48 protein-coding genes and 1 pseudogene are annotated in these 53,026 nt (G+C 65.6%); 25 read left to right on the plus strand and 24 right to left on the minus strand.

Annotated features, from left to right (window positions below; genetic code table 11):
* Positions 1-410: 410 nt before the first annotated feature.
* Genes MFF62_RS29670 through mnmA form a run of 4 tightly spaced genes read left to right on the plus strand, consistent with a single transcriptional unit; the run spans position 411 to position 3,291 of the window.
* Positions 411-731: a hypothetical protein gene (locus tag MFF62_RS29670; RefSeq protein ID WP_238267509.1), complete on the plus strand. Its 321-nt coding sequence runs from the start codon at positions 411-413 to the stop codon at positions 729-731.
* A complete protein-coding gene (gene dapA, locus MFF62_RS29675; RefSeq protein ID WP_238267512.1) occupies positions 718-1,626 on the plus strand; it encodes a 4-hydroxy-tetrahydrodipicolinate synthase in 909 nt (302 codons plus the stop codon). Before MFF62_RS29670 ends, dapA begins: the two co-directional genes overlap by 14 nt.
* A 58-nt stretch (positions 1,627-1,684) precedes the next feature.
* The gene (locus MFF62_RS29680) at positions 1,685-2,215 is read left to right on the plus strand and encodes an NUDIX hydrolase (protein ID WP_238267513.1); all 531 of its coding nucleotides are present in this window, start codon (positions 1,685-1,687) and stop codon (positions 2,213-2,215) included.
* Positions 2,212-3,291, plus strand: a complete 1,080-nt coding sequence (gene mnmA / locus MFF62_RS29685) for a tRNA 2-thiouridine(34) synthase MnmA (RefSeq protein ID WP_238267514.1) — start codon at positions 2,212-2,214, stop codon at positions 3,289-3,291. Before MFF62_RS29680 ends, mnmA begins: the two co-directional genes overlap by 4 nt.
* 91 nt (positions 3,292-3,382) lie before the next feature.
* Here mnmA and MFF62_RS29690 read toward each other — a convergent pair whose 3' ends face one another.
* Positions 3,383-3,997, minus strand: coding sequence for a glutathione S-transferase C-terminal domain-containing protein (locus MFF62_RS29690; RefSeq protein ID WP_238267515.1), 615 nt, complete (start codon positions 3,995-3,997; stop codon positions 3,383-3,385).
* 378 nt (positions 3,998-4,375) lie between these two features.
* Here MFF62_RS29690 and purB point away from each other — a divergent pair, with 378 nt between their 5' ends.
* From purB to MFF62_RS29730, 8 genes and pseudogenes are all read left to right on the plus strand, one after another.
* Positions 4,376-5,752, plus strand: a complete 1,377-nt coding sequence (gene purB / locus MFF62_RS29695) for an adenylosuccinate lyase (RefSeq protein ID WP_238267516.1) — start codon at positions 4,376-4,378, stop codon at positions 5,750-5,752.
* A gap of 362 nt (positions 5,753-6,114) precedes the next feature.
* Positions 6,115-6,678, plus strand: coding sequence for a cytochrome b (locus MFF62_RS29700; protein WP_238267517.1), 564 nt, complete (start codon positions 6,115-6,117; stop codon positions 6,676-6,678).
* A 61-nt stretch (positions 6,679-6,739) separates the two neighbouring features.
* Positions 6,740-7,315 (plus strand): YceI family protein, encoded by a 576-nt coding sequence (locus MFF62_RS29705; protein WP_238267518.1) that lies wholly within the window; start codon positions 6,740-6,742, stop codon positions 7,313-7,315.
* Positions 7,316-7,394: 79 nt separating this feature from the next.
* Positions 7,395-7,985: a YceI family protein gene (locus MFF62_RS29710; protein ID WP_238267519.1), complete on the plus strand. Its 591-nt coding sequence runs from the start codon at positions 7,395-7,397 to the stop codon at positions 7,983-7,985.
* A 388-nt stretch (positions 7,986-8,373) separates the two neighbouring features.
* Complete coding sequence (locus MFF62_RS29715) at positions 8,374-9,765, plus strand: class I SAM-dependent methyltransferase (RefSeq protein WP_238267520.1); 1,392 nt, start codon at positions 8,374-8,376, stop codon at positions 9,763-9,765.
* Positions 9,766-9,805: 40 nt separating this feature from the next.
* Positions 9,806-11,137 carry a sensor histidine kinase gene (locus MFF62_RS29720; RefSeq protein WP_238267595.1) on the plus strand — a complete coding sequence of 444 codons (1,332 nt, stop codon included), beginning with the start codon at positions 9,806-9,808 and terminating at the stop codon, positions 11,135-11,137.
* Between the two features lie 7 nt (positions 11,138-11,144).
* Positions 11,145-12,283 (plus strand): annotated as a pseudogene (locus MFF62_RS29725) (ATP-binding protein).
* A complete protein-coding gene (locus MFF62_RS29730) occupies positions 12,280-13,272 on the plus strand; it encodes a response regulator (protein WP_238267522.1) in 993 nt (330 codons plus the stop codon). The pseudogene MFF62_RS29725 and the gene MFF62_RS29730 overlap by 4 nt, the downstream one beginning before the upstream one ends.
* Before the next feature lie 120 nt (positions 13,273-13,392).
* Here MFF62_RS29730 and secF read toward each other — a convergent pair whose 3' ends face one another.
* The 5 genes from secF to queA form a co-directional block, all read right to left on the minus strand.
* Positions 13,393-14,370 carry a protein translocase subunit SecF gene (secF, locus tag MFF62_RS29735; RefSeq protein ID WP_238267524.1) on the minus strand — a complete coding sequence of 326 codons (978 nt, stop codon included), beginning with the start codon at positions 14,368-14,370 and terminating at the stop codon, positions 13,393-13,395.
* Positions 14,371-14,394: 24 nt separating this feature from the next.
* Complete coding sequence (gene secD, locus MFF62_RS29740) at positions 14,395-16,257, minus strand: protein translocase subunit SecD (protein WP_238267526.1); 1,863 nt, start codon at positions 16,255-16,257, stop codon at positions 14,395-14,397.
* 212 nt (positions 16,258-16,469) lie between these two features.
* Entirely contained in the window at positions 16,470-16,796 is a 327-nt protein-coding gene (yajC, locus tag MFF62_RS29745) for a preprotein translocase subunit YajC (RefSeq protein ID WP_238267528.1), read from the minus strand.
* 219 nt (positions 16,797-17,015) lie between these two features.
* Complete coding sequence (gene tgt / locus MFF62_RS29750) at positions 17,016-18,146, minus strand: tRNA guanosine(34) transglycosylase Tgt (protein WP_238267535.1); 1,131 nt, start codon at positions 18,144-18,146, stop codon at positions 17,016-17,018.
* A gap of 21 nt (positions 18,147-18,167) precedes the next feature.
* Positions 18,168-19,232, minus strand: coding sequence for a tRNA preQ1(34) S-adenosylmethionine ribosyltransferase-isomerase QueA (gene queA / locus MFF62_RS29755; protein ID WP_238267537.1), 1,065 nt, complete (start codon positions 19,230-19,232; stop codon positions 18,168-18,170).
* Between the two features lie 184 nt (positions 19,233-19,416).
* On the opposite strand from queA, the gene recG reads away from it, so the two are divergent.
* From recG to ubiA, 5 genes are all read left to right on the plus strand, one after another.
* Positions 19,417-21,618, plus strand: a complete 2,202-nt coding sequence (recG, locus tag MFF62_RS29760; protein WP_238267539.1) for an ATP-dependent DNA helicase RecG — start codon at positions 19,417-19,419, stop codon at positions 21,616-21,618.
* 123 nt (positions 21,619-21,741) lie between these two features.
* Positions 21,742-22,698, plus strand: coding sequence for a LysR substrate-binding domain-containing protein (locus MFF62_RS29765; RefSeq protein ID WP_238267541.1), 957 nt, complete (start codon positions 21,742-21,744; stop codon positions 22,696-22,698).
* Positions 22,699-22,934: 236 nt separating this feature from the next.
* Positions 22,935-23,120 (plus strand): hypothetical protein, encoded by a 186-nt coding sequence (locus MFF62_RS29770; protein ID WP_238267542.1) that lies wholly within the window; start codon positions 22,935-22,937, stop codon positions 23,118-23,120.
* An 84-nt stretch (positions 23,121-23,204) separates the two neighbouring features.
* Positions 23,205-23,690, plus strand: coding sequence for a Dps family protein (locus tag MFF62_RS29775; protein ID WP_238267543.1), 486 nt, complete (start codon positions 23,205-23,207; stop codon positions 23,688-23,690).
* A 93-nt stretch (positions 23,691-23,783) separates the two neighbouring features.
* Positions 23,784-24,668 (plus strand): 4-hydroxybenzoate octaprenyltransferase, encoded by an 885-nt coding sequence (gene ubiA, locus MFF62_RS29780; RefSeq protein WP_238267544.1) that lies wholly within the window; start codon positions 23,784-23,786, stop codon positions 24,666-24,668.
* Positions 24,669-24,840: 172 nt separating this feature from the next.
* Here the strand turns inward: ubiA and proC are convergent, their stop codons facing one another.
* The gene (gene proC / locus MFF62_RS29785; protein WP_238267545.1) at positions 24,841-25,662 is read right to left on the minus strand and encodes a pyrroline-5-carboxylate reductase; all 822 of its coding nucleotides are present in this window, start codon (positions 25,660-25,662) and stop codon (positions 24,841-24,843) included.
* 72 nt (positions 25,663-25,734) lie between these two features.
* Positions 25,735-26,424 (minus strand): YggS family pyridoxal phosphate-dependent enzyme, encoded by a 690-nt coding sequence (locus tag MFF62_RS29790; RefSeq protein ID WP_238267546.1) that lies wholly within the window; start codon positions 26,422-26,424, stop codon positions 25,735-25,737.
* A gap of 122 nt (positions 26,425-26,546) precedes the next feature.
* On the opposite strand from MFF62_RS29790, the gene MFF62_RS29795 reads away from it, so the two are divergent.
* From MFF62_RS29795 to MFF62_RS29805, 3 genes are all read left to right on the plus strand, one after another.
* The gene (locus MFF62_RS29795) at positions 26,547-27,590 is read left to right on the plus strand and encodes a type IV pilus twitching motility protein PilT (RefSeq protein ID WP_238267547.1); all 1,044 of its coding nucleotides are present in this window, start codon (positions 26,547-26,549) and stop codon (positions 27,588-27,590) included.
* An 11-nt stretch (positions 27,591-27,601) separates the two neighbouring features.
* Positions 27,602-28,741, plus strand: a complete 1,140-nt coding sequence (locus MFF62_RS29800) for a PilT/PilU family type 4a pilus ATPase (RefSeq protein ID WP_238267548.1) — start codon at positions 27,602-27,604, stop codon at positions 28,739-28,741.
* 96 nt (positions 28,742-28,837) lie between these two features.
* Positions 28,838-29,332 (plus strand): glutathione peroxidase, encoded by a 495-nt coding sequence (locus MFF62_RS29805; protein ID WP_238267551.1) that lies wholly within the window; start codon positions 28,838-28,840, stop codon positions 29,330-29,332.
* A 30-nt stretch (positions 29,333-29,362) separates the two neighbouring features.
* Here MFF62_RS29805 and MFF62_RS29810 read toward each other — a convergent pair whose 3' ends face one another.
* The 9 genes from MFF62_RS29810 to MFF62_RS29850 all read right to left on the minus strand — a co-directional run bounded on the left by MFF62_RS29810 (position 29,363) and on the right by MFF62_RS29850 (position 39,016).
* Complete coding sequence (locus tag MFF62_RS29810) at positions 29,363-30,055, minus strand: helix-turn-helix transcriptional regulator (RefSeq protein WP_238267553.1); 693 nt, start codon at positions 30,053-30,055, stop codon at positions 29,363-29,365.
* A gap of 98 nt (positions 30,056-30,153) precedes the next feature.
* Positions 30,154-30,879 carry an LrgB family protein gene (locus MFF62_RS29815; protein WP_238267555.1) on the minus strand — a complete coding sequence of 242 codons (726 nt, stop codon included), beginning with the start codon at positions 30,877-30,879 and terminating at the stop codon, positions 30,154-30,156.
* The gene (locus MFF62_RS29820) at positions 30,876-31,250 is read right to left on the minus strand and encodes a CidA/LrgA family protein (protein ID WP_238267557.1); all 375 of its coding nucleotides are present in this window, start codon (positions 31,248-31,250) and stop codon (positions 30,876-30,878) included. The genes MFF62_RS29815 and MFF62_RS29820 overlap by 4 nt, the downstream gene beginning before the upstream one ends.
* A gap of 269 nt (positions 31,251-31,519) precedes the next feature.
* On the minus strand, positions 31,520-32,788 hold the full coding sequence (gene glcF, locus MFF62_RS29825; protein WP_238267559.1) for a glycolate oxidase subunit GlcF: 1,269 nt from the start codon (positions 32,786-32,788) through the stop codon (positions 31,520-31,522).
* A 44-nt stretch (positions 32,789-32,832) separates the two neighbouring features.
* Positions 32,833-33,948: a glycolate oxidase subunit GlcE gene (glcE, locus tag MFF62_RS29830; RefSeq protein WP_238267561.1), complete on the minus strand. Its 1,116-nt coding sequence runs from the start codon at positions 33,946-33,948 to the stop codon at positions 32,833-32,835.
* 45 nt (positions 33,949-33,993) lie between these two features.
* Positions 33,994-34,932, minus strand: coding sequence for an ion transporter (locus MFF62_RS29835; protein WP_238267563.1), 939 nt, complete (start codon positions 34,930-34,932; stop codon positions 33,994-33,996).
* A gap of 66 nt (positions 34,933-34,998) precedes the next feature.
* Positions 34,999-36,501: an FAD-linked oxidase C-terminal domain-containing protein gene (locus tag MFF62_RS29840; protein ID WP_238267568.1), complete on the minus strand. Its 1,503-nt coding sequence runs from the start codon at positions 36,499-36,501 to the stop codon at positions 34,999-35,001.
* 195 nt (positions 36,502-36,696) lie between these two features.
* Positions 36,697-37,587, minus strand: a complete 891-nt coding sequence (locus tag MFF62_RS29845; protein WP_238267569.1) for a LysR substrate-binding domain-containing protein — start codon at positions 37,585-37,587, stop codon at positions 36,697-36,699.
* Positions 37,588-37,597: 10 nt separating this feature from the next.
* On the minus strand, positions 37,598-39,016 hold the full coding sequence (locus MFF62_RS29850) for an FAD-binding oxidoreductase (protein ID WP_238267570.1): 1,419 nt from the start codon (positions 39,014-39,016) through the stop codon (positions 37,598-37,600).
* 188 nt (positions 39,017-39,204) lie between these two features.
* On the opposite strand from MFF62_RS29850, the gene MFF62_RS29855 reads away from it, so the two are divergent.
* From MFF62_RS29855 to pabB, 4 genes are all read left to right on the plus strand, one after another.
* Positions 39,205-39,759, plus strand: a complete 555-nt coding sequence (locus MFF62_RS29855) for a cob(I)yrinic acid a,c-diamide adenosyltransferase (RefSeq protein ID WP_238267571.1) — start codon at positions 39,205-39,207, stop codon at positions 39,757-39,759.
* Between the two features lie 168 nt (positions 39,760-39,927).
* Positions 39,928-41,877, plus strand: a complete 1,950-nt coding sequence (gene dnaK, locus MFF62_RS29860) for a molecular chaperone DnaK (RefSeq protein ID WP_238267580.1) — start codon at positions 39,928-39,930, stop codon at positions 41,875-41,877.
* Between the two features lie 173 nt (positions 41,878-42,050).
* Complete coding sequence (gene dnaJ, locus MFF62_RS29865) at positions 42,051-43,190, plus strand: molecular chaperone DnaJ (protein ID WP_238267582.1); 1,140 nt, start codon at positions 42,051-42,053, stop codon at positions 43,188-43,190.
* 76 nt (positions 43,191-43,266) lie between these two features.
* Positions 43,267-45,219: an aminodeoxychorismate synthase component I gene (gene pabB / locus MFF62_RS29870; protein WP_404990858.1), complete on the plus strand. Its 1,953-nt coding sequence runs from the start codon at positions 43,267-43,269 to the stop codon at positions 45,217-45,219.
* Positions 45,220-45,294: 75 nt separating this feature from the next.
* Here the strand turns inward: pabB and panB are convergent, their stop codons facing one another.
* The 7 genes from panB to MFF62_RS29905 form a co-directional block, all read right to left on the minus strand.
* Positions 45,295-46,116, minus strand: a complete 822-nt coding sequence (gene panB, locus MFF62_RS29875) for a 3-methyl-2-oxobutanoate hydroxymethyltransferase (protein WP_238267584.1) — start codon at positions 46,114-46,116, stop codon at positions 45,295-45,297.
* Positions 46,117-46,234: 118 nt separating this feature from the next.
* Positions 46,235-46,876, minus strand: a complete 642-nt coding sequence (locus MFF62_RS29880; RefSeq protein WP_238267585.1) for a deoxynucleoside kinase — start codon at positions 46,874-46,876, stop codon at positions 46,235-46,237.
* 20 nt (positions 46,877-46,896) lie between these two features.
* On the minus strand, positions 46,897-47,415 hold the full coding sequence (folK, locus tag MFF62_RS29885) for a 2-amino-4-hydroxy-6-hydroxymethyldihydropteridine diphosphokinase (protein ID WP_238267586.1): 519 nt from the start codon (positions 47,413-47,415) through the stop codon (positions 46,897-46,899).
* Between the two features lies 1 nt (position 47,416).
* Positions 47,417-49,018, minus strand: a complete 1,602-nt coding sequence (gene pcnB, locus MFF62_RS29890; RefSeq protein WP_238267590.1) for a polynucleotide adenylyltransferase PcnB — start codon at positions 49,016-49,018, stop codon at positions 47,417-47,419.
* Between the two features lies 1 nt (position 49,019).
* A complete protein-coding gene (locus MFF62_RS29895) occupies positions 49,020-49,694 on the minus strand; it encodes a histidinol-phosphatase (protein WP_238267591.1) in 675 nt (224 codons plus the stop codon).
* 105 nt (positions 49,695-49,799) lie between these two features.
* Complete coding sequence (hda, locus tag MFF62_RS29900) at positions 49,800-50,513, minus strand: DnaA regulatory inactivator Hda (protein ID WP_238267592.1); 714 nt, start codon at positions 50,511-50,513, stop codon at positions 49,800-49,802.
* A gap of 57 nt (positions 50,514-50,570) precedes the next feature.
* Complete coding sequence (locus tag MFF62_RS29905) at positions 50,571-51,641, minus strand: AI-2E family transporter (RefSeq protein WP_238267593.1); 1,071 nt, start codon at positions 51,639-51,641, stop codon at positions 50,571-50,573.
* Between the two features lie 209 nt (positions 51,642-51,850).
* Here MFF62_RS29905 and purM point away from each other — a divergent pair, with 209 nt between their 5' ends.
* The gene (gene purM, locus MFF62_RS29910; RefSeq protein WP_238267594.1) at positions 51,851-52,903 is read left to right on the plus strand and encodes a phosphoribosylformylglycinamidine cyclo-ligase; all 1,053 of its coding nucleotides are present in this window, start codon (positions 51,851-51,853) and stop codon (positions 52,901-52,903) included.
* Positions 52,904-53,026 lie beyond the last annotated feature (123 nt).

Genomic DNA, 53,026 nt, shown 5'->3' on the forward strand with positions numbered 1-53,026 from the left:
ACGCGTTGATCCATGAGTGACACTTCCTTCCATGGCATGGCAGGTCTCCAAAAAGACACTGCCGGCCAGTCTAGACGTGTTACCCATGTTCCCGAACGGGTGTTACCTATGTTCCCGGTCTGTACACCGCTTTGCGGGAGAGGGGCAGGGGGTGAGGGCGGGGACTTGAAGTACTAACCAGATCCGCCAAGCACGACACGCCTTGCCCTCACCCCCAACCCCCCAGAGGGAGAGGGGAGCAAAAACAGGGGAGAGGGGAGCAACATCAAGCGGGGCGAAGGAGCCAAAGCTCCACCGTCTTTACGCCTTCTTGACACCCCGCCCGCCAAACCCTGCATCAAATTGACGCGTGCATCCCTAGCATGGATCCATGTTCAACAGACGATCCGCTCCGCGCGGATTCTCGCTTTATGCGACAGTCATCGAGTCTCGCCGTGGCGTTTGCATCGGTACCGCGCCGCCGCGCCGTTCCCCAGGATCAATGGATCCGCCTGCGCCTGGCGGTGTCGTCGGCGCAGGTGTTCGCGCTGCGCCAGACGCTGCATCGCGCGATTGGCAGCATGGCGCGGATCTACGTGGTGGAAGTCGACCATCGCAACGGTGAGACGTCGCTGCATGTGGAGGTGGAACGTGGGGATCGCGATGCGGCGATGCACGCCATCATGGCGGCGCTGCCGGCTGCGGAATTCGGCACGGCCACCGTGCTCGGAGACGACCATGGCAAGCACTGACGCGCGCCGTGGCGCGATTGCCGACGGGCTGTGGCTGCCAATGGTCACGCCGCTGCGCAACGATCAGCTCGACCTCGATGCGGCGCAGCGCCTGGCGTCGCACTACGCGGCGGCCGGTGTCGATGGCCTGATCGTGCTCGGCACGACGGGCGAGGGCGGCCTGCTCAGCGATGCCGAGCGCTTCATGCTGACGGCGGCCGTGATGGAAGCCGTCGATGGCGTACTGCCCGTGATGGCCGGCGTTGGTGGCGTGGCCACGCACGCGGTGTGCGAGCAGGTGCGCCGGCTCGATCGATTGCCACTGGCGGGCTATCTCGTACCGCCGCCTTACTACCTGCGCGTGTCCGACGAAGGCATCGCGTGGCACATGCGCAGCGTCGCCGGCCAGACCGGCAAGCCGCTGATGCTCTACAACGTGCCGAAACGCACGGGCTGCACGATATCGCCGGAACTGGCCTGGCGGCTCGCCGCCCATCCGCAGATCGTGGCGATCAAGGAATGCGACCCGGCCGGCATGCGCACGCTGGCGATGCAGGACCTGGTTGGCGTGTTTTGCGGCGACGACGCGTCGATGCTCGACCACCTGCTGGGCGGTGGCCAGGGCGTGGTGCCCGCCGCCGCGCATGTGCGGCCAGACCTGTTCGTCCGCCTGCTGCAAGACACGCGTACCGGGCGCGACGAGGCCGCGCGGGCGCTGTTCCGGCAGCTCCTGCCGCTAATCGGCCTGATGTTCGCCGAGCCGAACCCGGCGCCGGTCAAGGCCGCGCTGGCGCTGGGCGGCATGATCACGGCCGAGGTGCGCCGTCCGCTGATGCCGGCGTCCAAGGGACTGATGGCGCGCATCGACGAGGCCATGGCAGTGCTGCCGCCGATGCTGACCGCCGAAGCCGCCTGAACTCCAGGGGCAATGCACGTTCCAACGGCAACCGGTAAAATGCCGGATTGCTTAAAAAATGTGCATCATGTCTCGTGAATGGAATGCCAGCGTCACGGTTGCCGCCGTTATCGAACGGGGCGGCCGCTTTCTGCTGGTGGAAGAGGAAACGGCGGACGGCCTGCGCTTCAACCAGCCCGCCGGGCACCTGGAGCCGGGCGAAAGCCTGGTGCGCGCCGTCATCCGCGAAACCCTTGAGGAAACCGCGCACACGTTCGAGCCGCGCGCGCTGCTGGGCTGCTATATGAGCCGTGGCCGCTCGTCGCGCGACGGCGGCGACACCACCTATGTCCGCTTCGCCTTCACCGGCGACCTGGGCTCGCTCGATGCCGGCCGCCAGCTCGATACCGGCATCGTGCGTACCGTGTGGATGACCGCCGAGGAACTGCGCGCCTGCATCGACCAGCATCGGTCGCCGCTGGTGATGGTCTGCGTCGACGACTACCTGGCCGGCAAGCGCTTTGCGCTGGACGTGCTGCACGCGCATCCCACGGCCATCGCCGATACCGTCGCGACGGTAGCCGGCCCGACGCCGGAGGTGGCATCGTGAGCGGCAAGCGGGTAGTGGTGGGCATGTCGGGCGGCGTGGATTCGTCGGTCACGGCATGGCTGCTCAAGCAGCAGGGGTACGAAGTCATCGGCCTGTTCATGAAGAACTGGGAAGACGATGACGACAGCGAGTATTGCTCCACGCGGCAGGACTGGCTGGACGTGGCGTCGGTGGCCGACGTGATCGGCGTGGACGTTGAAGCCGTCAATTTCGCCGCCGAATACAAGGACCGCGTGTTCGCCGATTTCCTGCGCGAATACTCGGCCGGCCGCACGCCGAACCCCGACGTGCTGTGCAACGCCGAGATCAAGTTCAAGGCGTTCCTGGACCACGCGATGGAGCTGGGCGCCGACCTGATCGCCACGGGCCACTATGCGCGCGTACGGCAGGCTGCCAGCGGCAAGTTCGAACTGCTGAAGGCATTCGACCACACCAAGGACCAGAGCTACTTCCTGCACCGGCTGAACCAGGCGCAACTGTCGCGCACGATGTTCCCGCTGGGCGAGATTCCGAAGACCAAGGTGCGAGAAATCGCCGCCGAGATTGGCCTGCCCAACGCGAAGAAGAAGGACTCGACGGGCATCTGCTTTATCGGCGAACGCCCGTTCCGCGATTTCCTGAATCGTTACCTGCCGACCAAGCCCGGCCCGATGATGACCGACGAAGGCAAGGTCGTTGGCGAACACATCGGCCTGGCGTTCTACACGCTGGGTCAGCGCAAGGGCATCGGCCTGGGCGGCAGCAAGGACGGCAGCGGCGACGCCTGGTACGTGGCGCGCAAGGACATGGCGGCCAACACGCTGTACGTCGTGCAGGGGCACGACCACCCGTGGCTGCTGAAGCCCGAGCTCGATGCGGCGGACCTGTCGTGGGTGGCCGGCGAGCCGCCCGCTGCGGGCGCGACGATGGCGGCCAAGACGCGCTATCGGCAGAGCGATGCGGCGTGCACGGTGGCGAAGGCCGACGGCGATGCGCTGAAGCTGTCGTTCGCCGAGGCGCAGTGGGCGGTGACGCCAGGGCAATCGGCCGTGCTGTACGACGGCGAGGTCTGCCTGGGCGGCGGCATCATCCAGTAGGACAAGCCGCAAGACCAGCAGACGTGAAAAAGGGGCCGGATGGCCCCTTTTTCTTGCGCGGTATCGGCGCGGAGACGGCGCTGCGGCCCGGTCAGCCCTTCGGCGGTTCCGTGTCGATGAACGACTGGCGCTTTTCGATCTTTTCCTGGAAGGCCACCAGGTTTTCGTACTGGTCGCGCCAGGCGATGTCCGGGAAGCGGAAATCCAGGTAGGCCAGCGAGCATCCCACGGCCACGTCGGCCAGGGTGTAGTGGGTGCCAGTGCACCACGGCTTGTCGGCCAGGCCCTTGGACATCGCGGCCAGTGCGGCGTCGATCTTGCCGCGCTGACGTGCCACCCAGCTTTCGCTGCGCTCGGCCGGCTGGCGTTGCGTGACTTCCAGGCGAACCAGCAGCGCGGCGTCGAGCAGGCCGTCGGCCAGCGCTTCCCAGCAGCGCACTTCCAGGCGTTCACGGCTGCCCTGCGGGATCAGGCGGCTGACGGGCGACAGCGTGTCGGCGTATTCGGCGATCACGCGCGAATCAAAGACCGCGCCACCGTCTTCCATGACCAGGCACGGCACCTTGCCGAGCGGGTTGAACTGACCAATCATGGTGTCGGGCGACCAGACATTCTCCTCGATCATCTGGTAGTCGATCTTCTTCTCGGCCAGCACCACGCGTACCTTGCGCGCGTACGGGCTGGTCTGTGACGCATACAGCTTCATGTTCTCCCCTTGAGCTTGTTATGAAGTGCATCGGCGCTCTTGGCACGTGTGCGCTGGCAGGCGCGGTGGCGTGCCCGATGGACTTCATAACAGGCTAACGGATGAGCGAGCGCGAGTATACATGCGGAGTGACGTGAATGCGGGGCCAATGCGGGCTTGCGCACGCTGGGTCCGACAAGTCCGAGGGCAAGCCGCACAGCGCCATGGGGCGATGGTAAAATCCCGCGTTGCATTTTTTGGCGGAGCCTGTCCGTGGTCCGTCCGGCAGGCCCCTGCATTGACGGGGCGGTGCGGCGCATCCGCCGCATCATGGCCTTGTCACGTGGTTCCTCGCGCCCCCGCACGAACCCCCGATTCCTCTTTCTCCCGGTTGCCAGCATGTCCACGTCTTCCCTTTCGCCGCTCACCGCCCTGTCTCCCATCGATGGCCGTTATGCCGCCAAGGCCGATGCACTGCGCGAATGGCTGTCTGAGGCAGCCTTCATGCGCAATCGCGTGAAGGTGGAAGTGAACTGGCTGATCGCGCTGGCCCAGGCCGGCCTGCCCGACGTGCCGAAGTTCTCGGCCGCGTCCGAGGCCGCGCTGCAGGCGCTGGTGGACAACTTCACTGAAGCCGACGCCGCCCGCATCAAGGACATCGAAGCCGTCACGAATCATGACGTGAAGGCCGTCGAGTACTGGCTCAAGGAGCAGGTCAAGGGCAACGCCGAACTGGAGGCCGCCAGCGAATTCATCCACTTTGCCTGCACGTCAGAAGACATCAACAACACGTCGCACGGCATGATGCTCAAGGGCGCCCGCGATGGCGTGATCGTGCCGGCGCTCAAGCGCGTGCACGCCCGCCTGGTGGAACTGGCCAAGCTGAACGCCACGCAGCCGATGCTGTCGCGCACGCACGGCCAGCCGGCCAGCCCGACCACGCTGGGCAAGGAAATGGCCAACGTGGCGGCCCGCCTGGCGCGCGCCATCGAGCGCGTGGAGCGTGTGGAACTGCTGGGCAAGATGAACGGCGCCGTCGGCAACTACAACGCCCACCTGTCGGCGTACCCGTCGTTCGACTGGGAAGCGTTTTCGAAGCAGGTGATCGAGCAGCGCCTGGGCCTGACGTTCAACCCGTACACGATCCAGATCGAGCCGCACGACTACATGGCCGAGCTGTTCGACGCCATCGCCCGTGCCAACACGATCCTGCTGGACCTGAACCGCGACGTGTGGGGCTATATCGCGCTGGGTTACTTCAAGCAGAAGACCAAGGCCGGTGAAATTGGCTCTTCGACCATGCCGCACAAGGTCAACCCGATCGATTTCGAAAATTCGGAAGGCAACGTCGGCCTGGCCAATGCCGTGCTGCGCCACCTGTCGGAAAAGCTGCCGCTGTCGCGCTGGCAGCGTGACCTGACCGATTCCACCGTGCTGCGCAACATGGGCGTGGCCTTCGGCTACAGCCTGCTGGCCTACGAGGCCTGCCTGCGTGGCCTGGGCAAGCTGGAAACCAATCCCGAGCGCCTGGACGAAGACCTGGACAACTGCTGGGAAGTGCTGGCCGAGCCGGTGCAGACCGTGATGCGCCGCTTTGGTGTGCCCAACCCGTACGAGCAACTGAAGGAACTGACGCGCGGCAAGGGTATTTCGCGCGAGGCACTACAGACGTTCGTGCAAGGCCTGGCGATTCCCGACGACGCCAAGAAGCTGCTGCTGGAGATGACCCCGGCCAGCTACATCGGCAAGGCCGTGGAACTGGCCAACCGCATCTGACGCACACGATTTTGCCGCCGCCGGCGCCATGCGTGGCGGCAGGACAACAAGGGCTGACCTCCGGGTCGGCCTTTTTTGTTTGCCGCCGAGGTTTCGAGAGAAATTACCGGGCCGAGACCGGGAACCCGCGCCGGATGCACTCGGGCGCGCTACGATCGGTTCCCACGCGGAGGGTGCGACACGTCGGCACATCAAATGATTTGAACAACTTCATGAAGTTCGACGTTTCCAACCCGATGCCGGTCACCCAATAATGCGAGAATTGCTGGCGACTTACCGGACCAGTGTTGCGGCGAACCGCACGGAGTGCCGTTTTGCCGCCGCAAGAGAACAAACAACAAGGATCGAAGGGATTGATTGAGATGGGCAAGCATGCATCCGGGCCGGGGGGCCAGGCGAACTACACCGCCACTGCCATCGGCCTGCACTGGCTGATCGCCTTCGGCATCTTTGCCGCGTTCGGGCTCGGGCTGTACATGACCGGCATTCCCGGCCTGACGCCGACCAAGCTCAAGCTGTTTTCGTGGCACAAGTGGCTGGGCGTGACGATCTTCATCGTCGCCGTGCTGCGCGTGATCTGGCGCGCCACCCATGCCGCGCCGCCCGTGGCGCCGGGCACGCCCGCCTGGCAGGCCCGCGCCGCCGCCGCCGCGCACCACATGCTCTACGTGCTGATCCTGATCGTGCCGATCACCGGCTACCTGTACAGCCTGGCCGCCGGCGTGCCCGTGGTGTACCTGGGCCTGTGGAAGCTGCCGGTGCTGATCGAGGCCAGCGACACACTCAAGCCGATCTTCAAGTTCGCCCATATCTGGCTGAACTACGGCATGGCGGCCATCGTCGTGGTGCACGCCGCCGCGGCCATCAAGCACCAGCTCGTGGACCGCGATGGCACGCTGGGCCGCATGATTCCGTTCCTGCGCTGATTTTCCGCAAATGCCTGCCCGATCAACCGGCCGTGATGGCCAGTCACAACTGGAGTCTCAGATGAAACGCATGTCCCGTCCCGGCACGATCCTTGTGGCGGCCGCCCTGGCAACCGCCGGCTTCGCCGCCAACCTGGCATGGGCGCAGATCGATGCCGCCAAGAGCACGGTCACGGCCACCGCCAAGCAGATCGGCGTGCCGATGGAAGGCAAGTTCAAGAAGTTCGACGCCACCGTCGACTTCGATCCGGCAAAGCTGGCTACGTCTTCGGCCAAGATCGAGATCGACGTGGCCACGTTCGAGATCGGCGACGCCGAGACGACCAAGGAAGTGAAAGGCAAGGACTGGTTCGACGCCGGCAAGTTTCCGAAGGCCGTGTTCCAGTCGACCAGCATCAAGGCCGGCGCCGCGGGCAAGTTCGACGTGGCCGGCAAGCTGACCATCAAGGGCAAGACCATCGACGTGACGGTGCCTGCCACGTACAAGCAGGAAAACGGCAGCCAGGTGTTTGACGGCGTGCTGCCGATCAAGCGCACCACGTTCAATATCGGCGACGGCGAGTGGAAAGACACTTCCGTCGTGGCCGACGACGTCCAGATCAAGTTCCATATCGTGACCCCGGCAAAGAAGGGCTGAGGCGGGACCCATTCCGCTCACAGCTCCTTGGCCGCTTTTTAGTGACTTTCCTCTCCAACTTCTTGACGGGAGATCCAACATGAAAATGCGTACCCTCATCGCCGCCGTTGCGGCAGCCTCCGCCTCGTTTGCAGCCGGTACCGCGCTGGCCAACGCCAGCACGTACAACATCGACCCGACGCACACGTACCCGAGCTTCGAAGCCGACCACCTGGGCGGCCTGTCGAAGTGGCGCGGCAAGTTCGACAAGTCCAGCGGCGTCGTGACGCTGGACCGCTCGGCCAAGGCCGGCACCGTCGACATCAAGATCGACGCCGCGTCGATCGATTTCGGCAACGGCAAGCTCAACGAGCATGCCAAGGGCCCGGAAATGTTCGACGTGCAGGCCTTCCCGGATGCCACGTACAAGGGCAAGTTCTCGAAGTTCAAGGGCGACGTGCCGACCGAAGTGGAAGGCGTGCTGACGCTGAAGGGCGTGTCGAAGCCGGTCAAGCTCGAGATCAAGGAATTCAAGTGCATCCAGCACCCGATGCTCAAGCGTGAAGCGTGCGGCGCCGATGCCGTGGCGCACTTCAATCGCGCTGATTTCGGCATTGATTACGGCGCGAAGTACGGCTTCAAGCAGGACGTGAGCCTGGCGATCCAGGTGGAAGCCGTCAAGGCCGACTGATCACGTCGCGACCTTTTCCGGTGCATGTGGCCGGTTGGGGAAATTGTCATCTCTCCAATACAAAGTAGAAAAATGAGCCAGCCAACAAGCTGGCTCATTTTTTTTGTCGTTTGCATACCCCCCTTCACGCTGCAGGTGCACTGTTGTACGGTTCAGAATTGCCACAGTACAATGGTTCGCCGCAGTCCCACCCTCAGGGGCGGCGTCCGCCCCGGTCTTCGCCGGCTGGCGCGCCCGCTCCGCAACAGGTCACGCGCATCGATATGAGCATTGGCTGCATTCCCTGATTGGTAGTTACGCCGCAAGACCCTTGCCTTGAGCTGTACCCGGCCGACGCCTGTAGGCGCCGTGTCCCGCAGCGTTTCTCGGAATTCCCTGGCGCGATACCGTGTACTCCAAAACGCAAATCGATCCGGTAGTTAGCTTCCGCAACTCGCAGGGCGAGCAGGTGCGGGGCACGATCATCAATCTCCAGCGCAAGTCGCTGGTGATGGAAATCTACAATCCCTACTCGATTGTCCAGGTTAGCGAAGTATTGAGCGAGCTAAGCGTCCGCATGGGCGCCAAGAACGCTTACCTGGGCAAGGCCGTGGTCATGAGCCTGGTGAACACCGGCCTGACGGCCGTGGTGTCGCTGACGCTGATCGACGAATGGCGCGAGTTGACCGACGTCAACGACGCACCGAAATCGGTCGCGCACGAAGCCGAACTGTTCGTGCAGGACTGGGACACGCGTTTCAATATTCGCCGCGATTACCAGATCGTGGTCAATGAAATGCGGGCGTTCCTGTCCGAAGTCTCCCGATGGGTGGAGCAGGTGGACCTGACCGAGTCGCTGCCCAAGAAGGAAGGGCGGCTGCGCGAGGACGTGTTCTACGAGCTGGCCACTCCGTTGATGGGGAAGGTGAAGACTTACCTCGACTGGCTGGAGGGCGAGGCCCAGAGCGTGGATACCGAACTGGCGCCGGTGCACCGCACCTATGCCCAGGCGGCCCTGCATCCGCTGCTGCTGCGCGCGCCGTTCGTCTATCGCACGTTCACCAAGCCGCTCGGCTATGCGGGCGACTACGAGATGGTGAATCAGATCCTGAGCGATCCACAGCAGGGTCCCACCACGTACTTCCAGATCGTCAACACCGCGTTCCTGAAGGCGGCGGTGGCCACGGCGCACCGCAACCGCATCGACCTGCTGGTGGACTACCTGTCCCGCCAGGCCGAGCGCGCACGCGCGGAGGGGCGGCAATTCCGCGTGCTCAACGTGGGCTGCGGGCCGGCGTTCGAGATCCAGCGCTTCGTGCGCGAGTATCCGAACCCCGAGCTGCTGTCGTTCCAGCTCATCGATTTCAGCGAAGAGACGCTCGACTACACGCGCGCGTCGGTGGAGCGGTCGGCGGCGAGTGCGGGCCGCAAGGTGTCGGTCGAGATGGTGCACCAGTCGGTGCACGACCTGCTCAAGCGCCGTATCGCGCTGGACGACCCCAGCGTACGCGAGTTCGATGCCGTCTACTGCGCGGGGCTGTTCGACTACCTGTCGGACAAGGTCTGCGCGCGGCTGCTGCAGTATTTCGCGTCGCGATCCAAGCCGGGCGGCCATGTACTGGTGACCAATGTCCACTCCGACAACCCCGAGAAATTCGGGATGGAGCACCTGCTGGAGTGGTATCTGATCTATCGCGACGAGGCCGGGATGTCCTCGCTTTTGCCGGAGAACTCGCATGCCCACCGACTCTATGTCGATGAAACCGGCGTCAATGTCTTCGCCGAAGCCGTTGTCGGTTGACGTGTCCGACGAGGAAGAGGCGCCGCCGCCGCCCAAGGTCATGAGCTCGAATCAACTTTACGCCGGATACCAGTCCGAGCTGGCCGACTTTCGCCTGGCGTTCAGCCGGGGCGGGGCCTACACGGCCATCGCGCTGGTGATGCTCGGGGTGGGGCTCGACTACGGCCAGTATCCGCATTTCCAGCTGCCATTCGCCATCGCGCGCGTGGTGGTGTCGCTGCTGATCGCCGGCGTGGTCGTGGCGCTGTACAGCCAGGCCGGGCGGCGCTTTGCGCCGTGGCTGACCATGACGTGGCTGTTGCTGCCGCAGATCATGATCGCCTGGATGATCTCGCGCACCGAGGGCGTGGAGTCGCCGTACTACGTGGGGCTGAACCTGGCGATCTTCGCGTCGGGCATCGCGCTGCCGTTCGGGCTCTGGCAAAACCTGGTGTTCGGCATCCTGTCGTACGTGCTCTACGCGGCGGCGTGCCTGTTGCATCCGGGCGGCATCGAGCCGGTGGGCACCTTCATCGTCAATTCGCTGTTCCTGCTGTTCGCGGCGGCGGCCAGCGGCGTGTACACGTTCTTCAACGAACGCGCCCGCTTCATGCTGTTCCGCCTGAAGGCCGAGGTGGCGGACAAGAACACCGAGCTGGAAGTCATCAACCGCAAGCTGGTGGATATCAAGGGCCAGATGCTGCAGCAGGAAAAGATGGCGGCCATCGGTACGCTGGCGGCCGGGCTGTTGCACGAGGTGAACAATCCGGTGAACTTCTGCCTGATGGCCATCGAGGTGGCCATGGAAGAGCCGGCGGCCAAGTCCGAGCCGATGCTGGAGGAATGCCTGGTCGACGCCAAGCAGGGGATGCAGCGCATCCAGCATATCGTGTCGGACCTGAAGACGTTCGCGTACCGCAAGCCGGGCGCCGAGGTGGAGGGCACGCCGTTCCTGTTCGAGAAGGCGCTGGATTCCTCGCAGCGGCTGACCGCGCACGAGTTGCGCGGCGTCAAGATGACGCGTGACATGCCCGACGACACGCTGGTCATGGGCGACGAAGCGGCGATCATCGGCGTGCTGATCAACCTGTTTTCGAATGCAGCGCTGGCGATGCGCAAGGTCGGCACCAAGGATCCAGCCATCCATACCACGGTGCGGTGGCAGGCCAAGCGGCTGCACGTGACGGTCAAGGACAACGGCCCCGGCATTGCGGCCGAGCATCTGGCACGCGTGTTCGAACCGTTTTTCACCACGCGCGAGGTGGGGCAGGGCCTGGGGCTCGGGCTGTCCATCAGCTACGCGGTGATCGAGCGCCACGGCGGTGTGCTGTTCGCCGAAAGCGAAGTGGGTCATTGGGCTGCCTTCAGCTTCGACCTGCCGCGCGCGGAGTAAGGCCGTGATGATTGATACCACGCAGGCGCGCCCCACCATTCTCTACGTCGACGACGAGGAGATGGCCTGCAAGTATTTTGCGCGCGCGGTGGGCAGCGAATATGAAGTGCTGTCGGCCACCGGTGCCGACGAGGCAGTGGCCATCCTGCGCGCGCACCAGGCACGCATTTCGGTGCTGGTCACCGATTTCCGCATGCCGGGCCGCGACGGCGGCGACCTGCTACGCCAGGTGGCCCTGGAGTTTCCGCAGATCGTGCGCATCCTGGTCACGGCCTATGCCGACAAGGACATGCTGCTGGAGACCGTCAACACCGGCGAGGTGTTCCGCATCCTGGAGAAGCCCATCGGCGTGGCCGATGTGCGCGAGATCCTGCGGCTGGCCGGCGAGCGTTTCCGCGAGCGGGCGGTACGCCAGCAGCGGCTGATGGCCATCGACGAGACGCTAGCGTTCCTGGCCCATGAACTGAACACGCCGCTGGCCGCGATTGCCAATTTCGCGCTGGGCATCGGGTCGCGGGTCGCCGGCGAGTACAGCGAACCGCGCCAGCAGGAGATCGGGCGTGCGGCCAGCGCCATGCACGATAACGCGCAGTACTGCCTGGCGGTGCTGTCGTCGTTTCTCCAGTCGGTGCGGAGCAGCGCGGGTGGCGTCGCGCCCAGACCCGGCGCGGGACAGGAGGTCAGCGCGGGCGCCCTGGTGGCGTCGCTGCTGGATACCTATCCTTTTGCCGATAACCAACGTAGCTGGGCTGGGTGCAGGTGGAGCTTGAGGGCGATTTCCCGGTGCCCACGCTGCCCAACTGCGTGGCGCTGGTGCTGTCATCGGTCATGAGCAATGCGTTGCGTGCGCTGGCCGATGTCGGTGATCCGTCGCTGCGCTTCGTGGTGGTGGCGGGCGAACGCCCGGAGATCCGCATCGCCGACAACGGCCCGGGCATTCCGCCCGAGGTCATGGACCGCCTGCTGGTTGACCCGGTCACGACGCACGCGTCAGCGGGCGGCAGCGGGATGGGCATGATCTTCTGCAACCGGGTGATGCAGTCCTTTGGTGGCGGTATCCGGATTGCATCGGCATCGGGCGCGGGCACCACCGTTACCCTCGATTTCCCCAATTTCAAGAATCGTATGCACAGGAGTGATCGATGAGCGAACCGAATACTACGCAGGCACCCCCGGCGATTCTGTTCGTCGACGACGAAGCGACTGCGGTCAAATATTTCCAGCGCGCCATTGGCCAGCTTGCCCCCGTGGTGACCGGCCAGTCGGTGGAAGAGGGCAAGGCCATGCTGGACGCCCATGCCGACAGCCTGGCCGTGCTGGTATCGGACCAGCGCATGCCGGGCGAGTATGGCAACGAACTGCTGCGGTATGCGCGTGAGCGCTATCCGCATATCGTGCGGATCCTGACCACGGCGTATTCGGAACTCGACCAGACCGTCGAGGCCGTGAACCAGGGCCAGATCCATCGCTATATCAAGAAGCCGTGGGACATCACTGCGCTGCGCATGGAACTGAAGCAGGCGCTGGAGCTGTCCGGGCTGCGCCGCGAGCGGGATCAACTGGTGCGCGAGAAGCTGATGGTGCTGCAGAAGCAGACCGTGGCCACGCGCGTCGGCATGATCCACGCGCTGTGCGCCAGCCTGATCGGACCGGGCCGCTTCCAGCCGGTGGAAACCTATCTGTGCGGCACGTCGCTGGCTGGTGCCAAGAACGCCGAGCCGGACTGGCAGCGCCTGGACTACGCCGACCTGGTGGGCGCCGAGAGCAAGCGCAGCGGGTCGTTCGGCCATGCCGTGAGCACGAAGCTGGCTCAGCTCCGCACCGCGGGGCGCGGCGCCGGTGACGCGGCCGCAGTGCTCACCGAAGCGCTCGGCGCATCGGTGCGCCGCGACGGCGAGGCGGTCACGTGGACGTCGACGACGACGCTCAACGAGTTTGTCTCCAAGCCCGTCGGCGAGGAAGTCTCCGGCGAGCACGCCGGCTGGCTGGCCACGCTGCTCTGGCTGGAAGAAGCTGGCGGCGCGCTGGAGCTGGTGCGCGAAGGTGATGCCATCACGGCACGCGCCGGCACGCGCCGGGAATCGTTCTCGTCGGACCGACTGGCGATCTGGATCGAGGAACTGACGGAAGTTTGACGCACGGCTTGCGTCCTCGCCCGGAAGCGGGAGAGGGCGCGGCAGCGGGCCGGACAGCGAAGGACCAAAGAAAAAGGCACCCGAAGGTGCCTTTTTCTTTTTGCGAAACCGCTCAGGCCATCAAGCCTGCGCTCCGAAGTTCGGATCGTTGCGGTCATCAGTGGTGTCGCCACTCTTCTTTTCGCCCTTGACCAGGTCCTCGCGCTTCACGCCCAGCCACATCGCCAGCGCGGCGGCCACGAACACCGACGAGTAGATACCGAACAGAATACCGACCGTCAGTGCCAGTGCGAAGTAGTGCAGCGTCGGACCGCCGAAGAAGAACATCGACAGCACCATCATTTCGGTCGAACCGTGGGTGATGATGGTCCGCGACATCGTGCTGGTGATGGCGTGGTCGATGACTTCATGCGTGCTCATCTTGCGGTACTTGCGGAAGGCCTCGCGAATCCGGTCGAAGATAACGACCGATTCGTTCACCGAGTAACCAAGCACCGCAAGGATGGCCGCCAGCACCGACAGCGAGAACTCCCACTGGAAGAACGCGAAGAAGCCAAGAATGATCACCACGTCGTGCAGGTTGGCGATGATGCCCGCCACGGCGAACTTCCACTCGAACCGGAACGACAGGTAGATCATGATGCCGGCCACCACGCACGCCAGCGCCAGCAGGCCGTCGGTGGCCAGTTCCTTGCCCACCTGCGGCCCCACGAACTCCACGCGCTGGAGCTTCACGTCCGGTGCTGCCGCGGTCAGCGCGCCCATCACCTGTTCGCTCTGCTGCGCCGAGGTCACGGGCTTGCCGTCCGGACCCTTCTGGATCGGCAGGCGGATCATCACGTCGCGCGAGGTGCCGAAGTTCTGCACCTGCACATCGGTGTAGCCGAGCTTGCCCACCTGGCCGCGGATCTTTTCCAGATCGACGGCTTGCTGGTAGTTGACCTCCATCACCGTGCCGCCGGTGAATTCGATCGACAGGTGCAGGCCCTTTTGCCAGAGGAAGAAAACAGCGGCGGCAAACGTCAGGAAGGAGATCACGTTGAAGATCAACGCGTGCTTCATGAACGGAATGTCGCGCTTGATGCGGAAAAATTCCATGATGTGTTCCTGATGTGTCCTGGCTTACTTGGCTGCCGGGGTGTCGGTGCCCGGCTTCCAGATCTGGCCGATTGCCAGGCTCTGGAGCTTCTTCTTGCGGCCGTACCAGAGGTTGACCAGGCCGCGGTTGAAGAACACCGCCGAGAACATCGAAGTCAGAATACCGAGGCAGTGCACCACGGCGAAGCCGCGCACCGGGCCCGAACCAAAGGCCAGCAGCGCCAGGCCGGCGATCAGCGTGGTCACGTTCGAGTCCAGGATGGTGGCCCAGGCGCGGTCGAAACCGATGGCGATGGCCATCTGCGGCGATGCGCCCGCGCGCAGTTCCTCGCGGATGCGTTCGTTGATCAGCACGTTCGCGTCAATGGCCATACCCAGCACCAGTGCGATAGCGGCGATACCCGGCAGCGTCAGCGTAGCCTGCAGCATCGACAGCACGGCAATCAGCAGCAGCAGGTTGATACCGAGCGCCACCACCGAGAACACGCCGAACAGCATGTAGTACAGGACCATGAACACGGCGATGGCGGCAAAGCCGTAGGCCACCGAGTCGAAACCCTTCTGGATGTTGTCCGCGCCGAGCGACGGGCCAATCGTGCGTTCCTCGATGATCTCCATCGGGGCGGCCAGCGAGCCTGCGCGCAGCAGCAGCGCCAGGTCGTTGGCGGCTTCGGTCGAGTACGAACCGGTGATCTGGAAGCTGGAGCCGAGTTCGGACTGGATCGTGGCCACCGTCAGCACTTCGCCCTTGCCCTTTTCGAACAGCACGATGCCCATCGGCTTGCCGATGTTCTCGCGCGACACGTCGCGCAGCACACGGCCGCCCTGGGCGTCGAGCTTGATGTTCACGGACGGGCGCTGGTTCTGGTCGAAACCGGCCGAAGCGCTTTCGATGCGGTCGCCGGTGAAGATCACCTGCTTGCGCAGCATGACCGGCGCGCCGTTGCCTTGCGTGAACAGTTCGTCGCCGAACGGCACCGGGTCGCCCGGACGCGGATTGCGCACGTCGGGATCGGCCAGGCGGGCTTCCAGCGTGGCGGTGCGGCCGATGATGTCCTTGGCCTTGGCGGTGTCCTGCACGCCCGGCAGTTGCACGACGATACGGTCGGAGCCTTGCTGCTGGATCACCGGTTCGGCCACGCCGAGTTCGTTCACGCGATTGTGCAGCGTGGTGATGTTCTGCTTGACCGCGCCGTCCTGCACGGCCCGGCGGGCCGCTTCGGTGAACACGCCCACCACGTTGGTACCGTCGATCGTGAAAGCCAGCTCGCGCAGGTTGTCCGCCAGGACGCCGCGCGCACGATTGGCGTCATCGGCGTTCGAGAAGCGCACGCTCAGGCTGTCGCCATCACGCTCGATGCCGCCATGGCGGATGTTCTTGTCGCGCAGCAGCGTGCGCGCATCGCCAGTCAGGCCTTCGAGCTTCTTGTCGACGGCGCCCTTCATGTCCACCTGCAGCAGGAAGTGCACGCCGCCGCGCAGGTCCAGGCCCAGGTACATCGGCAGCGCGTGCAGCGACGTCAGCCAGTGCGGCGATCCGGACAGCAGGTTCAGCGCCACCACGTATGTGGGGTTGCTGGCATCGGGGTTCAGCGCGCGCGACAGCGCGTCCTTGGCCTTGAGCTGCTCGTCCGTGGTGCGGAAGCGGGCCTTGACCGAGCCGGACTGCCCGGCGACGTCAAAGAAGACGCCGTCGGGTTGCAGCTGGTTCTGCGCCAGGATGTCCTCGATCTGCTTCTGCATCGAGAGGTCGACCTTGACCGTGGCCTTGGCCGACGATACCTGGACAGCGGGAGCCTCGCCGAAGAAATTCGGCAGGGTGTAGGTGATACCGATGGCCACGGCCACCAGGATCACGATGTATTTCCAAAGCGGATAGCGATTCATCTTTGGCCAGTCAATGCGGTTGGCATGCCGACAAGTCGCGCAAAATGCGCGCCGGTTCGGCGGACCGGTTGGCAAACAGCCGCCTGGGCAGCCTCTTCGCGGGTCCCGTTGGACCCGTTGGGCTGGTTCAGGCGGCTGCAAAGGGCATTGTCAGTGGAGCGTCTGGCGCCACGGGACAGATACCGCGAACAGGCGGGAGAAGATCGTCCGGATCAGAGCGACTTCAGCGAGCCCTTGGGCAGAACGGTGGTCACGGCGTTCTTCTGCACGGTGATTTCCGTGCCTTCCGCCACTTCCAGCGTGACGTAGTTCTCGTTGACCTTGGTCACACGGCCCAGGATGCCGCCGGCGGTCACGACTTCGTCGTTCTTGGCCAGTGCTTCGAGCATGGCCTTGGATTCCTTTTGGCGCTTCATCTGCGGGCGGATCATGATGAACCACAGCACCGCGAACATCAGGATGATCGGCAGGAAGCTCATCAGGCCACCGGCCCCGCCGCCAATACCGGCGGTCTGCGCAAAAGCGTTCGAAATCAGCACGTTACTTCTCCGTCACAAAGGTCATTCAGGGAATCGGGCATTCTATCACCCGGTTGTTGTCCCGCCTTGGCATTCTAGGGCGAATTACGGGTTTGTTCGGGGTGCTTTCAAAGTACTTTACGTACGTTGCAGAAAACACCGGCCGACGTCCGTCGCGGGCAGTTATTCGACCAGCCGGCAGCCAAAAGTTCGGCTGCCTGTCTGGTTTTCAGAACATTCTCATTTAGTGCCGCGCGCGCGGTTTTCGGCGAACTGGCGGCGGAACGCCTCGAAGCGGTGTTCCTCGATGGCCGTGCGCATTTCGCGCATCAGTTCCAGGTAGTAATAGAGGTTGTGGATGGTGTTCAGGCGTGCGCCCAGGATCTCGCCCACGCGATGCAGGTGATGCAGGTAGGCGCGCGAGAAGTTGCGGCAGGTGTAGCAGCCGCATTGCTCGTCCAGCGGGCGCGGGTCGTTGCGGTGCGCGGCATTGCGGATCTTGACGTCGCCGAAGCGGGTGAACAGCCAGCCATTGCGCGCGTTGCGGGTGGGCATCACGCAGTCGAACATGTCCACGCCGTGCGCCACGCCGGCCACCAGGTCCTCGGGTGTGCCCACGCCCATCAGGTAGTGGGGCTTGTTTGCCGGCAGGCGCGGGCCCACGTGCTCCAGCACGCGCATCATGTCTTCCTTGGGCTCGCCCACGGACAGGCCGCCGATGGCGTAGCCGTGGAAGTCCAGCTCGGACAGGCCGGCCAGGGACTCGTCGCGCAGATCCTCGAACATGCCGCCCTGGACGATGCCGAACAGCGCGTTCGGGTTGGCCAGACGCTCGAACTCGTCGCGCGAGCGCTTGGCCCAGCGCAGGCTCATGCGCATCGAGCGCGCGGCCTCGTCATGCGTGGCGGGGCGCCCGTCGATCTCGTAGGGCGTGCACTCGTCGAACTGCATCACGATGTCCGAGTTGAGTGTGCGCTGGATCTGCATCGAGATCTCGGGCGACAGGAACAGCTTGTCGCCATTTACCGGCGATGCGAACGTGACGCCTTCTTCGGTGATCTTGCGCAGTTCTCCCAGGGAAAACACCTGAAAACCACCTGAATCGGTCAGGATCGGCTTGTCCCAGCCAATGAACTTGTGCAGGCCATTGTGGGTATCGACCACGTCCAGCCCCGGGCGCAGCCACAGGTGGAACGTGTTGCCGAGGATGATCTCGGCGCCGATCTCGTTCAGTTCCAGCGGCGACATCGCCTTGACGGAGCCGTAGGTACCCACCGGCATGAAGATTGGCGTTTCCACCACGCCATGGTTCAGCGTGACGCGGCCACGGCGCGCGTTGCCATCGGTGGTCAGCAGTTCGAAATTGAGCATGTTCTGGGTTCTCGTATGCGGTCAGTCGCGGGCGGCGTCGCGGCGGGTGAGCAGCATGGCGTCGCCGTAGCTGAAGAAGCGGTAGCGCTGGTCGACGGCGTGGCGGTAGGTGGCGCGGATCGCCTCCACACCGGCCAGGGCCGACACCAGCATCAGCAGCGTGGACTTGGGCAGGTGGAAGTTCGTAATCAGCGCATCGACCGCGCGGAAGCGATAGCCGGGGGTGATGAAGATGTCGGTGTCGCCGGTGCCGGGGTTCAGCGCGCCGTCTTCGGCCGCCGCCGATTCCAGCGCGCGCAGCGACGTGGTGCCCACGGCGATCACGCGGCCGCCGCGAGCCCGCGTCTCGCGCACGGCATCGGCCAGTTCCGGGGTGACGGCATACCACTCGGAATGCATCTTGTGCTCGGCCAGGTTCTCGGTGCGTACCGGCTGGAAGGTGCCGGCGCCCACGTGCAGCGTCAGGAACGCGCGCCGGATGCCGGCCGCGTCGAGCCGCGCAAACAGTGCGTCGTCGAAATGCAGGCCGGCCGTGGGGGCGGCCACGGCGCCCGGATTGCGCGCATAGACGGTCTGGTAGCGCGTTTCGTCGTAGGCGTCGGGATCATGCGTGATGTAGGGCGGCAGGGGCAGCCGGCCATAACGCTCGATCAGGTCGAGCGCCGGCTCGGGAAAGCGCAGCGTGAAGAACTGGTCCACGCGCGGGCCCACGGTGACCGCGAACGCGTCGTCGGCCAGGTGCAGCGCACTGCCTTCGGCGGGGGTCTTCGAGGCGCGTACCTGGGCCAGTACCGTGTGGGAGTCCACCACGCGCTCGACCAGAACCTCCACGCGGCCGCCGCTGGGCTTCTGGCCGAAAAAGCGCGCCTTGATCACGCGCGTGTCGTTGAAGACCAGCAGGTCGTTGGGGCTCAGGTATTCGAGGATGTCGCTGAATGCACGGTCCACCATCTGCACCGCGTCGGCGGTGTCTTCCGGGGCTGTCCGCTCCACCACCAGCAGGCGGCTGGCGCTGCGGTCGGGCAGGGCGGACTGCGCGATCAGCTCGGGCGGCAGCGGGAAATCGAAGTCGGACAGGGTAAGCATTGCGGGTTCAGCGAGACATTCAGCAGGTAAAGCGCCAGGCAATACGCGGGGGAGCGGCACTCCGGAGCGAAGTGCCGCCGCAGGCATCGGTACGGCATGGGTACAATCGGCGAATCCGACATTGTAAGGCTTGGGCGCGCCGCTTCGCCCACGCCACGCTTGTGACTCCCATTATTCAGCGCTGATGCCAGGCACCGCCACCGACCCGACCGACGATACTGTCCCGCCTACCGAGTCCGCCCCGAAGCCGGCGCGACGCGGCGGGAAAGAGGGTGCAAAGCCGGACGCCAAGGCGGATGCCAAGGCCAAGCCGTCTTCCGCCGTGGCGCGGCTGGCCAAGCTGGGCCTGCGGCGGCCGGTGGACCTGGTGTTGCACCTGCCGCTGCGCTACGAAGACGAAACCACGCTGGAGCCGATCCGCGAAGCGATCCGCCGCGCCGGCATGGGGCTGGCGGCGCAGGTCGAGGGCGAAGTTGTGTCGAACGAGGTGACTTTCCGGCCGCGCCGCCAACTGGTGGTGAAAATGGCGGACGACACCGGCGAGCTGACGTTGCGCTTTCTCAACTTCTACGGCAGCCAGACCAAGCAGATGGCCGAAGGCATGCGGCTGCGCGTGCGCGGCGAGATACGGGGCGGATTCTTTGGCGCCGAAATGGTCCATCCGACCGTGCGCGCCATCACGCCCGACGAACCGCTGCCCGATCGGCTGACGCCGGTCTATCCGGCCACTGCGGGCATCTCTCAGGGCTATCTGCGCAAGGCCATTGGCGGCGCCATGTCGCGCACGCCCATGCCGGAGACCTTGCCCCAGGCCATCATGCGCGGCCCGCTGGCACCGCTGAAGCTGCCGCCGCTGATGGATTGCCTGCGCCTGCTGCACAACCCGCCGCCGCAGGAAAGCGAGGCCGCGCTGGCCGACCGCTCGCACCCGGCCTGGATCCGCATCAAGTTCGACGAACTGCTGGCGCAGCAGATCTCGCTGCGCCGCTCGCAGGCCGCGCGCAAGGAGAAGAACGCGCCATCGATGCCGCGCCGCGCCGGCGGCCTGCTGACCAACTTCCAGGCCGCGCTGCCGTTCAAATTGACCGGCGCCCAGCAGCGCGTGGTCGAGGAAATCGCCGCCGACATGACACGGCCGCATCCGATGCACCGGCTGCTGCAGGGCGACGTGGGCAGCGGCAAGACCATCGTGGCCGCGCTGGCGGCCTGCCAGGCCATCGACGCGGGCTTTCAGGCCGCGCTGATGGCGCCCACCGAAATCCTGGCCGAGCAGCACTACCGCAAGCTGTCGGCGTGGCTGGAGCCGCTGGGCGTGCCCGTGGTCTGGCTGGCCGGCAGCCTGAAGACCAAGGCCAAGCGCGAGGCCGTGGCCCGCGCCGAATCGGGCGAGGCAAAGCTGGTGATCGGCACGCATGCGCTGATCCAGGACGGCGTGAAGTTTGCCAACCTGGGGCTGGCCGTGGTCGACGAACAGCACCGCTTCGGGGTGGCCCAGCGGCTGGCATTGCGCGGCAAGGCGGCCGAGGGCGATGCGCCGAAGCCGGCCGACGACAAGCTGGCGCAGGTGCCGCACCAGTTGATGATGTCGGCCACGCCGATCCCGCGCACGCTGGCCATGACGTATTACGCCGACCTCGACGTGTCGGTCATCGACGAACTGCCGCCGGGGCGCACGCCGATCGTGACGCGGCTGGTCAACGATGCGCGCCGCGACGAGGTCATCGAGCGCGTACACCACGCGGCGGCCGAAGGGCGCCAGGTCTACTGGGTTTGCCCGCTGATCGAGGAAAGCGAGGCGCTGCAGTTGCAGACCGCCGTGGAGACCTACGAAACGCTGATGGCCGCGCTGCCCGACCTGCGCGTGGGCCTGGTCCATGGGCGGCTGCCGCCAGCGGAGAAGGCCGCCGTGATGGACGACTTCACCGCCAACCGGCTGCAGGTGCTGGTGGCCACCACCGTGATCGAAGTGGGCGTGGACGTGCCCAACGCCTCGCTGATGGTGATCGAGCATGCCGAGCGCTTTGGCCTGGCGCAGCTGCACCAGTTGCGCGGCCGCGTGGGGCGGGGCAGCGCGGAATCGGTCTGCCTGCTGATGTATCAGGCGCCGTTGTCACCCACTGCGCGTGAACGCCTGGCGACGATGCGCGAAACCACCGACGGCTTCGAAATTGCCCGGCGTGACCTGCAGATCCGAGGTCCGGGTGAATTCCTGGGAGCGCGCCAGTCCGGCGAGGCCATGCTGCGCTTTGCCGACCTGGAGACCGACGCCTGGCTGGTGGACTACGCCCAGGAAGCCGCCGAACTGATGCTGGAACGGTTTCCCGAGGAGGTTGAGTCACATTTGTCACGCTGGCTGGGCGGACGCGAACACTTTTTGAAGGCGTAGCCGATCACCGGTCGGTGTTTCTGACTAGTCAGAAAAAGTGCCGCAAGACTGACATTGCTTCGGCGATCTGACAGATGGCGGAATCGAAGCTAAAATCTATCGCCTAACCGAACCTGATTGATCATGACGCTCACCGAACTCAAGTACATCGTCGCCGTCGCGCGCGAGCGCCATTTCGGCCGGGCGGCCGAGGCGTGCTTCGTGTCGCAGCCGACCCTGTCGGTTGCCATCAAGAAGCTGGAGGACGAGCTGACCGTGCAGATTTTCGAGCGCGGCACCTCGGAGGTGTCGGTGACGGCCATCGGCGAGCAGATCGTGGCGCAGGCGCAGCGCGTGCTCGAACAGACCATGGCGATTCGTGAAATCGCCAAGCAAGGCAAGGATCCGCTGGCCGGCCCGCTGCGCGTGGGCGTGATCTACACGATCGGGCCGTACCTGCTGCCGTCGCTGGTCAAGCAGATGATCGATACCGTCCCGCAGATGCCGCTGATGCTGCAGGAAAACTACACCAACAAGCTGATCGAACTGCTCAAGCAGGGCGAGATCGACTGCGCGATCATGGCCGAGCCGTTCGCGGATTCGGGCCTGACCGTGCGGCCGCTCTACGACGAGCCGTTCGTGGTGGCCGTGCCGCGCGGGCACAAGCTGGCCGAGCAGGCCAAGGTGGACCCGGACGAACTGAAGCAGCAGACCATGCTGCTGCTGGGCAGCGGCCACTGCTTCCGCGACCACGTGCTGGGCGTCTGTCCCGAACTGTCGCGCTTCTCGCAGGCTGCCGACGGTATCCAGAAGACGTTCGAGGGCTCGTCGCTCGAAACGATCCGGCACATGGTGGCCAGCGGCGTGGGTATTACGGTGCTGCCGCGCACGTCGGTGCCCGACCTCAAGCCGCGAAACGACTTGCTGTCGTACGTGCCGTTCGCCGAGCCGGTGCCCGATCGCCGCGTGGTGCTGGCCTGGCGCAAGAGCTTTACCCGCCTGCCCGCCATGGAAGCACTGGCCAATGCCGTGGCCGCCTGCGAACTGTCGGGTGTGCGCAAGCTTGCCAGCGCCGAGGACGTGGAGGCCGTGGCCGCCTGAGTCCACTGCACCGATCTGTATCGGAAGTTGCCGACGGCAGGGGAGACCCTGCCGTTTTTGTTTTCCGCGCGCATTCCTGCAAAACCCATGACTTCCACGCGGTTATAGGTGTCGCCTATTTGATAGGTTGAAATTATCAAATAGTCACATGAATAGCCGGTGCCTACACTCCGTCCATCGGGTCGCGACACCAACCTGGCGGACAGGAGCGACCCGCCTACACAGGGAGAAACATCATGGCAATGCTCGATCTTTTCGTGAGCGAATTCCGGCAGTTGCGAGCCGACGCCGCACGGGCGGGCAAGGCCGGACGCCTGCGCCGCAAGTTGGTACGCAAGGAAATCGGCATGGCCATTGTCGCGCTTGGCGCAATGGTGATGTTCCTCGATGCGGCGCAGGGTGTGTCCTTCCTCGTGACATGACCTGGTGCGATAATGGCCGCTGCTCGTCCGCGGTAGCGCGGGCGGCCGATCCTCGTGGCCTGACCAGAATGGAGCTTAGAAACCATGGCAAAGAAGAATGAGATGAGCGTGAACATCGGAATTTCGGACAAGGACCGCAAGAAGATCGCGGAAGGCCTGAGCAAGCTGCTGGCCGACACCTACACCCTCTATCTCAAGACCCACAACTTCCATTGGAACGTGACGGGCCCGATGTTCAATACGCTGCATCTGATGTTCGAGACGCAGTACACCGAACTGGCGCTGGCCGTCGACGCCATTGCCGAGCGTATCCGCGCACTGGGCTACCCGGCACCGGGCACGTACAAGGAATACGCGAAGCTGTCGTCGATCGCCGAGGAAGATGGCGTGCCCGAGGCCACCGACATGATCCGCAAGCTCGTGGAAGGCCAGGAAGCCGTGGTGCGCACCGCGCGCTCGCTGTTCCCGGTCATCGATGCAGCGGGTGACGAGCCGTCGGCCGACCTGCTGACCCAGCGCATGCAGACGCACGAAAAGACTGCGTGGATGCTGCGCGCAATGCTGGCCTAATTCACGTCATGCCCGCCACCGGTTGAACCGGTACAACGCGCCTCGGCCTGCCGGGGCGCGTTTTTTTCTTTGTATTGCCTGAAGTCCGCCGCCATGTCCCATCCGTCCGCCGCCCCCCGACACCCAGGCCGCCTCGCGCTGTACGCGCGACTGGTGCGCATCGACAAGCCGATCGGCACGCTGCTGCTGCTGTGGCCCACGCTATGGGCGATGTGGATGGCCGCCGGCGGGCCGCCGTCATGGCAGATGTTCTGGATTTTCTTCGTCGGCACCTTCCTGATGCGCTCGGCCGGCTGTGCCATCAACGACTGGGCCGACCGCGATTTCGACAAGCACGTGAAGCGCACCAAGGAGCGGCCGCTGACCGCCGGGCTGATTGCCAACTGGGAAGCGCTGGCCGTGGCCGCCGTGCTGGCGCTGATTGCCTTCGCGCTGATCCTGCCGCTGAACGGCCTAACCAAGTGGTTGGCCGTGGTGGCCGCCGTGCTGGCCGGAACCTATCCGTTCTTCAAACGCTTTTTCGCGATTCCGCAGGCCTATCTGGGTATCGCGTTCGGGTTTGGCATTCCGATGGCATTTGCCGCCATCCAGGGGCAGGTGCCGTTCGTGGCCTGGCTGATGCTGCTGGGCAACGTGTTCTGGGCCGTGGCCTACGACACGGCCTACGCCATGGTCGACCGCGACGATGACCTGCTGCTGGGCATGAAAACGTCGGCCATTACCTTCGGCCGCTTTGACGTGGCTGCCATCATGGTCTGCTATGCGGTGTTTCTGGGCTTGATGGCGTGGGCTGGCGCGCTGCTGGATCTGGGCTGGCCGTATTACGTGGGGCTGGTGGCCGCGGCGGCGATGGCCGGCTACCACTACACCCTGATTCGCGAGCGCGACCGCATGAAGTGCTTTGCTGCGTTCCGGCACAACAACTGGCTCGGGGCTTGTGTGTTCGCGGGGACGTTTGGGGCGTACTTGTTGAAGTAGCCCTAGCCCCTCGGTTCTCTCTGGTTTTCTCCCCTCTCCCGCGACGCGGGAGAGGGGCCGGGGGAGAGGGCCAGCGGTTCAAATTGCCACTGATCGGCAAGCAGAGCATCAAGCCCTCACCCCCAACCCCTCTCCCATTCATGGGGAGGGGAGCAGGAAAGCGCGGGGACGTTTAATCCTTGCCGAATTCCGCGCCCATCTCGCGGCCGCGTGCTGCGGCGGCGTGCATCGCTTTCACGAACGCATCCTTCATGCCGCTGGCATCCATTGCCGTCAGCGCTGCGTAGGTCGTGCCGCCCTTGGACGTCACGCGCTCGCGCAGCACCGAGACCGGCTCGGTCGACGCTGCGGCCAGCGCGGCGGCGCCCCGGAACGTTTCCACGGCGAGCTGGCGGCCCTGGTCGGCGGACAGGCCCATTTCCGTGGCTGCGCGCTCCATCGCCTCGACGAAATAGAAGACATAGGCCGGGCCGCTGCCCGAGATGGCGGTCACGGCGTCGATCTGGTCGTCGTTATCCACCCATACGCATTGCCCAACGGCCTGAGCCACGGCCGTGGCGATGTCGCGGTCGGCGCCGGACAGGCCCGGCGCGGCGGCCAGCCCCGTCATGCCCATGCCGGCCAGCGCCGGCGTGTTCGGCATGGCCCGCACCAGGCGGTTGCGGCCCAGCCAGCGGGCCATGTCCTGCAGCCGGATGCCAGCCGCCACGCTGATGATCAGGTTGTCGGTCAGCAGCGGCACCAGCGGGGCAATCGCATCGCGGTATTGCTGCGGCTTGACGGCCAGCACGATCACGTCGCTGGCGCCGAATGCGGCGTCGGGCGCCGCCAGCGCGTGCACGCCCAGCGTCTGGGTCAGGCGCTGGCGGGCATCGTCGAACGGATCGACCACGCGGATCGCGCCGGCAGGCACGCCACGGGCCACCAGGCCGCCAATCAGGGCGGAGGCCATGTTGCCGCCGCCGAGAAAGCCGAAGGTGAGGGAATCGAGCATCAAGTTTCCTGGTCTGCCAGCGCGATACGTGTCGGCTGGCGTTTTTTCATGTCGTGGTGTTTGGGGGGGCAATCAGCCCCGCGCGCCGAAGATCGCGGTGCCGATACGCACCAGCGTGGCGCCCTCGGCGATGGCCGCGTCCATGTCGGCGGACATGCCCATCGAGAGCGTGTCCACGTTTAGCCCGGATTGGCGTAGTTGATCAAGCAACGCACGAAGGGCGGCAAACGGTTGACGCTGGGCATCCGGGTCGGACGCCGGCGCCGGAATGGCCATCAGGCCGCGCAAAGTCAGGTTGGGCAGCGCCGCGATGGCCAGCGCCAGCGCTGGTACTTCTTCCGGGGCCACGCCGCTCTTGGTGTCCTCGCCGCTGATATTGACCTGGATGCAGACCTGCAGCGGCGGCAGTCCGGCCGGACGCTGGGCGGATAGCCGTTCGGCGATCTTCAGGCGGTCGACCGCGTGAACCCAGTCGAACTGCTCGGCCACCGGCCGCGTCTTGTTGCTTTGCAGGGGGCCGATGAAATGCCATTCGACCTGGCTGCGCACCGCGTCCAGCGCCGCGATCTTGTCCAGCCCTTCCTGGACATAGTTTTCGCCAAATGCCCGCTGGCCGGCGTCGAAGGCTTCGCGCACGCCGGCCGGCGAAACCGTCTTGGAAACCGCCAGCAGCCTGACGTCGGCGGCCGACCTGCCGGCTTGTTGTGCGGCCGCCGCGATGTCATTTTTCACGGCTTGCAAGTTGGCGGCGATTACAGACATAATCCAGCGGAAATATTCCAAGAAGTACAACTAGAAGTACAACTAGAAGTACAACAATAAACCTGTGAAGGCCCGCCAGACGGATTTTCGGCCAGGGCCTCTTTAGGGTGGGGTCATTATAGATGGACATCGCACAGCTTCTGGCCTTCGCGGTCAAGAACAAGGCTTCCGATCTTCACCTCTCGGCCGACATGCCGCCGATGGTGCGTATTCACGGGGACATGCGCCGCATCAACGTCGCGGCCATGACGCACAAGGACGTTCACGCCATGGTGTACGACATCATGAGCGACGTTCAGCGCAAAGCCTACGAAGAACGCCTGGAAGTCGATTTCTCGTTCGAAATCTCGGGCCTGTCCCGCTTCCGGGTCAATGCCTTCACCACGCAGCGCGGCTCGGCCGCCGTCTTCCGGACGATTCCGTCGAAGGTGCTCACGCTCGACGACCTGCACGCGCCGGCCGTGTTCGCCGACCTGTGCATGAAGCCGCGCGGGCTGGTGCTGGTGACCGGGCCGACCGGTTCGGGCAAGTCGACCACGCTGGCGGCGATGGTCGACCATCGCAACGACAACGATATGGGCCACATCCTCACGGTTGAGGACCCGATCGAATTCGTGCACAACTCCAAGAAGAGCCTGATCAACCAGCGCGAACTGGGTCCGCATACGCATTCGTTCGCCAACGCGCTGCGTTCGGCGCTGCGTGAGGATCCGGACGTGGTGCTGGTGGGCGAATTGCGTGACCTGGAAACGATCCGCCTGGCGCTGACCGCCGCGGAAACCGGCCACCTGGTCTTTGCCACGCTGCACACGAGTTCCGCCGCCAAGACCATTGACCGGGTGGTGGACGTGTTCCCGCCCGAGGAAAAGGACATGGTACGGACGATGCTGTCCGAGTCGCTGGAGGCGGTGATCTCGCAGACGCTGCTCAAGACGCGCGACGGCAATGGCCGTACCGCGGCGCACGAAATCATGATCGCCACGCCCGCCATCCGACACCTGATCCGCGAGAACAAGATCGCGCAGATGTACTCGATGATGCAGACGTCCAGCGGCATGGGCATGCAGACGCTGGACCAGTGCCTGAGCGACCTGATCAAGCGTGGCGTGATCAACTTCAACGATGCGAAGGCGATCGCGAAGAATCCCGACGCCTTCATGGGATAAGGGGCCTGACCATGCTCGACCGCGAATCCGCATCGAAGTACATCAACGACCTGCTGGAGCTGATGGTGAACAACCGCGGCTCCGACCTGTTCATCACGTCGGAATTCCCGCCGGCCATCAAGGTCGACGGCAAGATCACGCCGGTGTCGCAGCAACCGCTGAATCCCACGCAGGCACTGGGCCTGGTGCGCTCGATCATGAACGAGCGCCAGGTGAAGGAATTCGACGACACGCGCGAGTGCAATTTCGCGATCACGGCGCCCAATGCGGGCCGCTTCCGGGTATCGGCGTTCATCCAGCAGGGACGCGCCGGCATGGTGGTGCGGACGATCAATACGCGCATCCCGTCGGTGGAAGACCTGGACCTGCCGCAGTCGCTGCACGACATCGTGATGTCCAAGCGCGGCCTGGTGATCGTCACCGGCGCCACGGGCTCGGGCAAGTCGACGTCGCTGGCAGCCATGCTCGACCACCGCAACGCGCATGCGTACGGCCACATCATCACGATCGAGGACCCGATCGAGTACGTGCACGCGCACCAGAACTGCATCGTCACGCAGCGCGAAGTGGGCATCGACACCGAGTCGTGGCACGTGGCGCTGAAGAACACGCTGCGCCAGGCGCCGGACGTGATCCTGATTGGCGAAATCCGTGACCGCGAAACGATGGAATACGCGATGCAGTATGCGGAAACGGGCCACCTGTGCCTGGCCACGCTGCACGCGAACAACGCCAACCAGGCCATCGACCGTATCGTCAACTTCTTCCCCGAGGAAAAGCGCCAGCAGCTGCTGATCGACCTGTCGCTGAACCTGAAGGCGATGATCTCGCAGCGCCTGCTGCCGCGCGCCGGCCGCAAGGGCCGCGTACCGGCGGTGGAAATCATGATCGGTACGCCGCTGGTGGCCGACCTGATCTTCAAGGGCGAGATCCACGAGCTCAAGGAGGTCATCAAGAAATCGCGCGAGCAGGGCATGATCTCGTTCGACCAGGCGCTGTTCGAGCTGTACGAGGAGGAGAAGATCACGTACGAGGACGCGCTCAAGAACGCCGACTCGCTCAACGACCTGCGCCTGATGATCAAGCTGCATAGCGCGCGGCATCGCGACGCCGACCTGGGCGCGGGTACCGAACACCTGAACGTGATCTGACGCGCGGGGCAGCGGACGGGAAGACGCTGCGGCGCGGGCGCGGTATGCTTGGCGCCTGTCCCGATTCCGCCCCTATCCAGTACGAGGAGACCGACGATGAGCAACGTCTACCAGTTTGAAGCCAATTCGCTGGCCGGCCAGCCGGTGCCGCTGACCGAATACAGGGGCAAGGTGCTGCTGATCGTCAACACTGCCAGCGAATGCGGTTTTACGCCGCAATACGCGGGCCTGCAGACGCTGCAGGACAGCTACCAGACGCGCGGTTTCGACGTGCTGGGCTTTCCGTGCAACCAGTTCGGCAAGCAGGAGCCCGGCGATGCGGAGGAGATCGGTGCGTTCTGCGAGTCGCGCTTCCACGTCACGTTCCCGATGTTCGACAAGATCGACGTGAACGGCGCCGACGCCCACCCGCTCTACAAGTGGCTGACGTCGGAGAAGCCCGGCCTGCTGGGTACGCAGGCGATCAAGTGGAATTTCACCAAGTTCCTGGTGCGCCGCGACGGCACGATCTTCAAGCGCTACGCACCCACCACCAAGCCCGACGAGATTCGCGGCGACATCGAGAAGCTGCTCGCCGATCCGGGCGCCTGAGCCATCGGCATCCAGCGCGGCTGAGATGGCTCAGCCGTGCGAGTCCGCCCGCACCGCGCGCAGGAAGCCATTGAGCGAGCGTTCCGGCGTTTCATGGAAGTGCTCCGCCAGCATCGTGAGCTTGCGGCAGCGGTCCAGGCGGAAGCTGCGATAGTCCTCGCGCGCCGTGCACCACGCGGCCACCAGCCAGACATTGCCCCAGAAGAACAGTCCCAGCGGCTGCACCACGCGCACCGTGTCGCGTTGCTGCGCGTCGCTGTAGTCGATCTGCAGCAGGCGCTGCATGCCGATGGCCGAGTGCACGATATCGAATGCCTCGCGCACGGCGGGCTGGTTCGCATACTCGGGCGCGAAGATGCGGCTCTGCTGCGCGGACAGCCGCCGTTGCGGCGGCAGGGCGGCCATCAGCTTTTCCAGCGACGGATCGGCCGCAGCGGCCAGAGCGCCGCCGCCCCACGCCTTCAGCAGGCGCAGGCCAGCCACCATGGCCTCCACTTCCATCGACGTGAACATCAGCGGCGGCACATCGTAGTCGGGCCGCAGCCGGTAGCCGATGCCGGCCTCGCCCTCCACGGGCACGCCTGACAGCGACAGGGCCTGGATATCGCGATAGACCGTGCGCTCGGAGACGCCCAGCCGCTGCGCCAGCAGCGCCGCCGTGGTCAGGCGGCGGCCGCGCAACACCTGGACGATCTGGAAGAGGCGGTCGGCGCGTCGGCTCATGGTGGTTTCAATACGTTCGGGAGAACGGATGATGCGCGGCTACTCCTGACAACGTGCTGTCAGGAGGATGTCAGGGGCGCCCCGGGGATCTCCGGCAGTCAGCGCGGCATCCATGTGGCCATGACCGGCACGATGATGGCGGTCAGCACGCCATTCAGGCCCATGCCCAGCGCCGAGAACGCGCCCGCTTCCTGGCTGACCTGGAACGCGCGCGCCGTGCCGATGCCGTGTGCCGCCACGCCGGTGGCAAAGCCGCGCACCGTGTAGTCGCGCACGCGCAACAGGTTCAGCAGGCCAGTGGCGCTGACCGCGCCGACAATGCCGGTAGCCATGACCAGCACGGCCGTCAGCGACGGCAGCCCGCCGATCTTCTCCGACACCCCCATCGCAATCGGAATCGTCACCGACTTCGGCGCCAGCGAGCGCACCACTTCGGGCGACGCGCCCAGCAGGTACGCAATACCCACCGCCGACACCACGGCCGCGACCGATCCCGCCAGCAGCCCCACCAGCAGCGGCAGCACGTTGCTGCGCAGCTTGGGCAGTTGCGTGTACAGCGGCACCGCCAGGGCCACGGTGGCCGGGCCTAGCAGGAAGTGCACGAACTGCGCACCGTCGAAGTAGGTCTTGTAGGGCGTGCCGGTAACGGTCAGCACGGTGACCAGGATGGCCACCGAGATCATCACCGGATTGGCCAGCGGCGAGAACTTTGCCCGCTCGTAGATGCGAAACGCGAACACATAGGCGATCAGCGTGGCGGTCAGCCCGATCAGCGGGCTGGCGGCCAGATACACCCAGATTTCATTGAGGCGCGGCGACATCATGGCTGCACCCCCGTGTCGACAGGCTGTTCGGCGGGTGGCCGGCGCATCAGCGCGCGCGTGACCAGCGCGGTCACCGCGATGGCCACCCAGGTGGAGACCACCAACGCGATGACGATCGGCAGCCATTCGGCGCCGATGCGGTTGGCGTGCACCATGATGCCGACACCTGCCGGCACGAACAGCAACGACAGGTGCTTGAGCAGTTCACTGGCCGAGCCCTGGATCACGGGCAGCAACCGGTTATCGAACACCAGCCAGCCGAACAGCAGCAACATGCCGATCACGGGACCGGGCACGGGCAGCCGCAGCGCGTAGCTGATGACTTCGCCGACGGTCTGGAAGACCAGCAGGATGGCAAACGTCTGGAGCATGGGGGCAGCAATGGGGAAAACCGAGGTGCCGCCATGTTACTCCCGGACAAGATGCGTGCAAGCGGGAGCGTGGGGGTGGGGTTTTGGTTTTTGGGTTTTCTCCCCTCTCCCTCCGGGAGAGGGGCGGGGGGTGAGGGCAGGCGCTTGAAGTCCTAACCCACGCCAGCCAAGCACGACACGCCAGCCCTCACCCCCAACCCCTCTCCCGCCGTGCGGGAGAGGGGAGCGAAAAGACGGAGAGGGGAGCCACGTCCGAGGTGGAGACAGCGTTATGCCGCCTTCGCCACCGCCGGCGTCAACATCCGGTCCACCAGCTCCACCCAGTGCATCACCGGCGTATCCGTGCCGCTCTGCAGGTGCGTGATGCACCCGATGTTGGCCGACACGATGGACTCGGGCGAGGTGGCCTGCAGCTTGGCCAGCTTGTCGTCGCGCAGCCGGTACGACAGTTCCGGTTGCAGGACCGAATACGTGCCCGCCGATCCGCAGCACAGGTGGCTGTCTGCACAGAGCCGTACATCCACGCCCAGGCGCGTCAGCAGCGATTCGACCTTGCCCCGGATCTGCTGGCCATGCTGCAGCGTGCAAGGCGGGTGCCATGCCACGCGCCGGCCGTCGCGCGGTACTGCGCCGGCCAATGCGTGCAGGTCGTCGGCGAAGTCGGGCAACAGTTCCGACAGGTCGCGCGTCAGTGCCGACACGCGCGCGGCGCGCTCCGCGTACTGGGGATCATTGCGCAGCAGGTGCCCGTAGTCCTTGACCATCGCGCCACATCCCGACGCGGTCATGACGATGGCCTCCGCGCCCGCTTCGATATGAGGCCACCAGGCGTCGATATTGGCGCGCATGTTGTCGAGCCCGCCGTCGTGGTCGCCCGTGTGGAAGCGGATGGCGCCACAACAACCGGCTTCCTGCGCCACCACGAGCTGCACACCGAGTTTGTCGAACACGCGGGCCGTGGCGGCATTGATGTTGGGCGACATGGCCGGCTGCACACAACCGTCGAGCAACAGCATCTTGCGCGGATGATCGTTGCGCGGCCAGGTACCGGGCGACGTCGGGTGGGCCGGCACCTTGTTGCGCAGCGTCTGCGGCAGCAGCGGGCGCACGATCTGGCCAAGCTTGAGCGCCGTGCCGAACAGCGCGGGGCGCGTCAGCCCTTCGCGCAGCATCCAGCGCGCAATGCGCTGTTTGGCCGGCCGCTGCACCCCTTGTGCGGCCAGCCGGTCGTCAACGATCTGGCGGCCGATGTCGACCAGACGCCCATAGGTCACGCCGGACGGGCAGGTCGATTCGCAGTTGCGGCAGGTCAGGCAGCGGTCCAGGTGCAGACGCGTGCTTTCGGTCACCGCGTTGCCTTCGAGCACCTGCTTCATCAGGTAGATGCGGCCGCGTGGGCCGTCCAGCTCGTCGCCCAGCAACTGGTAGGTGGGGCAGGTGGCGGTGCAGAAACCGCAGTGCACGCATTTGCCGACGATCGATTTGGCTTCTTCGCCTTCGGGCGTGTTGCGCAGGAATTCGGCCAGTGTGGTTTGCATGGTGGGGGATCGTTATCGTTGTAGACCGTGTCCGGACGGCGGTGTCAGAGCCCGCTGTACATGCGCTGCGGATTGAAGATGCCTGCTGGGTCGAAGCTTGCCTTGAGCCGCTTGTGAATCGCGGCCAGCGGCGACGACAGCGGCGTGAACACGCCCACGGCCTTGTCGCCATTGCGGAACAGCGTGGCATGGCCGCCAGCGGCCTGGGCGCTGGCGCGCACCAGATCGGCCGATGCCGCGCTGTCGTCGGGCGCCAGCCACCAGCGCTGGCCGCCGCCCCATTCCACGAGCTGCTCGCCGGGCAGGTCCAGCGGTGCGGCGACGGTGGGCACCGCAATACGCCACAGCGCGCGGCCGGCCTCGAGTGCCGGCGTGAAGAACGGATGCGTCTGCTCGCGCAGCGCCACCCAGAGTTGCGCCGCGTGGCTGGCGTCGACCACCTCGCCGCCCAGGCTGTCGCGTGCCGCGCAAACCGCAGCCGTGGCGCCGCTCAGGCGTACATGCAGCGTGCCGTCATGCCAGGCCGACGCCGCGATCGGCAGCGGCTTGCCACCCCATTTGTTCAACTGGTCGATGGCCTCGGCCTGCGGCAGCGCGAACTGCAGCGCGGCGTCGTCGAACGGCACCGGCAGCACCTTCAGCGATACCTCGGTCACCAGGCCGAGCGTGCCGAGTGACCCGGCCAGCAGGCGCGAGACGTCATAGCCGGCCACGTTCTTCATGACCTGTCCGCCGAAGTTCAGGATCTCGCCCTTGCCGTCCATCAGTTGCGCGCCCAGCACGAAGTCGCGCAGCGCGCCCACCGACTGCCGGCGCGGTCCCGATAGCCCCGCCGCCACTGCACCGCCCAGCGTGGCCGTGCTGGCCTGGCCGTGCGCGGCAAAGTGCGGCGGCTCGAAGGCCAGCATCTGGCGGCATTCGGCCAGCGCATCCTCGATCTCGGCCAGCGGCGTGCCGCAGCGCGCCGTGATCACCAGTTCGGCCGGATCGTAGTCCACGATGCCGCGATAGGCGCGCGTGTCCAGCACGGTGCCTTCAAAGCCCTGCCCGTAGAAATCCTTGCTGCCGCCGCCGCGTAGCCGCAGCGGGGTACGGCTGTCGCCGGCCTGGCGAATCGCATCGCGGAACGTCGCGAGTGTGGCGTCGAGGGTGGCTTGCATGAGGACTTGTCGTTATCGATGGTTGATTGGCGCGTCTACTTGCGACTATTTGCGCCGCTTGGGCGGCGGCGGCTGGTTTTCCACCGCGCCCTCCAGCCGGCCTTCCAGCCCGGGTTCGCTGCGGTAGTCAGGCAACGCGCTGCCGCAGTGCTGGCAGTACTTGGCCGACGGTTCGTGCCCCTCGGTCAGGCAGTGTTCGCAGCAACGCGTGGTCAGCGGCCGCTTGATGATGCTGGCGGCCAGTTCGGCGCCGACGATGCCGGTGGGGAACGCGATGATGCCGTAGCCCAGCAGGATGGTCAGCGACGTGATGAATTGCCCCACCGGCGTCTTGGGCACCATGTCGCCAAAGCCCGTCGTGGTCAGCGTGACGATGGCCCAGTACATGCTGAGCGGAATGCTCGTGAAGCCATGCTCGGGGCCTTCCACCACGTACATCACTGTGCCCAGGATCACGGTGATGATGAACACCGTGCCCAGGAACACGAAAATCTTGCGCCGGCTGTTGGACAGCGCGCGGGCCAGGATCTCGGCTTCCTCGAAGTACACCGTGAGCTTGAGAATCCGGAACACGCGCAGCAGCCGCAGCAGCCGCACGTCGATCAGGAACGCCAGCTCCGGCGCGAAGAACGACGCCCACGTGGGCATGATCGAGATGAAGTCGATGATGCCGTAGAAGCTCAGCGCGTACCGCAGCGGCCGCTTCACCACGCACAGCCGCATGATGTACTCGGCCGTGAACACCAGCGTGAACATCCATTCGAGCACGTTGAACAGCGTGCCCAGCCGCACGTGGATCGACGGCACGCTGTCCAGCATCACCACGCCGACACTGGCGACGATCGCGATCAGCAGCACGACGTCGAACAGCCGCCCGGGGCGCGTGTCGGCTTCGAAGATGATCGTGTACCAGTTCTGGCGCCAGCCGGATTCGGGTTGGCCCAGGCGCTGGCGGTTCAGGGCGTTGAGGTTGCGTTGTGGCATGTCTGACGAAACGGTTGGGCGGGATGAGCGGCCTGCCGCCACCCCGCGCCTGCCGTGCGCGTCGAATTAGAACCGCGGCAGGTCGGGATGCGGCAGCAAGCCGCGCTTGACGTGCATCTTGCCGTATTCGGCACAGCGCGCCAGCGTGGGAATGGCCTTGTCCGGATTGAGCAGCCGCGCGGGATCGAACGCCGCCTTCACGCCGAAGAACGCCTCGCATTCCTCGCGCGAGAACTGCACGCACATCGAGTTCAGCTTCTCCACCCCCACGCCATGCTCGCCGGTCACGGTGCCACCCAGTTCGACGCAGGTCTCCAGGATGTCCGACCCGAACAGCTCGGCCCGGTGCCATTCATCCACGTCGCCGCCATCGAACAGGATCAGCGGGTGCATGTTGCCATCGCCGGCGTGGAACACGTTGATGCATCGCAAGCCGTACTTGCGCTCCATCGCCTCGATACGCTTCAGCAGCGTGCCGATGTGCTTGCGCGGGATGGTGCCGTCCATGCAGTAGTAGTCGGGCGAGATGCGGCCGGCTGCCGGGAACGCGTTCTTGCGGCCGCTCCAGAAGCGCAGGCGCTCGGCCTCGTTCTGCGACACCGTGATGCGCGTGGCACCCGACGCGCGCAGCACGTCGCTCATACGGCCGATTTCCTCGGCCACTTCCTCGGGCGTGCCGTCCGACTCGCACAGCAGGATGGCGGCGGCGTCGAGGTCGTAGCCGGCCTTGACGAACTCTTCCACGGCAGCGGTGGCGGGGCGGTCCATCATCTCCAGCCCGGCCGGGATGATGCCCGCGGCGATCACGTCGGCCACGGCATTGCCGCCTTTTTCCACGTCGTCGAAGCTGGCCATGATGACCTGCGCCAGTTGCGGCTTGGGCACCAGCTTGACCGTGACTTCGGTCACCACCGCCAGCATGCCTTCGGAGCCGATGACCGTGGCCAGCAGGTCCAGGCCGGGCGAGTCGGGGGCCTCGGAACCGAAGACCACCACGTCGCCTTCCATGGTCACGCCGCGCACGCGCAGCACGTTGTGCACGGTCAGGCCGTACTTCAGGCAGTGCACGCCGCCGGAATTTTCTGCCACGTTGCCGCCGATGGAGCAGGCGATCTGCGACGAGGGATCGGGGGCGTAGTAGAGATTGTGCGGCGCGGCCGCCTCGGAAATCGCCAGGTTGCGCACGCCGGGCTGGACCACCGCGGTGCGCGAATAGGCGTCCATCGACAGGATGCGCTTGAACTTGGCCAGCGATAACACCAGGCCGCCGGCAATCGGCATGGCACCGCCAGACAGGCTGGTGCCGGACCCACGCGGCACCACGGGCACGCGCAGTTCATGGCACAGGCGCAGCACGGCGCAGACCTGTTCCTCGGTGTCGGGCAGCACCACGGCGTCGGGCACCTGGCGATACGCGGCCAGGCCGTCGCACTCGTAGGGCGTGGTGTCCTCGGCCTTCCACAATACGGCGGAGTCGGGCAGGATGGCCGCGAGCCTGGCCAGCAGCGTGGCGCGGCGGGTCTCGGCGGATACATCCGCAACGGTGTGGGCGTCTTGCGGGGCGTTCATGGCGGCAACTCCTGTGACGGACCGGGCGCCGCGCACTGCTGCGCAGGCAAGCGGCCGGGACGGCAGACTATAGCGCAGGCACCTCGCCGGGCGGGCTCCGGCGCACGTGAATTCGGCATGCCATCCCGATCAAAATGGTTCATGCCGGGGCTGCCACAGGGCCGGGAGGCCGCTTTCAGCGTAGTGGCTCGGACGCTACCAGTCCAGCCCGAGCAGCCAGTCGATGAAGTAGCGCGCCTCGGGCATCAGCGGCGCCTGCTCGCGCTCGACGATGTAGTAGCCGTGGGGCGACACCGATTCGATGTCCAGCAGCTTCACCATCTGGCCGGCCGCCAGCCACTGGCGCGCCATGCGCTGGCGCACCAGCCCCACGCCCTGGTTCGACACGATGGCTTCCAGCATCAGGCCGATATCGTTGAACTGCGCGCCCGTCTGCGGCTCGGGCCAGTCCAGGCCGGCCTTCTCGAACCATGGGCGCCACGGCTCCAGCGGGCTGCGCAGCAGAGTCAGATTGTGCAGATCCTCGGGTTTCGTGATCGCAAAGCCGTTCACGCGCTCGTGGTACTCGCGTCCGCATGCCGGAAACACCGGTTCCACCAGCAGCTTGGTGGTCTTCAGGTCCGGGTAGCGCCCCGTGCCATAGCGGATCTCGATGTCGGTATCTTCGGCCTTCACGTCCAGGAACGGCACCGCCAGGTGCAGCTCCAGGTCGATATGCGGATACAGCGCGCTGAACTCCGGCAGGCGCGGCACCAGGTGCTGGCGGCCGAAGGTGGGCGGAATGGCTACGCGCAGGCGCGTGCGCAGCTTGTTGTACTCGGGGCGTGCAAGCTCGTTGAGCGACTTCAGCGCGTCCTGCACATTGCGCTGGTAGCGCGTGCCCGCCGCGGTGAGCCGCAGCGCGGCGTTGGATCGCACGAACAGGTCGTCGCCCCAGAGTTCTTCCAGGTTCTTGATGCGGTGCGAGACCGCGCTCGGTGTGACCGACAGTTCCTCGGCGGCGCGGGCAAAGCTGCCCAGGCGCGCCGCTGATTCGAAGGCGATCAGCAGGTGCAGCGGAGGTACGCGTTGGAAAACCGATGCCATGGCCGCGGCTTCAACGCGACGCGCTGAAGATCTTGCCCGGGTTCAGGATGTGGTTCGGGTCGAATGCGTCCTTGATGGCGCGCATCAGGTCCAGCGCATCCTCGCCGTGCTCCTGCACGAGAAAGCCCATCTTGTGCAGCCCCACGCCGTGCTCGCCGGTACAGGTGCCGCCCATCGCCAGCGCGCGCTGCACGATCCGGCGGTTGATATCCTCGGCCTCGGCCATTTCCTCGGGCTTGGCCGTATCGACCAGGATTGCCACGTGGAAATTGCCGTCGCCGACGTGGCCGACGATCGGGCAGGGCAGCGACGACGCGTTCAGGTCCTGCTCGGTTTCCATCACGCAGTCGGCCAGCCGCGAAATCGGCACGCAGACGTCGGTGGTCACCGCGCGGCAGCCCGGCTTGAGCTGCAGCATCGCAAAGTAGGCGGTGTGGCGCGCGTTCCAGAGCCGCGTGCGGTCTTCGGGGCGCGTGGCCCATTCGAAGCCCTGGCCGCCGTGGTCGGCCACGATTTCCTGCACGGTCTCGGCCTGCTCGCGCACGCCGGCCTCGGTGCCGTGGAATTCGAAGAACAGGTGCGGGGTTTCCGGCAGCGTCAGGTTGTCGTGGCGGTTGATCGCGCGGATGGCCAGCGCATCGACGAATTCCACGCGCGCCACCGGCACGCCAAGCTGGATGGTCTGGATCGTCGCGCGTACCGCGTCGCCCATGCTCGGGAACGCGCAGACGGCGGCCGAGATGGCTTCGGGCTGCGGATACAGGCGCACCGTGACCTCGGTGATGATGCCGAGCGTGCCTTCGCTGCCCACGAACAGGCGGGTCAGGTCGTAGCCGGCCGACGACTTGCGGGCGTTGGTGCCGGTGCGGATCACGCGGCCGTCGGCCGTGACTACGGTCAGGGCCAGCACGTTCTCGCGCATCGTGCCGTAGCGGACTGCATTGGTGCCCGAGGCGCGCGTGGCGCACATGCCGCCCAGCGACGCGTCCGCGCCCGGATCGATCGGGAAGAACAGGCCCGTGTCCTTGATCTCCTGGTTCAGCTGCTTGCGCGTGACGCCGGGCTGCACCGTGACGGTCAGGTCTTCCGGATGCACGGACAGCACGCGGTTCATTTGCGACAGATCCAGGCTCACGCCGCCGGCCACGGCCAGCAGGTGGCCTTCCAGCGACGAACCGGCGCCATAGGCGATCAGCGGCACGCTGTGTGCGTTGCACAACCTGGCCACTTCGGCCACTTCCTCGGTGGTGTGGGCAAAGACCACGGCGTCCGGCGCGGCCGGCGGAAATGGCGATTCGTCGCGGCCATGGTGCTCGCGCACGCCTGTCGAGGTGGAGAACCGGTCGCCGAAGCGCGCGGTCAGGGCCTGGGCCAGCTCGGACGGGAACGGACGGCGCGCCAGGGCGGCGGCTGGGGTGGGGTGGTTCATGCGGGTCTCCGGGCGGGCCGTTGGGCTCTGTATGCAGTGGGATGCCGCTATTCTACGACTCGCCTACGCAGTGCGCGTCACCTGAAGGACGGGCATTTGTCCCGCGAACGCCGATAAGCGGCCGTGGCGGGCCGAAGCGCGCCATAATTGCGCCACTTCGAAGACCTGACCATAAAGAGGAGACCGGCATGGGCAACCGCCTGTCCAAGATCGCCACGCGCACCGGAGACGCCGGCACCACCGGCCTGGGCGACGGCAGCCGCGTGGGCAAGAACAGCCTGCGCATTGCGGCGATCGGCGACGTCGATGAACTGAATTCCAACATCGGCGTGCTGCTGACCGAGCCCGGCCTGCCTGGCGACGTGCGCGATGCCCTGTTGCATATCCAGCACGACCTGTTCGACCTGGGCGGCGAACTGTCGATTCCCGGGTACACGCTGCTCAAGGAGCCCCAGGTGGCGCAACTCGACACCTGGCTGGAGCATTACAACGCCAGCCTGCCCCGGCTGGCCGAGTTCATCCTGCCGGGCGGCAGCCGTGCCGCCGCCGTTGCCCATGTGTGCCGCACGGTGTGCCGGCGCGCCGAGCGCGCGCTGGTGGAACTGGGCGCCGCCGAGGCGCTGAACGAGGCGCCGCGCCAGTACCTGAACCGGCTCTCCGACCTGCTGTTCGTGCTGGCCCGCGTGCTGAACCGGGCGGCTGGCGGCACCGACGTGCAGTGGCAGCGCGCCCGTCCGACCTGAATGTGATTCAAAAGTAACGTAGCGGGTGAAGGCAGTCCCGGGCGAAAAACCGAGAAATTTAGTCGGTATTGCATATTTCGCCCTTGAAATGGCCCGGGACGGCCACATTTCGCCCTCAGTCAAGTCTGCAAGCCCCTGGTGAGAGACAGGGCAATAGGAGAGAACATTATGGGTAAGATCATCGGTATCGACCTGGGTACCACCAATAGCTGCGTGTCGGTCCTGGAAGGCAACACGCCGAAAGTCATCGAAAACTCGGAAGGCACGCGCACCACGCCGTCGATCATCGCCTACATGGAAGACGGCGAGATCCTGGTTGGCGCACCCGCCAAGCGTCAGGCCGTGACGAACCCGCGTAACACGCTGTACGCGGTGAAGCGCCTGATCGGCCGCAAGTTCGAAGAGAAGGAAGTCCAGAAGGACATCGGCCTGATGCCGTACGCGATCGTCAAGGCCGACAACGGCGACGCCTGGGTTGGCGTGCGCGACCAGAAGCTGGCCCCGCCGCAGGTGTCGGCCGAAGTGCTGCGCAAGATGAAGAAGACCGCCGAGGACTACCTGGGCGAGCCCGTGACCGAAGCCGTGATCACGGTGCCGGCATACTTCAACGACTCGCAGCGCCAGGCCACCAAGGACGCCGGCCGCATCGCGGGCCTGGAAGTCAAGCGCATCATCAACGAACCCACCGCCGCGGCGCTGGCGTTCGGCATGGACAAGAACGAGAAGGGCGACCGCAAGATTGCCGTGTATGACCTGGGTGGCGGCACGTTCGACATCTCGATCATCGAAATCGCCGACGTGGATGGCGAGAAGCAGTTCGAAGTGCTGTCGACCAACGGCGACACGTTCCTGGGCGGTGAAGACTTCGACCAGCGCATCATCGACTACATCATCGGTGAGTTCAAGAAGGAACAGGGCGTCGACCTGTCGAAGGACGTGCTGGCCCTGCAGCGCCTGAAGGAAGCCGCCGAAAAGGCCAAGATCGAACTGTCGAGCTCGCAGCAGACCGAAATCAACCTGCCGTACATCACTGCGGATGCCTCGGGTCCGAAGCACTTGAACCTGAAGATCACGCGCGCCAAGCTCGAAGCGCTGGTGGAAGACCTGATCGCCCGCACGATCGAACCGTGCCGCACCGCGATCAAGGACGCCGGCGTCAAGGTCAGCGACATCGACGACGTGATCCTGGTGGGCGGCATGACCCGCATGCCCAAGGTGCAGGAGCAGGTGCGCGAGTTCTTCGGCAAGGAAGCCCGCAAGGACGTGAACCCGGACGAAGCCGTGGCCGTGGGTGCTGCCATCCAGGGTTCGGTGCTGTCGGGTGACCGTACCGACGTGCTGCTGCTGGACGTGACGCCGCTGTCGCTGGGCATCGAGACGCTGGGTGGCGTGATGACCAAGATGATCAACAAGAACACGACCATCCCGACCAAGCACGCCCAGGTGTTCTCGACCGCCGACGACAACCAGCCGGCCGTGACGATCAAGGTGTTCCAGGGCGAGCGCGAGATGGCCAGCGGCAACAAGCTGCTGGGCGAGTTCAACCTGGAAGGCATTCCGCCGTCGCCGCGCGGCACGCCGCAGATCGAGGTTGCGTTCGACATCGACGCCAACGGCATTCTGCACGTGGGCGCCAAGGACAAGGCCACCGGCAAGGAAAACCGCATCACGATCAAGGCGAACTCGGGTCTGTCGGAAGACGAGATCCAGCGCATGGTCAAGGACGCCGAGGCCAACGCCGAGGAAGACAAGAAGGCCCGTGAGCTGGCTGATGCCCGCAACCAGGCCGACGCGCTGATCCACTCGACGCGCAAGGCACTGACCGAGCATGGCGACAAGCTCGAGGCCGGCGAGAAGGAAAAGATCGAAGCCGCGATCAAGGACCTGGAAGACGCCGCACGCGGCGGCGACAAGGCCGACATCGATGCCAAGGTCAACGCGCTGTCCGAAGTCAGCCAGAAGCTGGGCGAGAAGGTGTACGCCGACATGCAGGCCAAGGCAGGCGAAGCCGGTGCCGCGGGTGCGGCCGGCGGTGCCGCCGGCGGCCATCAGCAGGCCCAGCCGCAGGACGACAATGTCGTGGATGCCGAGTTCAAGGAAGTGAACGACAAGAAGTAAGCGGGAAGTGGGCGGCGCGCGCGGGATTTGCCGGCGCCGCCGCCCGTTCCCCACGCCGGGCGACGGTGGTCTGACTCGAGGTGCAAACCGCTGTCGGACACCGCGCTCGGCTTTTTTGCTTATCGCACGGCGGGAGTTTTGTGACTCGCCGGGCCAATCAGGTATGAGCCACCATGGCAAAACGTGACTACTACGAAGTGCTCGGGGTAGGCAAGGACGCGAGCGACGACGAGTTCAAGAAGGCCTATCGCAAGCTCGCGATGAAGTACCACCCGGACCGCAATCCGGACAACAAGGAAGCCGAGGAGAAATTCAAGGAGGTCAAGGAGGCCTACGAGATGCTCTCCGACCCCGAGAAGAAGGCTGCCTACGACCAGTACGGCCATGCGGGCGTTGACCCGAACATGGCGGGCGGGTTTGGCGCCGGCGGTTTCGGCGGCGGTGGATTTGCCGAGGCGTTCGGCGACATCTTTGGCGACATCTTCGGCCAGCAAGCGGCCGGCGGACGGCGCGGCAATGGCCCGCAAGCCTACCGTGGCGCCGACCTGCGCTACAGCATGGAAATCTCGCTGGAGCAGGCCGCGCACGGCCACGAGGCGCAGATCCGCGTGCCGCACTGGGACGATTGCGACCACTGCCACGGCAAGGGCGCCGAGCCCGGATCGTCAGTGGAAACCTGCCCGACCTGTAACGGCATCGGCCAGGTGCGCGTGTCGCAGGGCTTCTTCACGATGCAGCAGACCTGCCCGAAGTGCCACGGCAGCGGCAAGTTCATTCCCAAGCCCTGCACGAAGTGCCACGGCCAGGGCAAGCTGAAGTCGCAGAAGACGCTCGAGGTGAAGATTCCGGCCGGTATCGACGAAGGCATGCGCATTCGTTCGTCGGGCAACGGCGAGCCGGGCATCAACGGCGGCCCGCCGGGCGATCTGTATGTGGAAGTGCACATCAAGGCGCACGAAGTATTCGAGCGCGACGGCGACGACCTGCATTGCCAGATGCCGATCTCGTTCGCCACGGCGGCGCTGGGCGGCGAGCTGGAAGTGCCGACGCTGGGCGGCAAGGCCAGTTTCCCGGTGCCCGAAGGCACGCAGGCCGGCAAGACGTTCCGGCTGCGCGGCAAGGGCATCAAGGGCGTGCGCTCGGGCTACCCCGGCGACCTCTACGTGCATGTGAACGTGGAAACGCCGGTCAAGCTGACCGACGCGCAGAAGGAACTGCTGCGCCAGTTCGATCGCTCGGTGCACGAGGGCGGTTCGCGCCACAGTCCGCAGGAGCAGTCCTGGCTGGACAAGGTCAAGAGCTTCTTCAGCTGACGCCTGCGCGCGGCTGGAAACAGAAACCGGCTACGTGAGCAACGTGGCCGGTTTTTTTATGTATTGTTGGTGCTGAATGCGCCGGCTCCCGCCCCCTTGTTTTCCCCCCTCTCCCGCCACGCGGGAGAGGGGCCGGGGGAGAGGGCCAGCCTCACAAAAGCCGACCACACCTGTATCGTCCTTGACCGCTTCCCAAGACTCCTTCGTCCTGCTCGACGACGCCCACGCGCCCGGCGTTGCCGCATCGCGGCTCTACACCGGCTTCGTGCGCGAAGACAACGTACCGGCCGGCACCGATTGCGCAAGCATCGACGCGCTGTTGCAGCAGGGCTGGCAGGCCGGATTGCATCTGGCTCTGTTCGCACCCTATGAATTCGGCGGCCACGTGGTCGGCGCACCGGTTCACGTCGATGCGGACCTGCCGTTCCATGACGGCGCACTGCGGCTGATGTGGTTCCGCTCGCTGGCGATGCTCGACGCGGACGAGGTCAGGCAGTGGCTTGCCGCGCAAAGCCCGCCCGGCCCGGCCGGGGTCATCGACGTCACCGCCAACCTTTCGCATCGGCAATACGCCGAGGCCATCGCCCGCATCCACGCGTACATCGAAGCGGGCGACACCTACCAGGTCAACTTCACGCAACGGCTTCGCTTTGGCGCATTCGGCGACCCTGTGGCGTTCTACGCGGCATTGCGCGACGCGCAGCCGGTGCCGTTCGGCGTGCTGGCCTGCCTGCCCGACGATGGCTGGGTGCTGTCGCTATCGCCGGAGCTCTTCGTGGCGCACGATGGCGCCGGCCATCTCGTCGCGCGGCCCATGAAAGGGACGGCGCCGCGCACCGGCGACCCGGAACAGGACAACCGCGCCGCCAAGGTACTGGCCGCCGATGCCAAGAACCGCGCGGAAAACGTGATGATCGTCGACCTGCTGCGCAACGACCTGGGACGCGTTGCCGTGCCCGGCAGCGTGGCGGTGCCGGAGCGCTTCGTGGTCGAACCGTTCGGACGCGTGCTGCAGATGACGTCGACGGTAACAGCCACGACGCGGCCGCAAACGTCGTTCGGCGCGCTGATGCAGGCGTTGTTCCCGTGTGGGTCGATCACAGGTGCCCCCAAGCGCCGCACCATGCAGATCATCGCCGAGCTGGAGTCGTCGCCACGGGGCCTCTACACAGGCTCGATCGGATGGCTCGACGCGCCGCAGGACGGCGGCACGCTGGGCCCGTTTGGCATGTCGGTCGCCATCCGGACGCTGGTGCTCGATGCCGTGGGCGATGACGGCTTGCGGCGCGGCGAGATGGGCGTGGGCGGCGGCATCGTCCATGACAGCGTGGCCGACGACGAGTTTGCCGAGTGCGGCTGGAAAGCGCGTTTCCTGACCGCGCACGATCCAGGCTTCTCGCTGTTCGAGACCATGCATGCGCGCGATGGCGTGGTGTTGCGTCGCGAGCGGCATCTGGCGCGCATCGCGCACTCGTCGAGGGCCTTCGGCTTTGCCATCGATCTGCCGGCCGTGCGCGCAGCACTTCAAGCGGAGGCGGCGCGCATTGGCGACGGCGACCGGCGCCTGCGGATGAGCATCGACAAGCGCGGCACGCTGACCTTTGCCAGCGGCGCGCTCGTGCCGCTGCCCGCCGATGGCGTGACGATCGAACTGGCGGAAGAACGACTGGCGGTGGCGGATCCGCTGCGTCGCCACAAGATCAGCGCGCGTGCGGTCTTTGACGCCGGATGGCAGGCGGCCGAGCGTCGCGGCGCATTCGATGCGCTGTTCTTCAACACACGTGATGAATTGCTTGAGGGCGGCCGGACGTCGGTGTTCGTCAAGGTTGACGGGCAGTGGATGACGCCGCCGCTGTCGGCGGACATCTTGCCGGGCGTGATGCGTGCGGTGGTGCTGGAGGAGGGCGATGCGCTGGTCGACGGTCCGGTGATGGAGGCCGTGGTCACGCGCGAGATGGTGTTGCGGGCGGAGGCGGTGGTGGTGGTGAATGCGCTGCGCGGGGTGATGCGGGCTGAGCTAGTGTGTTAGCTATCCCACTGGGTTTTCTCCCCTCTCCCGCTTCGCGGGAGAGGGGAGCTTACTTCCAGCGTGGATTGACCGGCCTCAAGCCGAAAACGTATGTTCCACCGCCGGGAAGCTGCTGTCCTTCACTGCGGCCACATACGCCCGCACGGCCGCTTCGATCGAAGTCTGGCCTTCCATGAAGTTGCGCACGAACTTGGCCTTGCGGCCCGGGTAGATGTGCAGCATGTCCTGCAGCACCAGCACCTGGCCAGAGCAATCCACGCCCGCGCCGATGCCGATAGTCGGCACCTTCAGCAGCGCGGTCACTTCGCCGGCCAACGTGGCGGGCACCGCTTCCATCAGAATCACCTGGGCGCCAGCGGCCTCCAGCGCCTGCGCGTCGCGCTTGAGTTGTGCAGCGCCGGCTTCGGTCTTGCCTTGCACCTTGAAACCGCCGAACGCGTGAACCGATTGCGGGGTCAGGCCGATATGCGCGCAGACCGGAATGCTGCGCTCGATCAGGAACTTCACGATCGGCGCCAGCCATTCGCCGCCTTCGAGCTTGACCATCTGCGCACCGGCGCGCATCAGCGTGGCCGCGCTCTCGAATGCTTTCTCAGGCGTGGGATACGTGCCGAACGGCAGGTCCGCGACCAGCAGGGCGGTCTGGTTGCCGCGCGCCACGCATTCGGTGTGGTAGGCCATGTGTTCCAGCGTGACGGGCAGCGTGGTCTGCTGGCCCTGCATCACGTTGCCGAGCGAATCGCCAACCAGGATCATTTCCACGCCGCAGTAGTCCAGCAGCGACGCGAAGCTGGAGTCGTAGGCGGTCAGCATGACGATCTTGTCGCCGGCATCGTGCATGGCCTGCAGTTTGGTGATGGTGACGGTCTTGCGGGAGGGGTCGAGGAGGTAACTCATGGCAGTGCCCGTAGGAGTGGCGGCCGTGGATCGCACGAAGTACTTCGGCGGTGGCCTGTCGTTATCGTGTTGTGCTGCCGGGGGCCTTAGGCGCGTCTTTGCAGCGGCTATGGAGCAGTCAGGACGCCGCGAGATTCAGAAAGGCCTTGCGGCCCCGCATGTTCTCGATGCGCGACAGTAGTGTACGGAAATCGACGTCGTTGTCCACCGGATTGAAGTGGGCGGTATCGACGATCAGCACGGGCGCGTCGTCATAGCGGTGGAACAGCTCGCCGTAGGCATCGTGCAGGCGCTGCAGGTACGACTCGTCGATGCCGGTTTCGCCAGGCAGCGCGCGCCGCAGGATGCGTTCGCGCAGCAGCGATGGCGTGGCCTGGAGCATGATGACCAGGTCCACCCGCTGGGGCGGCACCTGCAGCCGAGCGGCCAGCGCGTCGTAGAGCGCGAGCTCGTCGGCCTCCAGCGTCAGCGCGGCGTAGAGACGGTCACGCGCATGGAGAAAATTCGAGATCATGCGATGGCCCGCGAGCATCGCCGCGTGCCACTGCTGCAATTGCGTGGCGCGCTGGTTCAGGCAGGCGAGTTGCATCGGCAGCGCGTAGCGCTGCGGTTCGCGATAGAAGCGTTCCAGGAATGGATTGTGGCGCGCGCCATCGGGCAGTTCGCCAGCCCGCAGGTGTTGCGCCAGGCGCTGCGCCAACGAGGCCTTGCCCGATCCCATCGGGCCTTCCACGACGATGCGGCGCAGATGATCGAGCATGGGTCAGACGCCCTGCGCGCTCACGCGTTGGATTTGCCTTCCTGCAAGCGGGTGCACTTGCATGAGGAAAGCTTCTCGATGCGCTGGCCTTGCACGCCAGGCAGGTGGTCGGCGGCGCGGCCGCGTCCCGGAATTTCCAGGGCGGCGTCCAGCTCGACCAGGGGTACCAGCACGAACGCGCGTTCGGTGATGCGCGGGTGCGGCACGGTCAGCGTTTCGGTATTGATCGATTCGGCGCCGAACAGCAGCAGGTCCAGGTCCAGCGTGCGCGGCGCGTTGTGGAACGGCCGCTCGCGGCCGAACTGGTCTTCGATGTGGTGGCAGATGCGCAGCAGTTGCGGCGCCGTGAACGGCGTCTCGATCTTGACCACGGCATTGAAGTAGTCGTCGCCCGTGGCGTCGACCGGTGCCGTGCGATAGAACGACGACCGGGCGACGATCGAGATGCCGACCTGCTGGGCCAGGCACACGATGGCGTCCTTCAGTGCCTGGCGCGCATCGCCAAGATTGGCGCCGATGCCGATGAAGGCAAGCGTCATGTTATTCCTCCGGCTGGGCGCGGCGGGATCCCGGTTCGGACTGACCTCCATCGGCCCCACCGTTCGTTTCCGCCTCGCTGCGGGAAGACACTTTATCTGATTTCCGCGGACTGCGTCGGCGGCGCCGTTTGCGTGCCGGCGCCTCGCCATCGGTGCCGTCCGGGCCGTCGCCAGCCTCGCCGGCATCGGATCCCTCGCCACCTTCCCGGCTGCCGCCACCACCACCCCGGCCCGACTTGCCGCGCGCGGGCCGTGCGGCCTCGAGCAGCGCCTCGCGCTCGTCGGGATGTGCGTTCTGGAAGTCGGTCCACCACTGGCCCACCTCGGCCGGCTGCTCGCCTGCCTCGCAGCGCAGTTGCAGGAAGTCGTAGCCCGCACGGAAACGCGGCGATTCCAGCAGGCGGTACGGCATGCGGCCCACGCGCTTCTCAAAGCGCGGCTGCATGCCCCAGATATCGCGCATGTCGGTGACAAAGCGGCGCTGGATTGCCAACTGGCCGGTCTGCTTTTCCAGCACCATGTCCATGGCCGTGTTGAGCGCGGCAATCGGGTGCTCGCCTTCCTCACGCAGCTTGGTCCAGCGCTGCAGCACGTGGTGCCACAGCAGCGACGCGAACAGGAACCCGGGCGATACCGGCTTGCCCGCCTGCACGCGCCGGTCGGTGTTGTCGAGCGCCAGTTGCACGAAGCGCTGGCCCATGGGCTGCTCGATCGCCACGTCCAGCAGCGGCAGCAGGCCCTTGTGCAGGCCGGCCTTGCGCAGTTCCTGCAGCGATGCCCAGGCATGGCCCGACATCAGCAGCTTGAGCATTTCGTCGAACAGACGCGCGCTGGGCACGTTGTGGATCAGCGGCGCCAGTTCGGCGATGGGCGCGCGCGTTTCCTCGTCGATGCCGAAACCGGTCTTGGCGGCAAAGCGCACCACGCGCAGCATGCGCACGGGGTCTTCGCGGTAGCGCGTGACCGGGTCGCCGATCATGCGCAGCGTGCGCGCGCGGATGTCTTCCATGCCGTGATGGTAGTCATGCACGGTCTGCGCGGCCGGGTCGTAGTACATCGCGTTGATCGTGAAGTCGCGGCGCTCGGCGTCCTCGGCTTGCGATCCCCACACGTTGTCGCGCAGCACGCGGCCGCTGGCATCAATCGCGTGCGTCTTGCTGTCGAGTTCGGCCCGCTTCAGGCGGCGGCCTTCGGGCAGCGTTTCGCTGGCCACGGCGTCCACCAGTGCGCGGAACGTCGACACTTCGATGATTTCCTGCTCGCGCCCGCCGTAGAACGTCACGTGCACGATCTGGAAACGGCGGCCGATGATGCGCGAGCGGCGGAACAGCGCCTGCACCTGTTCCGGCGTGGCGTTGGTGGCCACGTCGAAGTCCTTGGGCTTGATGCCCAGCAGCAGGTCGCGTACCGCGCCACCGACGATGAACGCCTGGTAGCCGGCCTGCTGGAGCGTCGAGGTGACCTTGACCGCGTTGCGGGAGATCAGCGAGGGATCGATCCGGTGCTCGTCCACGCCAACCACGCGTGGGGTGTGGGCGCGGCCCGTGCGGCGCTGTTTGGGTCCCGGTTTGCCAAGCAGCCGGGTGATGAGCTTCTTGATCACGTCAGAACAGGTCCATGATGCGCCAGCCAGCCGCTGCCGCGTGGTTGCGCAGCCGGTCGTCCGGGTTGGCGGCGATGGGCTCGCTGACCTTTTCGAGCAGCGGCAGGTCGTTGGCCGAATCGCTATAGAACGTGGTGGTGCCGAAGTCGTCCCACTTGGCGCCCAGGCTCTTGAGCCAGCTTTCCACCCGCGTGATCTTGCCTTCGCGGAAGCTGGGTACGCCGGCTACTTCGCCGGTGAACGCGCTCTCGGCCTTGCCGTCGATCGTTTCGGGGTCGGTGGCAATCAGATGCTTGATACCGAACGCCTGGGCGATGGGCGCGGTGACGAAACTGTTGGTGGCGGTGACCACGGCGCACAGGTCGCCGGCTTCCAGGTGCTTGTACACCAGTGCCTTGGCCTGCGGCGTGATGACCGGCTCGATGACTTCGTGCATGAAGCGCACGCGCCATTGGTCCAGGCGGTCACGCGGGTTGGCCGCCAGCGGCGCCAGCGCAAAGCGCAGGAATTCCTGGATATTGAGCGTCCCAGCCTTGTATTGGCTGTAGAACTCGTCGTTCTTGCGACGATACGATTCCTCGTCGACGACGCCCATGCGGACCAGGAAGCGGCCCCATTCGTGGTCGCTATCGGTCGGGATCAGGGTGTGGTCGAGGTCAAACAGTGCCAGATTCATGGGGCGCGATTTTACATTAAGGTGCAACGGGCGGTCGGTGCGGCCCGGGCGGAAGCGGAGCGGCATCATGGCCGGCCCCGCGCTGGGAGCGGATCGTTAAGGCCGTTACTCCCGGAATTCGGCGAACATTTCGCGCAGTAGCGGCAGCGTCACCGCGCGTTTGCGCTCCAGTGCGTACATGTCCAGCGCGTCCAGCAGCGCCATCAGGCTGGGCATGTCGCGGTAGTGCCGCGTCACCAGCCAGTGCGGAATCTCGGGCGACAACTGCAGCCCGCGTTCCTTGGCCGCCTGTACCAGCGCGGTCATCTTGTCCTCGTCGGATAGCGGCTGGAGCTGGTAGACCAGCCCCCAGCCGAGTCGTGTGCGCAAATCTTCACGTACGGGCATGGCAAGCGGCGCAAGGCCACCCGCCACGATGAGGGCGCAACGAACGTGAGCGCGCACTTCGTTGTAAAGCGAGAACACGGCGATCTGGCGCGCTTCGTCCAGACCTTCGACATTGTCGACGGTATAGATCTGGCAGGCCGGGTCGAAGATGAAGTCGGCCAGCGCGTGGTGCGGGCTCAGGTAGCGGCAGTTCAGGCCGATGTGGATGGCCGTGTCGCATACGGCATGCAGCAGGTGCGTGCGGCCAGACCCCATGTCGCCCCACAGGTAGAACAGGCGGTCATTGGCCTGCTCGCGCGCCACCAGGCCGGGCAGGTCGCGCAGGCGCTGCACCGGCTCGCGGTTGGCGGCCACGAAGAAATTGTCGAACGTGGACGGGGGCGGGCTGCCCAGTTCCAGCGACAGCTGCTTATGACTTTGACGCGGTGACATGACGAATCCGTTGCTTGCGCGATACGTGCCGGGGCCTGGGGCCGAGTTGATGTCGAATTAGTGCCGATACAGGTCGCTGGCCAGGTAAACACGCCGCAACTGACGCGCGCCGACCAGCAGCACGGCACACGTCGGCAATGCCAGCAGCACACCGAAGAAGCCGAACAACTGCCCGAACGCCAGCAGCGCGAAGATCACGACCAGCGGGTGCAGGCCAATGCGCTCGCCCACCAGGCGCGGGGTCAGGTAGAAGCTTTCCACGAACTGCCCGATTCCGTATACCACGGCCACGGCGCCCAGTCCGTACCAACTGCCAAACTGCAGCAGCGCGGCCACCAGGGCCAGCGTCAGCCCGATGCCAAAGCCAATGTACGGGATGAACACCGCCAGCCCCGTGAAAATACCTACCGGCACGCCCACGTCGAAGCCGGCCACGGTAAGTCCAATCGAGTAAATCGCCGCCAGGATCAGCATGACCAGGATCTGGCCGCGCAGGTATTGCGACAGCAGCGCGTCGGTCTCGGCGGACAGCTCGTGCACCTTTGGCACCCAGCGGCGCGGCACCAGGCGCTCGATACGCCGCATGACCATATGCCAGTCCATCAGCAGGTAGAACATCAGGATCGGCACGATGAACAGCAGCCCAGCGATCTCCAGCAGTGCCGAACCCGACACCCGCACGTAGTCCAGCAGCACCTGCAGCAGGTCTTCGGGGCTGGCCGCGAAGCGGTTCTGCAGCATGCTGCGCAGGCCGGGGAAGTCGAACCGCACCCGCACGCCCAGGTCGGCCAGCTTCGGCGCCAGCACGCTGTTGAGCTTTTGCAGCAGGATGGGCACCTGTTCGCGCAATTGCGGGATTTCGCGCTGGAGCACGGCAATCAGAAGTAGCACCAGCAGCACCAGGGCCACGCCCAGCAGCCCGATCATCAGCGCCACGCCGATGAAGCGCGGCACGCGGCGGCGTTGCAGCCAGTCCACGCCCGGATTGAGGATGTACGCGAAGATGAATGCCACCAGGAATGGCGTCAGAACGGGCGCCAGGGCCAGGATCACGGCAAAAAGGGCCACGGCCACGACGATCCACAACAGGATGCGCTTGGTGTCTTGGGAAAGCAGGGGGGCGGTCATCGGAGGGGCCGGCGGGTCATGGGTTTGCAGTGCGGCAGGTGGATTCGTCCGCGATCACTGGTCGCCGGGAGCCTGTATCCGTTAAAATCGCGATTTTACTGGAGTCGCGCCCGTGCTCCGCGCCCGATTGGCCCAGACGGCCCGGGAAGCGCCGGCAACAAGCGCCGCATTCCACACTTCACCCTCCTCAAAGACAAGCAGGTTCTCTCATGAGCGCATCCCCGACCGCCGGCCAGGCAGGCCTTTCCTACCGCGATGCCGGTGTTGACATCGAAGCCGGCGACGCCCTGGTCGACCGCATCAAGCCGTTTGCCAAGCGCACCATGCGCGAGGGCGTGATGGCCGGTATCGGCGGGTTCGGCGCCCTGTTCGAACTGTCGAAGAAGTTCCAGGAGCCGGTGCTGGTGTCCGGCACCGACGGCGTGGGCACCAAGCTCAAGCTGGCGTTCCAGCTGAACCGCCACGACACCGTGGGCCAGGACCTGGTGGCCATGAGCGTGAACGACATCCTGGTGCAGGGTGCCGAGCCGCTGTTCTTCCTCGACTACTTTGCCTGCGGCAAGCTGGACGTGGACACCGCCGCCACCGTGATCCAGGGCATCGCCCAAGGTTGCGAACTGGCCGGCTGCGCGCTGATCGGCGGCGAAACCGCTGAAATGCCGAGCATGTACCCGGACGGCGAGTACGATCTGGCCGGCTTTGCAGTGGGCGCGGTGGAAAAGAAGAAGATCATCGACGGCACCACGATCCGCCCGGGCGACGCGGTGCTGGGCCTGGCTTCGTCGGGCGCGCATTCGAACGGCTATTCGCTGGTGCGCAAGATCATCGAAGTGGCCAAGCCGGACCTGAACGCCGACTTCCACGGCCAGCGCCTGCAGGACGCCATCATGGCGCCGACGCGCATCTACGTGAAGCCGCTGCTGTCGCTGATCGAAACGCTGCCGGTCAAGGGCATGGCCCACATCACCGGCGGTGGCCTGACCGAGAACGTGCCGCGCGTACTGGCCGACAACCTGACCGCCGTGATCCAGAGCAGCGCCTGGACGCTGCCGCCGCTGTTCCAGTGGCTGCAGGCCCAAGGCAACGTGGCCGACGCCGAAATGCACCGCGTGTTCAACTGCGGCATCGGCATGGTCGTGATCGTGGCCAAGGAAGACGCCGAACGCGCGATCCGTCATCTGCAGGCAGCCGGCGAAGCCGTGTGGCAGATCGGCGAGATCCAGGAACGTGCTGAAGGTCAGGCACAGACCGTGGTGGTCTGATCGTTTCCTGATCTTGTCTTTCTCCCCTCTCCCGCTCGCGGGAGAGGGGCGGGGGAGAGGGCAACGAGGTTCTGCTTGCCGATTGCGGCAATTTGAACCGCCGGGGGGGGGCCCCCCCCCCAC

The organism is Cupriavidus pauculus (assembly GCF_022179805.1).
In the GTDB taxonomy this organism is placed as follows: Bacteria; Pseudomonadota; Gammaproteobacteria; order Burkholderiales; family Burkholderiaceae; genus Cupriavidus; species Cupriavidus pauculus_E.

What these genes read in the sequence shown, in the direction of transcription:
- folK (WP_238267586.1), bottom strand. Translation starts at nt 47,415, where the DNA reads ATGACGCTTGCCTTCATCGGCATCGGCGCCAATCTTGGCGATGCGCGC.
- MFF62_RS29855 (WP_238267571.1), top strand. Translation starts at nt 39,205, where the DNA reads ATGGGCAACCGCCTGTCCAAGATCGCCACGCGCACCGGAGACGCCGGC.
- proC (WP_238267545.1), bottom strand. Translation starts at nt 25,662, where the DNA reads ATGCTCGATTCCCTCACCTTCGGCTTTCTCGGCGGCGGCAACATGGCC.
- MFF62_RS29710 (WP_238267519.1), top strand. Translation starts at nt 7,395, where the DNA reads ATGAAAATGCGTACCCTCATCGCCGCCGTTGCGGCAGCCTCCGCCTCG.
- secF (WP_238267524.1), bottom strand. Translation starts at nt 14,370, where the DNA reads ATGGAATTTTTCCGCATCAAGCGCGACATTCCGTTCATGAAGCACGCG.
- MFF62_RS29895 (WP_238267591.1), bottom strand. Translation starts at nt 49,694, where the DNA reads ATGAATCTGGCACTGTTTGACCTCGACCACACCCTGATCCCGACCGAT.
- queA (WP_238267537.1), bottom strand. Translation starts at nt 19,232, where the DNA reads ATGCTTACCCTGTCCGACTTCGATTTCCCGCTGCCGCCCGAGCTGATC.
- MFF62_RS29720 (WP_238267595.1), top strand. Translation starts at nt 9,806, where the DNA reads ATGAGCTCGAATCAACTTTACGCCGGATACCAGTCCGAGCTGGCCGAC.
- secD (WP_238267526.1), bottom strand. Translation starts at nt 16,257, where the DNA reads ATGAATCGCTATCCGCTTTGGAAATACATCGTGATCCTGGTGGCCGTG.
- dnaJ (WP_238267582.1), top strand. Translation starts at nt 42,051, where the DNA reads ATGGCAAAACGTGACTACTACGAAGTGCTCGGGGTAGGCAAGGACGCG.
- panB (WP_238267584.1), bottom strand. Translation starts at nt 46,116, where the DNA reads ATGAGTTACCTCCTCGACCCCTCCCGCAAGACCGTCACCATCACCAAA.
- MFF62_RS29770 (WP_238267542.1), top strand. Translation starts at nt 22,935, where the DNA reads ATGGCAATGCTCGATCTTTTCGTGAGCGAATTCCGGCAGTTGCGAGCC.
- MFF62_RS29810 (WP_238267553.1), bottom strand. Translation starts at nt 30,055, where the DNA reads ATGAGCCGACGCGCCGACCGCCTCTTCCAGATCGTCCAGGTGTTGCGC.
- MFF62_RS29795 (WP_238267547.1), top strand. Translation starts at nt 26,547, where the DNA reads ATGGACATCGCACAGCTTCTGGCCTTCGCGGTCAAGAACAAGGCTTCC.
- glcF (WP_238267559.1), bottom strand. Translation starts at nt 32,788, where the DNA reads ATGCAAACCACACTGGCCGAATTCCTGCGCAACACGCCCGAAGGCGAA.
- MFF62_RS29775 (WP_238267543.1), top strand. Translation starts at nt 23,205, where the DNA reads ATGGCAAAGAAGAATGAGATGAGCGTGAACATCGGAATTTCGGACAAG.
- hda (WP_238267592.1), bottom strand. Translation starts at nt 50,513, where the DNA reads ATGTCACCGCGTCAAAGTCATAAGCAGCTGTCGCTGGAACTGGGCAGC.
- MFF62_RS29670 (WP_238267509.1), top strand. Translation starts at nt 411, where the DNA reads ATGCGACAGTCATCGAGTCTCGCCGTGGCGTTTGCATCGGTACCGCGC.
- MFF62_RS29800 (WP_238267548.1), top strand. Translation starts at nt 27,602, where the DNA reads ATGCTCGACCGCGAATCCGCATCGAAGTACATCAACGACCTGCTGGAG.
- MFF62_RS29820 (WP_238267557.1), bottom strand. Translation starts at nt 31,250, where the DNA reads ATGCTCCAGACGTTTGCCATCCTGCTGGTCTTCCAGACCGTCGGCGAA.
- MFF62_RS29805 (WP_238267551.1), top strand. Translation starts at nt 28,838, where the DNA reads ATGAGCAACGTCTACCAGTTTGAAGCCAATTCGCTGGCCGGCCAGCCG.
- purB (WP_238267516.1), top strand. Translation starts at nt 4,376, where the DNA reads ATGTCCACGTCTTCCCTTTCGCCGCTCACCGCCCTGTCTCCCATCGAT.
- recG (WP_238267539.1), top strand. Translation starts at nt 19,417, where the DNA reads ATGCCAGGCACCGCCACCGACCCGACCGACGATACTGTCCCGCCTACC.
- MFF62_RS29880 (WP_238267585.1), bottom strand. Translation starts at nt 46,876, where the DNA reads ATGCTCGATCATCTGCGCCGCATCGTCGTGGAAGGCCCGATGGGATCG.
- MFF62_RS29850 (WP_238267570.1), bottom strand. Translation starts at nt 39,016, where the DNA reads ATGAACCACCCCACCCCAGCCGCCGCCCTGGCGCGCCGTCCGTTCCCG.
- MFF62_RS29845 (WP_238267569.1), bottom strand. Translation starts at nt 37,587, where the DNA reads ATGGCATCGGTTTTCCAACGCGTACCTCCGCTGCACCTGCTGATCGCC.
- MFF62_RS29840 (WP_238267568.1), bottom strand. Translation starts at nt 36,501, where the DNA reads ATGAACGCCCCGCAAGACGCCCACACCGTTGCGGATGTATCCGCCGAG.
- ubiA (WP_238267544.1), top strand. Translation starts at nt 23,784, where the DNA reads ATGTCCCATCCGTCCGCCGCCCCCCGACACCCAGGCCGCCTCGCGCTG.
- glcE (WP_238267561.1), bottom strand. Translation starts at nt 33,948, where the DNA reads ATGCAAGCCACCCTCGACGCCACACTCGCGACGTTCCGCGATGCGATT.
- MFF62_RS29690 (WP_238267515.1), bottom strand. Translation starts at nt 3,997, where the DNA reads ATGAAGCTGTATGCGTCACAGACCAGCCCGTACGCGCGCAAGGTACGC.
- pabB (WP_404990858.1), top strand. Translation starts at nt 43,267, where the DNA reads ATGCGCCGGCTCCCGCCCCCTTGTTTTCCCCCCTCTCCCGCCACGCGG.
- MFF62_RS29905 (WP_238267593.1), bottom strand. Translation starts at nt 51,641, where the DNA reads ATGACCGCCCCCCTGCTTTCCCAAGACACCAAGCGCATCCTGTTGTGG.
- tgt (WP_238267535.1), bottom strand. Translation starts at nt 18,146, where the DNA reads ATGCTCAATTTCGAACTGCTGACCACCGATGGCAACGCGCGCCGTGGC.
- dapA (WP_238267512.1), top strand. Translation starts at nt 718, where the DNA reads ATGGCAAGCACTGACGCGCGCCGTGGCGCGATTGCCGACGGGCTGTGG.
- MFF62_RS29730 (WP_238267522.1), top strand. Translation starts at nt 12,280, where the DNA reads ATGAGCGAACCGAATACTACGCAGGCACCCCCGGCGATTCTGTTCGTC.
- MFF62_RS29790 (WP_238267546.1), bottom strand. Translation starts at nt 26,424, where the DNA reads ATGTCTGTAATCGCCGCCAACTTGCAAGCCGTGAAAAATGACATCGCG.
- MFF62_RS29705 (WP_238267518.1), top strand. Translation starts at nt 6,740, where the DNA reads ATGAAACGCATGTCCCGTCCCGGCACGATCCTTGTGGCGGCCGCCCTG.
- dnaK (WP_238267580.1), top strand. Translation starts at nt 39,928, where the DNA reads ATGGGTAAGATCATCGGTATCGACCTGGGTACCACCAATAGCTGCGTG.
- MFF62_RS29765 (WP_238267541.1), top strand. Translation starts at nt 21,742, where the DNA reads ATGACGCTCACCGAACTCAAGTACATCGTCGCCGTCGCGCGCGAGCGC.
- MFF62_RS29700 (WP_238267517.1), top strand. Translation starts at nt 6,115, where the DNA reads ATGGGCAAGCATGCATCCGGGCCGGGGGGCCAGGCGAACTACACCGCC.
- MFF62_RS29680 (WP_238267513.1), top strand. Translation starts at nt 1,685, where the DNA reads ATGTGCATCATGTCTCGTGAATGGAATGCCAGCGTCACGGTTGCCGCC.
- MFF62_RS29835 (WP_238267563.1), bottom strand. Translation starts at nt 34,932, where the DNA reads ATGCCACAACGCAACCTCAACGCCCTGAACCGCCAGCGCCTGGGCCAA.
- MFF62_RS29815 (WP_238267555.1), bottom strand. Translation starts at nt 30,879, where the DNA reads ATGATGTCGCCGCGCCTCAATGAAATCTGGGTGTATCTGGCCGCCAGC.
- purM (WP_238267594.1), top strand. Translation starts at nt 51,851, where the DNA reads ATGAGCGCATCCCCGACCGCCGGCCAGGCAGGCCTTTCCTACCGCGAT.